At 63.0% G+C, this 55,205-nt stretch carries 57 protein-coding genes, 3 tRNA genes and 1 other RNA gene (1 of these 61 running past the window's edge); 34 read left to right on the top strand and 27 right to left on the bottom strand.

What is annotated here, in order from left to right:
- Positions 1-404, top strand: the 3' end of a protein-coding gene (gene minD, locus BW940_RS15285; protein ID WP_076610088.1) for a cell division ATPase MinD. Its footprint begins 493 nt before the window's first position; 404 of the gene's 897 nt are visible here — the last part of the coding sequence; its start codon lies off the left edge, out of view; the stop codon is at positions 402-404.
- Positions 405-585: 181 nt separating this feature from the next.
- A complete protein-coding gene (locus BW940_RS15280) occupies positions 586-1,155 on the top strand; it encodes a hypothetical protein (protein ID WP_076610087.1) in 570 nt (189 codons plus the stop codon).
- A gap of 212 nt (positions 1,156-1,367) precedes the next feature.
- On the opposite strand, the gene argS is transcribed toward BW940_RS15280, so the two are convergent.
- From argS to BW940_RS15260, 4 genes are all read right to left on the bottom strand, one after another.
- Entirely contained in the window at positions 1,368-3,155 is a 1,788-nt protein-coding gene (argS, locus tag BW940_RS15275) for an arginine--tRNA ligase (protein ID WP_076610086.1), read from the bottom strand.
- Between the two features lie 70 nt (positions 3,156-3,225).
- Positions 3,226-3,762, bottom strand: a complete 537-nt coding sequence (locus tag BW940_RS15270; protein ID WP_076610085.1) for an NUDIX domain-containing protein — start codon at positions 3,760-3,762, stop codon at positions 3,226-3,228.
- Between the two features lie 25 nt (positions 3,763-3,787).
- Positions 3,788-4,948: a threonine synthase gene (locus BW940_RS15265; protein ID WP_076610084.1), complete on the bottom strand. Its 1,161-nt coding sequence runs from the start codon at positions 4,946-4,948 to the stop codon at positions 3,788-3,790.
- A gap of 1 nt (position 4,949) precedes the next feature.
- Complete coding sequence (locus tag BW940_RS15260; protein ID WP_076610083.1) at positions 4,950-5,909, bottom strand: succinylglutamate desuccinylase/aspartoacylase family protein; 960 nt, start codon at positions 5,907-5,909, stop codon at positions 4,950-4,952.
- Positions 5,910-6,052: 143 nt separating this feature from the next.
- Here BW940_RS15260 and BW940_RS15255 point away from each other — a divergent pair, with 143 nt between their 5' ends.
- Positions 6,053-7,432 carry an MFS transporter gene (locus tag BW940_RS15255; RefSeq protein WP_076610082.1) on the top strand — a complete coding sequence of 460 codons (1,380 nt, stop codon included), beginning with the start codon at positions 6,053-6,055 and terminating at the stop codon, positions 7,430-7,432.
- Positions 7,433-7,453: 21 nt separating this feature from the next.
- Here BW940_RS15255 and BW940_RS15250 read toward each other — a convergent pair whose 3' ends face one another.
- The 6 genes from BW940_RS15250 to BW940_RS15225 form a co-directional block, all read right to left on the bottom strand.
- Positions 7,454-8,983 carry a stage II sporulation protein M gene (locus tag BW940_RS15250; protein ID WP_076610081.1) on the bottom strand — a complete coding sequence of 510 codons (1,530 nt, stop codon included), beginning with the start codon at positions 8,981-8,983 and terminating at the stop codon, positions 7,454-7,456.
- 143 nt (positions 8,984-9,126) lie between these two features.
- On the bottom strand, positions 9,127-9,660 hold the full coding sequence (locus BW940_RS15245; RefSeq protein WP_076610080.1) for a DoxX family protein: 534 nt from the start codon (positions 9,658-9,660) through the stop codon (positions 9,127-9,129).
- Between the two features lie 181 nt (positions 9,661-9,841).
- Positions 9,842-10,303 carry a universal stress protein gene (locus BW940_RS15240; RefSeq protein WP_076610079.1) on the bottom strand — a complete coding sequence of 154 codons (462 nt, stop codon included), beginning with the start codon at positions 10,301-10,303 and terminating at the stop codon, positions 9,842-9,844.
- Positions 10,304-10,305: 2 nt separating this feature from the next.
- The gene (locus tag BW940_RS15235) at positions 10,306-11,961 is read right to left on the bottom strand and encodes a sodium:solute symporter family transporter (RefSeq protein WP_076610078.1); all 1,656 of its coding nucleotides are present in this window, start codon (positions 11,959-11,961) and stop codon (positions 10,306-10,308) included.
- Positions 11,958-12,377 carry a DUF4212 domain-containing protein gene (locus BW940_RS15230; protein ID WP_076610077.1) on the bottom strand — a complete coding sequence of 140 codons (420 nt, stop codon included), beginning with the start codon at positions 12,375-12,377 and terminating at the stop codon, positions 11,958-11,960. The genes BW940_RS15235 and BW940_RS15230 overlap by 4 nt, the downstream gene beginning before the upstream one ends.
- 499 nt (positions 12,378-12,876) lie before the next feature.
- Positions 12,877-13,200 (bottom strand): nuclear transport factor 2 family protein, encoded by a 324-nt coding sequence (locus tag BW940_RS15225; RefSeq protein ID WP_076610076.1) that lies wholly within the window; start codon positions 13,198-13,200, stop codon positions 12,877-12,879.
- 128 nt (positions 13,201-13,328) lie between these two features.
- Between BW940_RS15225 and BW940_RS15220 the strand changes: the two genes are divergently transcribed.
- Positions 13,329-13,853, top strand: a complete 525-nt coding sequence (locus BW940_RS15220) for a DUF367 family protein (RefSeq protein ID WP_076610075.1) — start codon at positions 13,329-13,331, stop codon at positions 13,851-13,853.
- A 52-nt stretch (positions 13,854-13,905) separates the two neighbouring features.
- Here the strand turns inward: BW940_RS15220 and BW940_RS15215 are convergent, their stop codons facing one another.
- Positions 13,906-14,802, bottom strand: a complete 897-nt coding sequence (locus BW940_RS15215; RefSeq protein WP_076610167.1) for a GumC domain-containing protein — start codon at positions 14,800-14,802, stop codon at positions 13,906-13,908.
- 94 nt (positions 14,803-14,896) lie between these two features.
- On the opposite strand from BW940_RS15215, the gene BW940_RS15210 reads away from it, so the two are divergent.
- Entirely contained in the window at positions 14,897-15,046 is a 150-nt protein-coding gene (locus BW940_RS15210; RefSeq protein ID WP_076610074.1) for a 50S ribosomal protein L40e, read from the top strand.
- A 77-nt stretch (positions 15,047-15,123) separates the two neighbouring features.
- Here BW940_RS15210 and BW940_RS15205 read toward each other — a convergent pair whose 3' ends face one another.
- The gene (locus tag BW940_RS15205; protein ID WP_076610073.1) at positions 15,124-15,759 is read right to left on the bottom strand and encodes an MBL fold metallo-hydrolase; all 636 of its coding nucleotides are present in this window, start codon (positions 15,757-15,759) and stop codon (positions 15,124-15,126) included.
- 137 nt (positions 15,760-15,896) lie between these two features.
- Between BW940_RS15205 and BW940_RS15200 the strand changes: the two genes are divergently transcribed.
- From BW940_RS15200 to BW940_RS15160, 9 genes are all read left to right on the top strand, one after another.
- On the top strand, positions 15,897-16,070 hold the full coding sequence (locus BW940_RS15200; RefSeq protein ID WP_076610072.1) for a DUF5786 family protein: 174 nt from the start codon (positions 15,897-15,899) through the stop codon (positions 16,068-16,070).
- 9 nt (positions 16,071-16,079) lie between these two features.
- On the top strand, positions 16,080-16,646 hold the full coding sequence (locus BW940_RS15195; RefSeq protein WP_076610071.1) for an endonuclease dU: 567 nt from the start codon (positions 16,080-16,082) through the stop codon (positions 16,644-16,646).
- Positions 16,647-16,775: 129 nt separating this feature from the next.
- Entirely contained in the window at positions 16,776-17,372 is a 597-nt protein-coding gene (locus BW940_RS15190; RefSeq protein ID WP_076610070.1) for a uracil-DNA glycosylase, read from the top strand.
- 309 nt (positions 17,373-17,681) lie between these two features.
- Positions 17,682-18,695 (top strand): ABC transporter substrate-binding protein, encoded by a 1,014-nt coding sequence (locus tag BW940_RS15185; protein ID WP_076610069.1) that lies wholly within the window; start codon positions 17,682-17,684, stop codon positions 18,693-18,695.
- A 40-nt stretch (positions 18,696-18,735) separates the two neighbouring features.
- Positions 18,736-19,551, top strand: a complete 816-nt coding sequence (locus BW940_RS15180) for an ABC transporter permease (RefSeq protein WP_076610068.1) — start codon at positions 18,736-18,738, stop codon at positions 19,549-19,551.
- A complete protein-coding gene (locus tag BW940_RS15175) occupies positions 19,542-20,306 on the top strand; it encodes an ABC transporter ATP-binding protein (RefSeq protein ID WP_076610067.1) in 765 nt (254 codons plus the stop codon). The genes BW940_RS15180 and BW940_RS15175 overlap by 10 nt, the downstream gene beginning before the upstream one ends.
- A gap of 156 nt (positions 20,307-20,462) precedes the next feature.
- Positions 20,463-21,125 carry an imidazole glycerol phosphate synthase subunit HisH gene (gene hisH / locus BW940_RS15170; RefSeq protein ID WP_076610066.1) on the top strand — a complete coding sequence of 221 codons (663 nt, stop codon included), beginning with the start codon at positions 20,463-20,465 and terminating at the stop codon, positions 21,123-21,125.
- A gap of 1,275 nt (positions 21,126-22,400) precedes the next feature.
- Positions 22,401-23,600: a Cdc6/Cdc18 family protein gene (locus BW940_RS15165; protein WP_076610065.1), complete on the top strand. Its 1,200-nt coding sequence runs from the start codon at positions 22,401-22,403 to the stop codon at positions 23,598-23,600.
- 83 nt (positions 23,601-23,683) lie between these two features.
- On the top strand, positions 23,684-24,517 hold the full coding sequence (locus tag BW940_RS15160) for a hypothetical protein (protein ID WP_076610166.1): 834 nt from the start codon (positions 23,684-23,686) through the stop codon (positions 24,515-24,517).
- 24 nt (positions 24,518-24,541) lie between these two features.
- On the opposite strand, the gene BW940_RS15155 is transcribed toward BW940_RS15160, so the two are convergent.
- On the bottom strand, positions 24,542-24,898 hold the full coding sequence (locus BW940_RS15155) for a hypothetical protein (protein ID WP_076610064.1): 357 nt from the start codon (positions 24,896-24,898) through the stop codon (positions 24,542-24,544).
- Between the two features lie 98 nt (positions 24,899-24,996).
- On the opposite strand from BW940_RS15155, the gene BW940_RS15150 reads away from it, so the two are divergent.
- Both BW940_RS15150 and BW940_RS15145 read left to right on the top strand, forming a co-directional pair.
- Positions 24,997-26,112 (top strand): tRNA (guanine(26)-N(2))-dimethyltransferase, encoded by a 1,116-nt coding sequence (locus BW940_RS15150; RefSeq protein WP_076610063.1) that lies wholly within the window; start codon positions 24,997-24,999, stop codon positions 26,110-26,112.
- A gap of 90 nt (positions 26,113-26,202) precedes the next feature.
- Positions 26,203-27,510, top strand: coding sequence for a YihY/virulence factor BrkB family protein (locus BW940_RS15145; RefSeq protein WP_076610062.1), 1,308 nt, complete (start codon positions 26,203-26,205; stop codon positions 27,508-27,510).
- 186 nt (positions 27,511-27,696) lie between these two features.
- Here BW940_RS15145 and BW940_RS15140 read toward each other — a convergent pair whose 3' ends face one another.
- The gene (locus tag BW940_RS15140; RefSeq protein WP_076610061.1) at positions 27,697-28,833 is read right to left on the bottom strand and encodes a thiolase family protein; all 1,137 of its coding nucleotides are present in this window, start codon (positions 28,831-28,833) and stop codon (positions 27,697-27,699) included.
- Positions 28,834-29,048: 215 nt separating this feature from the next.
- On the opposite strand from BW940_RS15140, the gene BW940_RS15135 reads away from it, so the two are divergent.
- Positions 29,049-29,687: a DUF5806 family protein gene (locus BW940_RS15135; RefSeq protein WP_076610060.1), complete on the top strand. Its 639-nt coding sequence runs from the start codon at positions 29,049-29,051 to the stop codon at positions 29,685-29,687.
- A gap of 245 nt (positions 29,688-29,932) precedes the next feature.
- A complete protein-coding gene (locus BW940_RS15130; RefSeq protein ID WP_076610059.1) occupies positions 29,933-30,961 on the top strand; it encodes a hypothetical protein in 1,029 nt (342 codons plus the stop codon).
- Positions 30,962-30,996: 35 nt separating this feature from the next.
- Here BW940_RS15130 and BW940_RS15125 read toward each other — a convergent pair whose 3' ends face one another.
- Together BW940_RS15125 and BW940_RS15120 are read right to left on the bottom strand one after the other, a co-directional pair.
- Entirely contained in the window at positions 30,997-31,512 is a 516-nt protein-coding gene (locus tag BW940_RS15125; protein WP_076610058.1) for a DUF7529 family protein, read from the bottom strand.
- An 81-nt stretch (positions 31,513-31,593) separates the two neighbouring features.
- Complete coding sequence (locus BW940_RS15120) at positions 31,594-32,313, bottom strand: lipoyl protein ligase domain-containing protein (protein ID WP_076610057.1); 720 nt, start codon at positions 32,311-32,313, stop codon at positions 31,594-31,596.
- 62 nt (positions 32,314-32,375) lie between these two features.
- Here BW940_RS15120 and BW940_RS15115 point away from each other — a divergent pair, with 62 nt between their 5' ends.
- On the top strand, positions 32,376-33,245 hold the full coding sequence (locus BW940_RS15115) for a hypothetical protein (protein ID WP_076610056.1): 870 nt from the start codon (positions 32,376-32,378) through the stop codon (positions 33,243-33,245).
- 106 nt (positions 33,246-33,351) lie between these two features.
- Here the strand turns inward: BW940_RS15115 and BW940_RS15110 are convergent, their stop codons facing one another.
- On the bottom strand, positions 33,352-34,752 hold the full coding sequence (locus BW940_RS15110; protein WP_076610055.1) for a serpin family protein: 1,401 nt from the start codon (positions 34,750-34,752) through the stop codon (positions 33,352-33,354).
- A 184-nt stretch (positions 34,753-34,936) separates the two neighbouring features.
- Between BW940_RS15110 and BW940_RS15105 the strand changes: the two genes are divergently transcribed.
- Positions 34,937-35,422, top strand: coding sequence for a PaaI family thioesterase (locus tag BW940_RS15105; protein ID WP_076610054.1), 486 nt, complete (start codon positions 34,937-34,939; stop codon positions 35,420-35,422).
- A 22-nt stretch (positions 35,423-35,444) separates the two neighbouring features.
- Here BW940_RS15105 and BW940_RS15100 read toward each other — a convergent pair whose 3' ends face one another.
- The 4 genes from BW940_RS15100 to BW940_RS15095 form a co-directional block, all read right to left on the bottom strand.
- Complete coding sequence (locus tag BW940_RS15100; protein WP_076610053.1) at positions 35,445-35,624, bottom strand: hypothetical protein; 180 nt, start codon at positions 35,622-35,624, stop codon at positions 35,445-35,447.
- A gap of 56 nt (positions 35,625-35,680) precedes the next feature.
- The gene (locus BW940_RS21855; protein WP_173834899.1) at positions 35,681-35,842 is read right to left on the bottom strand and encodes a hypothetical protein; all 162 of its coding nucleotides are present in this window, start codon (positions 35,840-35,842) and stop codon (positions 35,681-35,683) included.
- Positions 35,839-35,967: a hypothetical protein gene (locus tag BW940_RS22380; protein ID WP_268875549.1), complete on the bottom strand. Its 129-nt coding sequence runs from the start codon at positions 35,965-35,967 to the stop codon at positions 35,839-35,841. The genes BW940_RS21855 and BW940_RS22380 overlap by 4 nt, the downstream gene beginning before the upstream one ends.
- Before the next feature lie 100 nt (positions 35,968-36,067).
- Positions 36,068-36,646: a cysteine hydrolase family protein gene (locus tag BW940_RS15095; protein WP_076610052.1), complete on the bottom strand. Its 579-nt coding sequence runs from the start codon at positions 36,644-36,646 to the stop codon at positions 36,068-36,070.
- Positions 36,647-36,779: 133 nt separating this feature from the next.
- Between BW940_RS15095 and BW940_RS15090 the strand changes: the two genes are divergently transcribed.
- From BW940_RS15090 to BW940_RS15080, 3 genes are read left to right on the top strand one after another with little or no spacing between them, the layout of a single operon-like run.
- Positions 36,780-38,495, top strand: coding sequence for an Hvo_1808 family surface protein (locus BW940_RS15090; RefSeq protein ID WP_216819669.1), 1,716 nt, complete (start codon positions 36,780-36,782; stop codon positions 38,493-38,495).
- Positions 38,496-38,549: 54 nt separating this feature from the next.
- Positions 38,550-40,001: an Hvo_1808 family surface protein gene (locus BW940_RS15085; RefSeq protein WP_076610051.1), complete on the top strand. Its 1,452-nt coding sequence runs from the start codon at positions 38,550-38,552 to the stop codon at positions 39,999-40,001.
- Between the two features lie 30 nt (positions 40,002-40,031).
- Entirely contained in the window at positions 40,032-41,195 is a 1,164-nt protein-coding gene (locus tag BW940_RS15080) for a nicotinate phosphoribosyltransferase (protein WP_076610050.1), read from the top strand.
- Between the two features lie 91 nt (positions 41,196-41,286).
- On the opposite strand, the gene BW940_RS15075 is transcribed toward BW940_RS15080, so the two are convergent.
- Positions 41,287-41,886, bottom strand: coding sequence for a TIGR00296 family protein (locus BW940_RS15075; RefSeq protein WP_076610049.1), 600 nt, complete (start codon positions 41,884-41,886; stop codon positions 41,287-41,289).
- Between the two features lie 213 nt (positions 41,887-42,099).
- Between BW940_RS15075 and rnpB the strand changes: the two genes are divergently transcribed.
- Positions 42,100-42,532: RNase P RNA component (gene rnpB, locus BW940_RS15070), an RNA gene on the top strand.
- Positions 42,533-42,585: 53 nt separating this feature from the next.
- Here rnpB and BW940_RS15065 read toward each other — a convergent pair.
- Together BW940_RS15065 and BW940_RS15060 are read right to left on the bottom strand one after the other, a co-directional pair.
- Entirely contained in the window at positions 42,586-43,482 is an 897-nt protein-coding gene (locus tag BW940_RS15065) for an alpha/beta fold hydrolase (protein ID WP_076610048.1), read from the bottom strand.
- 59 nt (positions 43,483-43,541) lie between these two features.
- Positions 43,542-44,747 carry an outer membrane protein assembly factor BamB family protein gene (locus BW940_RS15060; RefSeq protein WP_076610047.1) on the bottom strand — a complete coding sequence of 402 codons (1,206 nt, stop codon included), beginning with the start codon at positions 44,745-44,747 and terminating at the stop codon, positions 43,542-43,544.
- Between the two features lie 40 nt (positions 44,748-44,787).
- Here BW940_RS15060 and BW940_RS21525 point away from each other — a divergent pair, with 40 nt between their 5' ends.
- Entirely contained in the window at positions 44,788-44,949 is a 162-nt protein-coding gene (locus tag BW940_RS21525) for a hypothetical protein (RefSeq protein WP_159440174.1), read from the top strand.
- Between the two features lie 28 nt (positions 44,950-44,977).
- On the opposite strand, the gene BW940_RS15055 is transcribed toward BW940_RS21525, so the two are convergent.
- Positions 44,978-45,050 (bottom strand) — tRNA-Arg (locus tag BW940_RS15055).
- A 309-nt stretch (positions 45,051-45,359) separates the two neighbouring features.
- Here BW940_RS15055 and BW940_RS15050 point away from each other — a divergent pair.
- The 3 genes from BW940_RS15050 to BW940_RS15040 all read left to right on the top strand — a co-directional run bounded on the left by BW940_RS15050 (position 45,360) and on the right by BW940_RS15040 (position 48,351).
- Complete coding sequence (locus tag BW940_RS15050) at positions 45,360-46,823, top strand: single-stranded DNA binding protein (RefSeq protein WP_076610046.1); 1,464 nt, start codon at positions 45,360-45,362, stop codon at positions 46,821-46,823.
- Between the two features lie 66 nt (positions 46,824-46,889).
- Entirely contained in the window at positions 46,890-47,321 is a 432-nt protein-coding gene (locus BW940_RS15045; protein ID WP_076610045.1) for a histone, read from the top strand.
- A 1-nt stretch (position 47,322) separates the two neighbouring features.
- Entirely contained in the window at positions 47,323-48,351 is a 1,029-nt protein-coding gene (locus tag BW940_RS15040) for a histone deacetylase family protein (protein ID WP_076610044.1), read from the top strand.
- Positions 48,352-48,408: 57 nt separating this feature from the next.
- Here the strand turns inward: BW940_RS15040 and cca are convergent, their stop codons facing one another.
- Positions 48,409-49,812 carry a CCA tRNA nucleotidyltransferase gene (gene cca / locus BW940_RS15035; RefSeq protein WP_076610043.1) on the bottom strand — a complete coding sequence of 468 codons (1,404 nt, stop codon included), beginning with the start codon at positions 49,810-49,812 and terminating at the stop codon, positions 48,409-48,411.
- 95 nt (positions 49,813-49,907) lie between these two features.
- Between cca and BW940_RS15030 the strand changes: the two genes are divergently transcribed.
- Together BW940_RS15030 and BW940_RS15025 are read left to right on the top strand one after the other, a co-directional pair.
- Positions 49,908-49,980 (top strand) — tRNA-Asn (locus BW940_RS15030).
- A gap of 234 nt (positions 49,981-50,214) precedes the next feature.
- The gene (locus BW940_RS15025) at positions 50,215-50,679 is read left to right on the top strand and encodes a group I intron-associated PD-(D/E)XK endonuclease (RefSeq protein ID WP_076610042.1); all 465 of its coding nucleotides are present in this window, start codon (positions 50,215-50,217) and stop codon (positions 50,677-50,679) included.
- Between the two features lie 27 nt (positions 50,680-50,706).
- Here the strand turns inward: BW940_RS15025 and BW940_RS15020 are convergent, their stop codons facing one another.
- Positions 50,707-51,129, bottom strand: a complete 423-nt coding sequence (locus BW940_RS15020; protein WP_076610041.1) for a CopG family ribbon-helix-helix protein — start codon at positions 51,127-51,129, stop codon at positions 50,707-50,709.
- Between the two features lie 109 nt (positions 51,130-51,238).
- Between BW940_RS15020 and BW940_RS15015 the strand changes: the two genes are divergently transcribed.
- The 4 genes from BW940_RS15015 (at position 51,239) to BW940_RS15000 (ending at position 54,762) form a co-directional block, all read left to right on the top strand.
- A complete protein-coding gene (locus BW940_RS15015) occupies positions 51,239-52,444 on the top strand; it encodes a GTP-binding protein (protein ID WP_076610040.1) in 1,206 nt (401 codons plus the stop codon).
- Positions 52,445-53,725, top strand: coding sequence for a CobW family GTP-binding protein (locus BW940_RS15010; RefSeq protein ID WP_076610039.1), 1,281 nt, complete (start codon positions 52,445-52,447; stop codon positions 53,723-53,725).
- Positions 53,726-53,857: 132 nt separating this feature from the next.
- Positions 53,858-54,406, top strand: a complete 549-nt coding sequence (locus tag BW940_RS15005) for a MogA/MoaB family molybdenum cofactor biosynthesis protein (RefSeq protein WP_076610038.1) — start codon at positions 53,858-53,860, stop codon at positions 54,404-54,406.
- Positions 54,407-54,654: 248 nt separating this feature from the next.
- Positions 54,655-54,762 (top strand) — tRNA-Ile (locus tag BW940_RS15000).
- Positions 54,763-55,205: the final 443 nt, after the last annotated feature.

Genomic DNA, 55,205 nt, shown 5'->3' with positions numbered 1-55,205 from the left:
CGGTCGCCGGACTCGTCGTGACCCGCACGCTACCCGACAGCGACATCTCCCACGAGGAAATTGCCACGCGCCTGGAGACGGATCTGTTGGGAACGATCCCAGAAGACGCCGCGGCTCGAGAAAGCGTCTACGCCGGCACACCGCTGATCGTGTACGAACCCGATGGGCCTGCCGCCGCCGCCTACCGGAAACTCGCGGCTGACTTGGCTGATATCGACGTACCAGAGGCGACGAGCGACGCTGCCGACGGCGAGACAGGATCCGGACAACTGGGAGTAAAAACCGAGCGATCGGAAGACGAGACCGCCATCAAGAGCGACGACGAGCGCGAGGAACGGGAAGCAGCACACGACGACGTCTCGAGTGCAATCACGGAAGCCGAATCCAGTACCAGCACCGAGTAGGGATTGCTGATCGTAATGCAATCCATACTGTCTTCATGCCTGACGTGAAACCGCTTCACACGGGCCCGGTTGCGCCGAATACCGGCCAGTCACGGGCTGTTGTCCAGTCGAATCAAACAGTCAGAATCGTGAGAGAGTAACAAACTGATTACTAATCACTGACGATATCGACGGCTCGAGCATGGAGCGACGAAACGTACTCCTCGGCAGTGGTGCTGCGCTCGCGACCCTCCTGGCTGGTTGTTCCAGTGAAGACACAAGCGACGATGACGGCTCGAACGACGACGGGTCCGACTCGCCGACCAACGGTGACAACGATGACACTGGTGACAACGGTGAGGACGGCGAGCAGGGAGAGAAAGGCGAGAAGGGCAAGGATAAAAAGCACGACAAACACGACGACATTCCCGGGTTCGAAAAAGACAACTTCGAGCTGAAGGGCGACTACATGTCGATTTCGGTCCTCAAACGCAAGGGCGACACGGTCAAGCTCGTCGTCGACAGCGAGACGACCGACCAGGAGAAACTGTACGCAGACCTCGAGTCGCTCGCCGACGACGTCGACGAGAGCATCATCGACCTCGAGACGTTTGCGGACCACATCGAGACCATCGAACTGATCGTCAAACACGACGGGGAGAAAGTCGTCTCCTACTCCATCGACGTGCAGTGGATCGTCTGGTATCGCGACGGCAAGAAGACGAGAGCACAGTTGCTCGAGGCGATCAAAGGCACAGAGACGAAATACTGACAGTTCGTCCAGCCCTCAAGCCGGTGACATGGACTTTTTGGAGCGAACAACCGAGTAGCGGCGGGAACGCTATACGGGCTCATACTGCCGGACAGAACTATTGTGAGCATTCGCCGCTTCCGTCCGGCGAATTCTCTTCATTGACTTCTGTCCGGTAGTATCAGGACGTGACGAAACGAGACCGCGGAAAGTGATCGATAACGTCGCCTCGCTTACATCGACCGGGGCGGTTCCACACCGAGGATCGACAGCGCGTTCGCGACCGTGTGTTTCGATGCGGCCACGAGCGCGAGTCGAGCCTCCTGAACGTCGGGATCGACGTCGTCGGCGAGCACCGGACACTCCCGGTAGAAGCCGTTGAACCGATCGGCGAACTCGCGCGTGAAGGTCGCGATCTGGTGCGGTTCGAGGTCGTCGGCCGCCTCGTCGACGACCGCCGGGAACCGGGCGATCGTCTCGAGGAGGTCCCGTTCGGCATCGGTTTCGAGCAGGCCGGCCTCGAGGGCCTCGAGTTCGATATCCTGTCGTGCGAGGTCGACGTCGGGGTCGAGACCGGCTTCTTCCAGAATGCCACAACAGCGCGCGTGGACGTACTGGACGTACGGCGCGGACTGGGCCTCGAAGTCGAGCGCCTGCTCCCACTCGAAGGTGATCGCTTTCGTCGGCTGTTTCGAGACGATGTCGTAGCGGACCGCGCCGATCCCGACCTGGTGGGCAATCCGTTCGATGTCGGACTCGTCCAGATCGTCGTCACGGATGCGGTCGTCGAGTCGGTCCTCGACCTCCTCGCGGGCGCGGTCGATCGCCTCATCTAACAGATCGTCCAAGTCGACGCCGGTTCCACGGCGGGTGGACATCTTCCCTTCGGGAAGGTTGACATAGGAGTACAGCACCTGTCGGAGCCCGTCGGTGTCGTTGCCGAGCAACTCGAGCGTGTGCCGGACCTGTTTGGCCTGCAGTTTGTGGTCCTCGCCGAGGACCGTCACCGCGCGGTCGTAGTTATCGAACTTCCACTCGTGGTGGGCCAGGTCGCGGGTGGCGTACAGCGAGGTGCCGTCCGAGCGCAGGAAGACGAGGTTCTTGTCGATGCCGCGGTCGTCGAGTTCGAGCTGCCAAGCGTCTTCTTCGTAGACGGCCTCGTCGAGTTCTTTGAGTCGGGCGACGAGGTCGTCAGTATCGCCGTTTCGCATAAAGCGTGTCTCCTTGACGAACTCGTCGAACTCCGCGGGCAGCCGGCCGAGACAGGCGTTCATGCCCGAGAGCACCTGATCGACGACCTCGCTGACGCGGTCGTAGGCCTCCTCGTCGCCGGCCTCGAGGCCCTGCATGATCGACTCGATCTCGGCTTCGGCCGCCTCGACTTCGCTCTCGGAAGCGTTCTCGAGGTAGGCGTTACCCTTGCGGTAGTAGCGGACGAGGTCGTACTCGATGCGGTCGCGTTCGGGCTCGTTCTCGAGGTCGGCCTCGTCGAACGTCTCGTAGGCCCAGGTGAAGACGGCCATCTGCCGGCCGGCGTCGTTGACGTAGTAGTGGCGGTCGACGTCGTAGCCGGCGACGTCGAGCAGGTTCGCCACCGCGTCGCCGATGATGGGGTTTCGAGCGCGGCCGACGTGGACCGGCCCGGTCGGGTTCGCGCTCGTGTGTTCGACGACGACGGACTCCTCGCGGTCCTCGAGTTCGCCGTAGGTCTCGTCAGTGGCGGTCTCGAGGGTGTCCGCGAAGTAGGCCTCACTCGGCAGGAAGTTGAGATACGGGCCCTGCGTCTCGACGGCCGAGACGTACGTCAGGTCGTCCAGGGCGATCGCATCGGCGAGCTGGCCCGCGACCTGTGGCGGCGCGGCCCCGGCTTCGCCGGCGAGTCGGAAGGCGACGCTCGAGGCGAGTACGCTCGGCACGTCTTCCGGCGGTTCTTCGATCCCGAGATCGTCAGTCGGGAAGTCGAGTGCCGAGAGTGCCTCCTCGAGGGCGGCCTCGACCTCCGTGCGTAGGGAGAGGAACATACCCGCTCGTATTCAGGGGGCAAGTAAAGGAATGTCGGGTTTCGCCGCTCGTCGGTCGGCGGGCCGGCGATCACTCGAAATACGCGGCCGCCGCTCGAAACCGCCGTTCGTGGATCGGTCGGAACGTCTCGCCCGACGCGTCGAACGTCGCTGGCGACCAGAATCGCGCCGCGCTCGCGTCGCTGCCAGCCAGCAGTTCGCCCGCAGCGTCGGCCCAGTCGGCGACGTAATGGATCGTCGTCACGTGTTTGCCGTTCCGGGGCGGCATCGACGTCGCATCGAGAATCTCGAGCGTGTCGGGATCGACGGCGACGCCGGTTTCCTCCTCGAGTTCGCGGACGGCGGCGACCGCGGGCTCCTCGCCGGCTTCCATGTGGCCGCCGGGGAGCGTCCACTCGCCGATGCCCGGCGGAACGGCCCGTTCGACACAGAGCACTGCCGGCTCCGCTCGCGACCGATCGACGACCGCGACGCTCGCACAGGGGACCGGGTTGTGCCAGACCACGTCGTCACAGGTCGGACAGCGGCTGCGCTCGCGGCCATCGAACGTGATCGTCTCGAGTGACTCACCGCAGTGAGGACAGTAGTCGGCTGGACGGCTGACCATCTACCGCATCGTCAGCACTCGGTGTTCATAGGGTTTTCAGTCCGCTCCCGGTCAGGGGAACGACGACGTCGTCGTCTTCGGCGATGGTCCCGGCCTCGCGGTACGCCTCGAGTGCCGCGGGCGCGACCGCACAGGTCGGTTCGACGTAGAACCCACCGCGGTGGAGTCGATCGAGCGCGCTCTCGATGGGGTCCGAGCCCAGTGCGATGGCGTCGCCGTCGGTTTCCGCGATAGCCTCAAGGATCTCGTCCTTGCGGGCGGGTTCGGCGATCCGAATACCGTCGGCGATGTCGGTGTCGGTATCGTCTTCGGCGATCGTCCGCCCGCCGAGTGCGTCGACGATCGGAGCGTAGCCCGCCATCTGGGCACCGAGCAGTCGCGGCATTCCGTCGACGATGCCGGCCTCGTTGAGCAGTGAAAAGCCACGATAAGCACCGAGAAAGAGCGTTCCGTGACCGATCGGGAGCACGACGGCATCCGGCACGGTCCAGCCCTGCTGGGCTGCGAGTTCGAAGGCGAACGTCATCGTGCCCGCATAGAAGGCCGGGTTCCAGGCGTGACTGGCGTACCAGCCCGTGCCCGTCTGTCGCGGGACGTCCCCGTTCCTGTTCGGACCGTCCACCCCACGCCCCGCCTCGCCTTCGACGGCCTCGAGACAGGCTGTCGTGACGGCCTGTCGGTCGCCCTCGATTCGGACCGGGCGGGCGTCGGTCCGCTGGATCGCCATCAGCTTCGACTGTTTGACGTCCGCCGGGACGTAGATGTCGGCCTCGAGGCCCGCACGAGCGGCGTACGTCGCAATCGACGCCCCGGCGTTGCCCGATGAGTCCTCGATGACCTTCTCGACGCCGAGAGAAACGGCTCGAGAGAGCGTCGTCGTCGCGCCGCGGTCTTTGAACGACCCCGTCGGAAAGACGTACTCGAGTTTGAACCCGGCGTTCCAGTCTGGGGCGTCGACGAGCGGTGTAAATCCCTCGTGGAACGTGACGTGTTTCTCGATCGGCAGGAACTCGAAGAATGTCCAGAGGCCGTCGCTGGTGTCGAGTCGGTGCAGCGGGAGCGGGTCGCCCTGTGGATGTGGCCGATCCTCGAACTCAAGGGCGTGGCCACACGCACAGCGCCACGGCTCGTCGGGGCCGGGCTCGTAGACACGATCACAGGCCGGACAGTGGAGGGCAGATGGCATGTCAGTACTTGTCGATATCAGTCGCCACGGAGCAGACGTACTCGCCCGTCGCGACCTGTGGCAGTCGGCGGCTTCGCCAGAAGATCCCGTTGCTATCGGCCGTCACCTCGGCTTTCGACTCGCCGAAGGGGGTCGTCACCTCGAACAGGAGGTCACCGCTGTGAACGCGCGCTCCGAGCGCTGTCCGGAAGCGAACGAGGCCGCCGTTCGGTGCGCCGAACTGTTCGAACCCGCGGGCGCGCGTCTGGGGCTCGAGCGTGACGTCGCCGTCGAGAAAGCCGTAGTAGGAGAGCACATTGAAGACGCCGTTGACACCCTTCTCGATGCTCGACTCGTCCCAGCCGACACAGCCGCCGAGTTCGGGGTCGATGGTCGGGACGCCGTCGTTCGGTGCGGCCCGGGCAAGCTGGCCGTCGGGGCCTTTCTGATCCAGGATGTAGCCACAGCCAAACACCTTCGCGAGTTCGAGACACTTGTCGTGGAGTCGGTGGCGGCCACCACAGCGAACCCGGACCTCGTCGATCATGCGGCTGGTCGAGCCCTGGTGGAGATCGAGAATCAGATCCGCTCGGGTCGCAGCCTCGAACGTTGCGGCCGCGATCCGTTCGCTCGAGGTCCCGTTCTCGTTGCCGGGGTAGGCCCGGTTCATTTTCGTATCGTCGATCGGATTGCGGTGTTCGGCGACCTGAAAGGCGTGGTAGTTAACGATCCCGACAATCAGGATCGTACCCGCGATCTCGGCAGGGTCGAGTTGTGGGACAACACGCTGGAGGACACCGACACCGTTGAGTTCGTCACCGTCGCTCGCCGCCTGCATGTAGAGCGTTTTTCCCGACCGTTCGCCGTTGATTACGGCGACGGGCAGACCGAACGGACTTCCGTCCCGGGTTTCGCCGACCTCGAGACGGCCCGTATCGATCTCGCCGGGCCTCGCGCTCGCCGTTCCGAGCGTCGTCGTCATGTGCCTGACGACGGAGCCGTTGGTCTTTATTGGTTCGGTGTTCACCAGCCAGCGGGCAGTTCAGGCGTCGACCGCGGGACGTTCGCTTTCGAGTCGCTATCGGACGGAAACACCGAAGTCGACGGACCGAGAGATGACCGGTAGTGAGCCTCGAGCAGGAGCCATCGGACAGCGAGGAGGCCGACCCGCTCGACGCGTTTCGGCAGTTCTTCGCCCTCGAGCGCGACGTCCTCGTGCTCTCGATAGCGATGTTCGCGTTCAGTCTCGGCTTCCAGATGACCAGCCGATACATGGCTGAGTACATGTCGGCACTGGGCGCGACAGTGCTCGTTATCGGCTTGTTTGGGACCGTTGGCAACGTCGTCAGCGCCGTCTACCCCTATCCCGGCGGGGCAATCTCCGATCGGATCGGCTCACGGTACGCCCTGACCGCGTTCGGGCTGTGTTCGACCATCGGCTTCGGGCTCTGGCTCGTCGCGCCCGCGCTCGCAGACATCGCCGTCGGTCCGACGTCGCTCGCGATCGTCGCGATCTTCGTCGGCCTGCTCTTGGCACAGGCGTGGAAATCGTTCGGGCTGGGGGCGAGTTTCGCGATCGTCAAACAGTCAGTGTCGCCGTCCCAGCTAGCTGCCGGCTTCGCAAGCACCGAGACGTTCCGCCGGAGTGCCTTTCTCGTCGGCCCGCTGCTCGCCGCCGCGCTCTTCTTTCCGTTTGGCTCGAGCGATAGTGATGTCGTGGTCGCCTTCCAGCTCATTTTGCTCGTCGCCGTCGTCTTCGGCGTCCTCGGCACCGTCGTCCAGCACGTCCTCTACGAGACTGACGCCGACAGCTTTGGCAAAGAGTTCGACGGGCTGGCACAGGTCGTCGCTGATCTGCGAGCGATGCCAGCGGAACTCCGCCCGTTGTTGATCGGCGACACGCTCGTTCGCTTCGGCAACGGGATGGTCTACGTCTTCTTCGTCATCGTCATCACCCGGTTTCTCGAGGTCGGGCTCTCCCTTCCCGTACCTGCGATCGGAACGCTCGAGCTCAGCCCACAATCGTACTTCGGCGTGTTGCTCGGCCTCGAGATGCTCGTCGCCTTACTGGTGATGATTCCGGCGGCGAAGGCCGCCGAGCGCGTGGGGCTAAAACCCGTGGTCGCCGTCGGCTTTGCCGTCTACGCAATCTTTCCGATCCTGCTGATCAACGCCGCCGAGAGCGCGGCCGTCCTCGCCGCGCTCTTTGCCTTTTCGGGGTTGCGATTCGCTGGCTTGCCCGCGCACAAAGCGCTGATCGTTGGCCCGGCCGAACGGGGCGCTGGCGGCCGTGTCACGGGTACGTACTACCTCCTGCGAAACCTGCTCGTCATCCCGAGTGCCGCACTCGGTGGCCTGCTCTGGGCGGGGATTTCGAACCCCGTTACCGGCGAGGAGTTCCTCGCCGGCTCGCCGACGCTCGCGTTCACCATCGCGACGGTGATCGGGCTGGTCGGGACGGTCTACTTCCTGCTGTTCGGTTCGGAGTTCGAGGCCTACCAGTAGAAGAGACGATCTCGCGGGTGATTAAAGGAACAGCCGGAAGTAGTATGGACTCACGAAGCCCTCGATCACCGCCGCGATCGCCAGTAGGATACCGACGCCGACGAGCACCCAGAACGCCCGCTCGAGGGTATCGGCGAGCGCCGCTCGAGACGCCTGACCGCGGGCCGTCCGCCAGCCGGCGAGCCCGAGGTGGACACCGAGCGCCGTGGCGATGAAGATTGCCGGGATCTCGAGGATCCCGTGGGGAACAACGAAGGCGAGCAGTTCCATCGGAGCGACCTCGGTTCGGGCGTAGACGCCCATGACGAGCCCGTTGAACAGCAGCGAGACGATCGCCGGAATCACGAGTACGAGCCCGGAGAGGGCCGTCGTCAGCGCAACCAGCCAGTTGTTGCCAAAGAACTCGAGGGCCGCTGCCGGCGCGATATGGCCCTCGAGGCGGGCCGAGATCGACGTCTCGAACGAGCCGACGAGCGGCTCAGAGAACTCCCAGCCGACCCAGAAGCTGCCGACGGCGAGGGCGACGACGAGCGCGTGCGTGCCGAGCGTTGCCCGAACGAACGCCGTCAGTTCGGCCCAGCCGCGTCGAACGCCGTCCCGGAACTGCCTCCGAAGCGATCGTTCGGGCATGGACGGTGGGGTGAGCCGACCCCGGTAGCCGCTGTAAAGCGCCGTCTTCAATAGATCGAGTGCGGGGAAGACGAGCAAGACGGTGAGCAACGAGGGAAAGGCGACGACATCGACGAGCGAGAACACGCCCGAAATGACCGAGAACGCGATTATCGTTCCAATGGAGACGACATAATAAAACCCCGCCCTGACGGGGCGAGCGCGGACGAACGAGACGGTGTTCGACAGCGATCCGACGACGGTCGCGTCGTCGACGACGACCGACACCGGCGCGAACGCAAACAGCGCCCGGACGACGGCGAGCGCGGCAACGAGGACGAATCCCGCAAACAGTGCCACGACGCCGGCGATCAGCATCGAGCCGGTCGCCACTGCGACGATACCGGCGACGAACGCGACTCCGAGTCCGACCGTCAGCAACACGGCGAGCCACAGCAGGAACTCTAGAACGTACAGGCCGAGAAACCGCAGCCAGTAGTGGCGCGCGCCCGCGAGCCCGGCGGTCAGCCCGCGCTCGTTACGCAGCCGGGAGTCACAGGCCGTCAGCTGTCCGGCAGTGACGGCTGCATAGAGGATTACACCCACGAGCAGCGTCGCCACGATCGTCATGGCGACGAGGAGGACGAGTCCCGGCGTGAACAGCTGTTCGACGACGGGTTCGAACCCGGTTGCCCACGCCTCGAACGCCTCGGGATCGGCGTCTGGATCCGGTGGATCAGTCTCGAGTCCGGTCAGTGCCTCCCGGGCCGCCGCGAGACGACCGGTGACCTCGAGATAGACGAAGCCGATCGCGAAGGCGAGAAACGGGATCACGCGGGCGACTGCGGGAACCGCAGCACCGAGGAGATACCACGGCAGAATGTCAGCCGGGCGGCGACGGATCACGGCGACGACGGCACTAACGGCATCGGAGAGGACCATACTGGGCCATCGGTCGGAAACCAGTTAAATGAGTTGAACGTTCGATTGTTGAATGGCGCGTTCGTATTGTCGTCGGAGCCACTGCCGACGGCTCCACTCGAGAAACGAGACGCGGCGGGTCTCGAAAAGAGGAAACAGAGCGCTCAGCCGAGCAGGTATCGAAGCTGGGGGACGCGGTCGACAATCGGGTGCGTCTCGACGTAGCGATCCAGTCCGAGGATGCGGCCGGCCGCCAGCGCGCCCAGCGTCAGGAAAACCGCGGCATAGACGAACTGGCTGTTGACCAGCCCACCCGCGACGTCCCAGCTGCCAAAGTAGAACAGCACCATCTGGGTGGCTGCTCCGAACGCGGCCAGCCGGACGAACACGCCGGCGATCAGCGCAACGCCGATCAGGAGTTGCGTGACTGGCACGATCACGTCGATTGCGCTCATCAGCCCGGCGCTTTCGGCCATCGCCCCGTAGAGCCCGCTTGCCGGACTCGCCGGATCGACGTTCGCGAGATAGCCGGCGGCGCTGAACTCACCGGTCAGCTTTCCCCAGCCCGCAGACAGCATCACCCAGCCCATCAGGAGCCGAAGGCCGACGATCGCCCACGCACTCAGATGATGGGGCTGGCCCTCGAGAGTGACGCCACCGAGGCGGCTTTCTAATCTATTTTTCGCAGTTGTTGACATTGTGAATCACCCTTACAGATAGATGTAGGCAACATATTTACTTGAATCCAAGTTACACTTCCTATCTAGTAAGAAATCCGGCGGGTTAATCCCTCTATATCGAGGGAAAGATTGTGTCGAGAACGGGCGGCAATAAGTGGGTACCGCCGGCAATCGACAGACGGAGCGGCCAGCTACCCTATCAGTCGTCGTTTTCGTGCATATCGACGACCAACACCGGAACCCGCGTGGTTCTGAGCGTGCGTTCGGCAACGCTGCCCAGGATCGCACGGCGGACACCACCGCGTCCAGCCGACCCCATCACGATGAGGTCGACGTCGTTGTCGGTTGCGTAGGCGCTGATCACCCGATGGGGTTGGCCGGCTTTAACCGATTGCACGACCTCGAGGTCGGCTCTGGCCCGGTCGGCGACGGTGCTGGTCGCTGCCGTGGCACGATCTTTCAGTTCGGACATCTCCCCGAACTTGCCGTCTTTGATGCGCTGGACCTGTTCGGTGCCGAGGCTGATATCGATCGCGTCGGTGTCGACGACGTACAGCGTGTGCAGCGTCGCGTCGTATCGTTTCGCGAGATCGATCGCGTGATCGATCGCGTTCTCGGCGACGTCGCTTCCGTCGGTCGGGATGAGTATGGTATCGTACATCGTTAGTCGTCTGCGGGAGTGCCGCCGTCAGTGGCGACGTCTTCGGCCGAATCCATCTTTTCCATCGGTTTGGGGCTGTGACACTGTCGGACGAGGCGCTTGACGTCCTCCGGCGGGTCCTCGGTGAACATCGAGACGACGATGATCGTGAGCATGACTGCCGGGACACCGACGAGCGACGAGGACGTCGCGGGGACGACCATCGCGAACGCCGGAACGATCGCGTCACCGGAAATTGCACCGACGTACTGCGGCAGGACCTCGTTGACGATCGAGCCGAAGCCGAAGAACAGCCCGACGAACATGCCGGCGATCGCTCCCTCTCGCGTGGCATCTTCCCACCAGAGACCGAGGAAGAACACCGGGAAGAGGACGGTGCCGGCGAGTGCGAAGGACATCCCGACGACTTCGGCGATGAGCGCCGGCGGGTTGAGTGCCAGATACGTCACGACTGCACCGAGTCCGAGGATCGTCAGTCGACCGACGATCATCTGCTCGCGCTGGCTTGCGTCTTCTTTGTAGAGGTTCGTGTAGATGTCGTGGGCGGCGGCCGAGGATGCGGAGATGAACAGTCCTGCGGTCGTCGCTAGCCCGGCCGCAACTGCGCCCGCGGCGACGATGCCGACGAGCCAGTCAGGAAGTTCAGCGAGGTGGGCGGTGAGCACGACGAGCGTGTCGGACTCCGTCCCGGTCATCTCGGTGTACTCGCCGACGTTTTCCTGATACAGCAGCGTCCCGTAGGCGGCGTAGGCGGTCGTTCCGAGGAACAACAGCAGGGTGAAGAACAGTCCCCAGACGGTCCCCCAGCGGGCGTTGCGCTCGTTGTCAGCGGTGTAGAAACGCACGAGGACGTGTGGAAGGCCACACGTCCCGGCGATCAGGCTGACACACAGCGCAATCCAGTGGTAGTAGCCTGCGTCCGCAAACGGCTCGGTGAACTGCCGGTCGATCTCCGTCGCGATCTCCGTCGACTGCTCACCGTACTCAATGAAGGGCAGCACTGTCGACCAGCCCTGCGTCCAGCCAGTTGCATAGAGGCCGAGCAGGAACGCACCGATGAGGATGACGTACTGCAGCGTCATGTTCTTCGTCGTCCCGAGCATCCCCGAGAGCGCGACGTAGCCGATCGTGATCGTCATCAGCAAGACGACGCCGACCTCGTAGGAGACGCCGAAAATGTACTGAGCCATCAACCCGAGGCCGTTCCCCTGAGCGATGATGTAGACGAACGCGATCAACAGCGTCGTCGTTGCCGCGATCGCCCGTCCCAGATCGGAGTAGTACCGGTCACCGACGAAGTCGGGTGCAGTGTACTTCCCGAATCGGCGGAACTGGGCGGCCATGAAGATGAGCAGGATGAAATATCCCGTCGTCCAGCCGACGACGTAGGCCAGTCCGAAGTAGCCGAGGAAGGCGACGAGCGAGGCGACGCCGAGATAGGCGGCAACGCTCATCCAGTTTGCCGCGATCGCCATTCCGTTCTCGATGCTCCCAATCGATCGACCAGCGACCCACATGTCGTCAACTGACGCGACGCGGAAGAACCAGCCGACGCCCAGGAACAGCGCGAGCATCGTAGCAAGTGTCAGTGCTGGAATAAGTTTGAATCCGCCGTCGAAAAGTCCCGTTGCTGACTGGAGCGGGATTGACTCGATCACGCCTCCTCACCACCGTCAGCGGCGACGGCCTGTCCGGCCTCGGCCTCGGTTTCGGTCTCGTGGCTGATATCGTACTGGGCGTCCAGTCGATCACGCTGCCACGCGTACACCGCACACAGGACGAGCGCGCCGACCGGCGATCCGATCGCGGTCAGGAAGTAATGAAGCTGGAACCCAAGCAGTTCTGTACTCGTCATGAAATCCGTCGCGACCCAGGTCGCGGTCACGGGGCCGAACGTAAACAGCACCCAGACGGCAAACAGTCCCCAGATCACCTTCAGGTGATCTTTCATGAACGGCGTCGCAGGCTTGAACATATGGATCTTCTCGTCGAGATAGTCGACGGTCTCGCGACCACCATCGGTCTCGAGTCGGTGATCCTGCTCGTCAGTCGCAGATGACTCGTCGTCGGTCATCGGCTAAACTCACCCGAAATCCCGCGCGTCCCAGTCGACCGCAAGCCGGACGGCCCACCCGGAGACCCTAATAATTGTATACGATATTTCATTTCGTGAGATTTGTTGCCACGAATGTCACTCATGCAGGTCAGTATAGAATTATCATGATAGTTAAGTCCATATATGGTCGCAATAATTGTCATCAAAACGCACAAGGGGACAAGGGTAATGATAACTAGCCCCACAAAATTATACATGATTGATTGTTTTAATGAGCGGTAGAATTTTTCATACTATCTGTCCAGCTACTCAATTCGGCGAACATACTAGTAATTAGTATGATGGTTTCTACAACTGCAGCAAGCCAGTATAGACACGCGAGCAACAGTCAGACGGGCTGGCATCACTGTGTCCCGGCGACCCCGCAGGGCGAGTCGCGGGTGCGCCGGCACTGACCGACGGGCGTCCGTAGCAGGGTCGAGGAACTCTCAAGCGCCGCTGGACCGTTTTGGCAGGCTCACCGCGAGTACGTCTCGAGACGAACGATTCGGCCGGCCTCGAGGGTGAAGAAATCCGCGAACTCGAGCAGTTCCGTCCCGTCATCGAGCACTCGGCCACGGACCGCGACAGTAGTTTCGTCGGCGACCACCGCCTCGAGGGCGTGGCTGGTGTCTGGGGTCGGCCGCCCGTCGCGCATAAACCGAACGAACGCCTCGCGGCCCTCGAGCGTTCGATCGGGACGGCAGTGCGTGAACTGGGGGACAAGCAGCTCCTCGAGCACGTCGTACTCGTGGTCGTCGAGTGCGGCGTAGTATCGTCGAACGAGAGCAGCAGAATCCATATCCGACGTTTCGTCGCCGGCATCAAAAACGTCACAGTTACGCGACCGACCGACCGACAGCCGTCGTCCAAGGTCGGCTCCCAACGCGTTCCACGTGGTTTTTTGCTCGGCTCCGCGTACCCGCTCTCGTGGAGTGTCACGTCTACTACGAAGGCGACGACGATCCGAAGAAATGCACCGCACGTCGCCTCGAGAAGTTCGACAAGGCAATCCTCCATCGGCGAATGGAGCAAGTCCCCTACGGCGTCGTGCTCAATCCCCACGCCGAGCAGGCGCTGTCGCCAGCCGACGCCGCAGACGGCCTCGGAACGCTCGTCGCCCTCGACTGCTCGTGGGAATCCGCCGAAGCGGCCTCGTTCCGGATGAACGGGGTCCACCGGGCACTCCCGTTTCTCGTCGCGGCCAACCCCGTCAACTACGGCCGCCCGTTCCGGCTGACCACCGTCGAGGCACTCGCCGCCGCCTGCTGTATCTTCGACGAGTACGAGACGGCCGAAGCCCTCCTCGAGCCGTTCCGCTGGGGCGAGACCTTTCTGACGCTCAACGAGGAGCCGCTGCGTCGGTACAGCGAGTGTGCCGACTCGAGCGAGATCGTCGCGGTCCAAGACGACTACTTGGCTGACGAGGATGACAGCGTGGCCGATCCAGAATAAGAGACGGCAGAGACGTGGCCGAAGCGCGAGTGGTTCATGTCCGACGGGCGTGTTAACCGTCAATCGGCTCGCGACGGGCGAGCCACGACTCGTATCCGGCATAGGCGATCATACCGAGGCCGAACAGCGCCAGACTGGCGAGAGCACCGAACGCGCGTGCCCCTGCTGTGTTCCCGGTCTCGAGGACGAGATAGACGAAGATGGCGGCGATCGCGACGGATTTCAGGCCAGCAACGGCTAACACGATTCGCATCGCGCCCGTCGTACTTGCAGACGCTGGATCAGCGGGCGATGGCGCGCGGATGCCGTCCTCGAGCGCCCGCTCGAACAGCGATCGGTGCTCGTTGGGAACGGGAACGAACGCCGCGTGTGCGCCCACACGTCGACAGACGTAGAGAGTGGTCGTCCCGAGCGGGATTCGAGATACCGCCGAGACGTTCGCGAGATCGATTTCTGTCGGCTCCGAGTCGCCACCTTCTCGATCGGTCGACAGCGTCACGCGCCGATCGGTCGGCTCGAGCGAGACCGTCGTCGAGACGGCACTCGAGATGCTGGCAAGCAGTGGTGTGCCGAGAAACACCACCGCGATTGCCACGGCCGGCCAGAGTACAATGAGTCCGACGACGACGAGTGCGCCGAGCAGGACGGCCCAGACGAGTCCGCGACGCGTGGCGTTTGCCGCTGGGAACAGGACGTTCGCCCACCGCCCGAGATCGGAGCCCTGTGTCACCAATACGAACAGAGACAACAGCGAGAGTGGCCCGCCGACGAACGCGACGACGATGAGTGGATGTATCGAGTCGTGCGCCGCTTGCAACGTCGTGAACACGCCGAGTGCGCCAACGACCACCAGCCCGAACCCACCGAACAGCCCGTACGGAGCGTACAGCAACAGCCGCCCGAGCACCGTCTCTCGAGAAAGTGCCGGCCACTCGAGGGCGTCATGCATGAGTGATACGAAGCTCTTCGGCCACATAACTATTGGTTTAGTTACTAGTTACGGGATCACAGCGATTATATGTACCACGGGCTAACGGACCGATATGGCCAGTTTCGAAGAAGCCGAGAAACGGACGCTCGAGAAAATGATCTGTATGCGCTGTAACGCTCGCAACTCCAAGGAAGCCAACCGCTGTCGGAAATGCGGCTACAAGAAGCTTCGTCCCAAGGCGAAAGAACCACGAGCAACGTAAGCGACCGTCTGCGTCCGTTTTCTCGATTTTCAACGGAGTCAACAGCCGAACAGCGGCTGGATCGGTCAGCTGTGACGCTATTCGTCCGGGTACTTCGGCTCTCGCTTTTCGGCCCGCTCGAGTCCCGTTTCGACCACATCCCGAACATCGCCGTGGAAGACGCTGCCGTGGCCCGCGTACATGTGCTCGACGCCGGCAGACTCGCTGTGCTCGTCTCCCGAGGGGAGTCGCTCGAGCAGGGTCCGAATGCTCTCGATGAGTCGCTCGCGGGACTGGCCGGCCATGTCGGTGCGGCCGAAACTGCCGTAGTCGAACGCGCCGTCGTCGTGGACGACGACGTCACCCGAGAACAGCGACGTCTCGGAGACGAAGGAAACGTGATCGTCGGCGTGGCCCGGCGTGTAGACGACCTCGAACGACTCGTCGCCGATCGTCACCGTGTCGCCGTCGGCGATCGCATGGGTTCGCAACGGATGGTCGGCGTAGGCGTAAACGTCGGGATCGAACGCCTCACAGACGGCCTCGAGCTGGGCGACGTGGTCGCCGTGTTGGTGGGTCATGACGACGGCATCGACGTCGTCGGTGTGGGTTCGGATCTCGTCGACGACGCCGTCCCACGCGCCGGCGTCGACCAGTGTCGTCTCCTCGCCGATCGCCAGAAACGCGTTACAGGTGAACGTCTCCGCCGCCTCGGTGACGTGATGGACTTGCATACGCGATGGCTCGAGGCCCGGGCCCAAAACGGTGCCGTCCTGCTGTCCGACGCGTCGGTTGGCACGCGGTACAGTGTGTGATGCGGTGTCAAATAGCACATGAGATTTTTTAGCCACAAGAACAAAGGATACAGTGTATGGGATTCGGGAGCTACGACGAATCCGAACAGCAGGAAGTCGACGCTGATTTTGACGACGACAACGCGGTACAATCAAGCGAGAACAGCCACGACGGGGAGATCGAGTTCGAAAACGGCGCGTCCAGCGACGAGTTACTCGATCGACTCCAAGAGATCAAAGACGGAACCTGATCCGATGCGATGAAGCCCGGGGCGCGGGCGCTGGGAATCGCCGAATCGTTCGGTCACGATGACGAACGGAGCACGCTCGCCGGTGCCGTCGTTCGTGCCGACCGTGTCCTCGACGGGCTCGCGTATCGTGCGTGTACCGTCGGCGGCACCGACGCGACCGACGCCGTCGTCGGACTCATCGACGAGCTCGGCCGACCGGACGTTCAGTACGTGCTGGTCGGTGCCGTCGCCCCCGCGTGGTACAACCTTCTCGAGTTCGATCGGATACACGAGGTCGCCCAGCGGCCGGTGATCGCCGTCACGTTCGAGGCGAGCGACGGGTTGGAGGCCAGCCTCCGCGACGCGTTTTCGAGCACTGACCTCGAGGCCCGCCTCGAGCGCTATCGCTCGCTGCCCGACCGCCGAGCTGTGTCGGTCAACGACGACACGGTCTATCTTAGACACGTCGGCTGTGAGGGCGACGAGGCAGCTGCGGTCGTCCGCGCGTTTACACCCGAGGGCGGTCGTCCGGAGCCGCTTCGGATCGCTCGACAGGCCGCTCGAGCCGGTGATTCGTACGCTCGGTCGCTCGAGTGATGGCCGGACTGCGACGGTGAGCGATTCCGGGTGGGCTGAGACGGAGGATGATTCGGGCCGTGGGTCAAGCCGGTTCCGACCAGCGCTGTGACCCGAAAGACGTAGGATGTGTCCACCTGTGCCACCAGTATGGAAGAGATGGATGGGCTCTGTGTCGGCGAGTGTACGCGGTGTCCAGCACTCGTCGACTCCCGGAGCCGAATCGTCAACGGAACCGGGCCCGACGACGCCGACCTGCTGTTCGTCGGCGAAGGGCCGGGTGCACAGGAGGACAGCGAGGGGGAACCGTTCGTCGGTCGGAGCGGCACCGTCCTCGACGACGGCCTTCGTGACGTCGGCCTCGCGCGTGCGGACGTCAGGATCACGAACTGCGTGCGCTGTCGACCGCCGGAGAATCGCGATCCGACGACCGACGAACTCGAGAACTGCCGGGGCTATCTCGAGCGGGAAATCGACCTGCTCGACCCCGACGTGATCGTCACGCTGGGGAAAGTGCCGAGCGAACACCTGCTTGGACGCTCCGTGGCGGTCACGAACGAGGCCGGCTCGCTCGAGGAGGTTCGCATCGAGGGGACGCCACGGCGTGTCCTGCTCTGTGTCCACCCGGCAGCGACGCTGTACGACCGCAGCCAGGAGGAAACGTTCGCAAGCGCCCTCGAGCGGGCAGCAGAACTCGCGGGTGTGGGTAGTAGTGATGGCGGGCAGACACGACTCGATGGGTTCTGATCCCGTTCGGTGAAGACATCGCTCTCCCTGTCGGGATGTGCCGATAGTGTCGTTTGCAGCGCCGAGAGAGCGATATCTATGAGAAAGCGCCGGTCCACACCGGTCAGGTGGCGTCATCTGTTTCAGAAACAATTGCCGCTATCCGAGACGCAGTAGCGCTGGCGGTCTGTCAGCACATCCGGCGAACACGGTCTTATCGGACGGAAGCGTGCCTCGAAAGCGACAAGCGCCGTCTGGCGGCCGTCATGGCTCCGGGTTGGACTTACCGTGACCACGCACTCAAAACGTCTCCAGTAGCTAGCACGGGCGATGACTGACAATTCGCTGCGGCTCTCGAGGCGGTCGTATCTCACTGGGGCCAGTGCTCTCGGACTATCGGGGGTTGCCGGCTGCTTGGGGAGTAACTCGGACGAACTTACGGTCGCATATATGCCGATCTTTCCGGACCTGCAGTACTTCGTGATGGAGTCCGAGGGATATCTCGGGGAACTCGACGCCGAAATAAATAGCCGTGAGTTCACCGACGGCCCGGCCATTATCCAGGCGTACGGTGGGGGCGAAATCGACATCGCGATGTTCGGCATCGTTCCGTCGATGATCGTTATCGATCGCGGCCTGCCGGCGAAGGTAACGGCGACGAACATCAAAGAGCCGATGGCCATCCTCGCTCACGAAGAGCTCCAGACGATGTGGGACGATCACGGCGCGGACTCGTTCGACGTCTGGGAGGACGAGTACGGCGAGCAGTTCCGATTCGGGACGTTCCCACAGGGATCCGTTCCGGACGTTCTACTGCGGTATTGGCTCCGCGAGGACGTCGGTGTCGACCCCGAGGAAGCCGTCGACATCATCGAACTCGGCGGCGCAAACGCGGTGTTTCAGGCGATCGCGAACGACGAGATCGATGGGACGTCCATCATGGAACCGGTCCCGACTCGAGCGAGAACCGAGGACCTCCCGGTCCAGACCTTCCGGACGTCCAGCGAGATCATGCCCGGACAGCCCGCAGCTGTCACGCTGATGAGCGACGAGGTCCGTGACTCCGACGTCGCAACACAGTTTCTCCGCCAACACGTCCGCGCAACGGAGTTCATCAACGAGAACCCGGACGAGACGGCCACCATCGTTGAGGACGGGATCGGGATGTCGGCCGACCAGGCTCGACAGGCACTCGACGGCCCCCTCGCGAACTTCGTCACCGATCCACGCGAAATCGAAAGCGGTGCGGAGATCTTCTCCGAGTTTGCCCACCAAAACGGCCAGATTGACGAAGAACTGTCGCTCGAGGAGACTTTCGATTACGACGTCTACGACAGTCTCTAACCATGACACGTAAACACGCCACGGAAGTGGGGGGAGTGAGATGGCAACTGACGTGAGACAAGAGGTCGAGCGCTCGGAGAGCGGCGAACAGGGAGTCGGCTTTCCACTCACGGATATCGACCTTCGTCGTCTCCTGTTCGGTATCGGAGGTATCGCTGCCTTCGTTGGGCTCTGGTGGGTCGTTTCGCTGTTCCAACCGGCGTATATTCTTCCCTCACCGGTCGTCGTCGCCGAGACGTTCGCCGCGGAGGCCGCAAGCGGCGAGATGACTACCGCGCTCGGACAGAGCGTTCGCCACTGGCTCCCGGGAGCCGTCATCGGGACGGGCCTCGGCATCGCCGTCGGCATTGCGCTGGCGTGGAGTCCGCTCGTCGACGATATCTCGTCACCGGTCGTTCGCGTGCTCCGGCCAGTGCCGCCGCTTGCGCTGATCGGCTTCGCAATTGCCTGGTTCGGCATCAACCACGCTGGCGCGGCGTTCATCATCGCCGTCGGCGCGTTCTGGATCAATTTCTATGCGACCTATGGCGGTGTCGAAGGCGTCTCCGAGGAGTTGCTTGACGTCGCTCGCAGCCTCGGGGTTCAGGGAGACCTCCAACAGATCCGGTCGGTCGTCGTGCCGGCGGCGTCGCCGGAGATCATGACCGGCATTCGGACCGGAATCGGCCGCTCGTGGATGCTCGTCGTCGCCGCGGAAATCTTCGGCGTTCCCGGAATCGGGCGCGAGATTCTGCGCGCGTCGAACAACCTACAGGTCGACGTCGTGATCACGTACATCCTCGTCCTGAGCATCATGTTCCTCATCGTCGATACCGCGTTCCGCGCGGCCCAACGGAGGGTGCTGGCATGGCGATAGACGACCCCGACGCCTCCCGTGTCCGCGTCGACAATGTTGGGAAGCAGTATACCGGTTCACAGGGCCCAGTACAGGCCCTCGAGGACGTCTCGTTCGAGGTCGAACCCGGGGAGTTCGTCTGTCTCGTCGGTCCCTCTGGCTCCGGGAAGACGACGCTGTTTCGCGTCGTCGCCGGCCTCGAGTCGCCGACGTCGGGAACCGTCTCGCTCAACGGGACTCCCGTCACGGAGCCCAACGCCGACATGGGCATCGTGTTTCAGGAGTACCATCTGTTCCCGTGGCGGACCGTCCATGGAAACATCGCATTCGGCCTCGAGCAAGCAGCTATGCCGGCGGACGAGCGCGAGCGGCGTGTCCAACACCTCGTCGATCTCGTCGGTTTAGACGGGTTCGAGGAGAGCTATCCGAAGGACCTCTCCGGTGGCATGAAACAGCGCGTTGGCCTCGCACGGGCGCTGGCAGTCGACCCAGCCCTCCTCCTGATGGACGAGCCCTTCGGTGCTGTCGACGCACAGACGAAAGAGATGCTCCAGACCGAACTGCTCGAGATCTGGGAGCAGACGGGCAAGACCGTCCTGTTTGTCACCCACGACATCGAAGAAGCCGTGAAACTCGCCGACCGCGTCGTCGTGATGGCGAAAGATCCGGGCCGGATCCGCGACGTGGTCGAGATTGACCTGCCACGGCCCCGGTCGCGCACCGACGAGGCGTTCGGCGAGTACTACGAGCGCGTGCTCGAGCTCGTCCGCGCCTGAAGAGATTTCCGCAAGTAGGGAGTCGCGTTTCGTCGTTCTCCCGACGTTGTGCTGGTTTTCCCAACGCGATCTGGTTCTCCCCGCTGTGATTCCCTCCACGTCGCTGCGAATTGCTCGAAGGGTAATTGACTTCAACACGCCACCACGAGTACGGGTATGAGCACCGCTTCGTCTTCACAGGAGCAGTCGGTCGCGTCGGTCGTCGTCGTGGACTACGGATTGGGGAACCTGCGCAGTGTTACCCGTGGCTTAGAGCGTGCGGGTGCTGACGTCGAGATCACCGACGATCCGGACGCCTTCGCCGACGCCGACGGCGTCGTCCTCCCAGGTGTCGGCGCGTTTCGCGAGGGTGTCGAGAACGCCGATCCGCTTCGAGCGGACCTCCTCGAGGTCGCAGCCGGCGGCACCCCACTGTTCGGGATCTGTCTCGGGATGCAAATGCTGCTGACGACGAGCGAGGAAGGGGAAACCGACGGCGACTCGGCCGTCCAGGGGCTCGATCTGATTCCCGGCACCAACGTTCGGTTCGCCGAAGGCCAGAAAGTGCCGCACATGGGCTGGAACGAACTCAACGTCGAACGCGACCACCCGCTGGTCGAGGGCGTCGACGGACAGTACGCATACTTCGTCCACTCCTACTACGCCGTTCCCGATGACGAGGACGCAACGGTCGCAACAACCGACTACGAACTCGAGTTCCCTTCGATCGTCGCCAACGACGATGGCACTGTCTTCGGGACGCAGTTCCACCCCGAAAAAAGTGGTGAGACGGGACTGCAGATCCTGCGGAATTTCGTCGAGATTTGTGCCACAGAGTAGGCTGTCTCGATAGCCGTCTTCAGCGACGTAGCGCAGAGTCTCCTCAAGGTCCTCAGTTGTCGTTAAGCGTCCTCAGCTGTCCTCAAGCGTCCTCAACGCGAGCGGAGCGAGTAGGGCGGGGAGGAAGTCACTCGAGAACGAGCAGTTCCTCGGTCTATTTCGATTGCAGTTTTTGATTCGTTTGCGGGGTGTACCCGATCGTTTATTTTCGTTCGAGGTTCCGATGTCCTCGTTCGAGGTCCCAATATCCCCGTCTGATAGTCATAGGGATTCTCGTAGATATTCAAAGATGTGCGGCACGGAAATCGAGCCACGGAACCTGCACAGCTGGGTAGCGACACCCGGTTGGCGACGAGAATCCCTATCAGTAGTCGTGGGGCGTTGCGTGGCCGACCGATAGAATCGGACGAACGGGAGAGACACACCCCGGAGTGCCGCTGTATAGATTCGAAGGGGTGGCCATCACTCGAGTCCCAGCAATTGGTCGGGTTGAGTGTGGGTAGGAGCGGTCGGTAACAGACAGTAATTTGACTATTCGAAGAGTGTGAACGCAGCACTTTGTAGCACTAATACAATATATTTAAATATAGGTGCTGTGTCAAAGTCCATTGAGAGTATTGAACGTACATTCGTTCACTCGGTAGTGAACGTTGACTCAGCGCTCGAGTCGATTCGGTCTGTTGTATTTGCCGCTGGATTCGTCTCGTGGTGCTGGTGGCACCGATTTGGGTATCTATCCGTATATCCGCTTATTGGAGTTCGTATCGCCTAGTTTGAGCACATATAGCGTGTTTTGAGTTCGGATAACGCGTTTTGAATACGGAATCAACCCTCACATGAGCCCCCTCCAACCGTCGTTTCGGATCGACACACACCTCCAATCTGTTACAGCGGCACTCCGGGGTGTGTGTGTCCATATACAGCGGCACCGAGGGGTGTCAAACGACGGGCTCGATTCCTATAGAAATCCTTTTCAATCCATACAGCGGAAATACGGTATCAGCCCTCGAGTGGCCCTGGAAATCTCGCTTCTCTCCAGTGGTTGTTGAACTCACGATACAGCGGCACTCCGGGGTGTGTGTCCAATACAGCGGAAATCCAGGGTCCCACGTCGGCTATACAGCGGAAACTCGGGGTCTCTTCTCGGCTATACAGCGGCACTGAGGGGTGTTATTTGTGCGTCTCAGGTACTCACACCCCAGAATCGTCACTAATACAGCGGCAGTCAGGTTCCGAACGCTTAAGAGACCTCCGAATAATATCCACGACAACTGAATGTCGGACGCCACGGACTACTTCGGGAGCGAAAACGAAATTTTCCAGAACAAAGAGCTCCTGCAAGTCTCACACCTCCCCGATGGCGACCGGATCATCGGTCGCGAAGACGAGCTCACGAACCTCGCGAACGCGATCAAGCCGGCGACTCGAGGCAACACGCCGAACAACGTGCTCGTCTACGGGAAGACGGGAACCGGAAAGTCGCTGTGCTCGAAGTTCATCACGAATCAGGCGATCGAGCGCGCGAAGAACAACGACGTCTCGATCGGGGTCGCCTACGTCGACTGCCTGCAGGAGTCGACGGAAACACAGGCCGTCCAGTCGACCGGCCACCAGCTCAACGAGCAGGAGGAAACGGGGATCTCGATCCCCCACTCGGGACTGAGCACGTCCGAGTACTACCGTCGACTGTGGCGCATCGTCGACGACCGCTACGACGTCGCCCTGATCATCTTGGACGAGGTCGACAAAATCGAAGACGACGATATCCTAATGCAACTCTCGCGCGCGGTCGAATCCGGAAAGCTCACCGAGAGCACGGTCGGCGTCATCGGTATCTCGAACAAGGTCCGGTACAAAGACTCGCTGGACGAGCGGATCAAATCGAGTCTCTGTGAACGCGAGTACGTCTTCTCGCCGTACGACGCAAACCAGATTCGCGAGATACTGCGCTCGCGTTCGGATGCGTTCCACGAGGGCGTCCTCGAGGACGGTGTCGTCCCGCGCGTAGCGGCACTCGCGGCGCGCGAACACGGTGACGCCCGAAAGGCGATCGACATCCTGCGGTTTGCTGGCGAGATCGCCGAGGAGAACGACCTCGAGTCGGTCACGGAGGACTGTGTCGATCAAGCCCACGAACGCGAGGAGACCAGCCGCCTCGCCGAACTCATCTCGAAGAGCCCAAGCCACGCGAAACTCGTCCTCGAGGCGATGGCGCTGCTCACCCAGCAAAAGGAGGGTGACGACGTCCCGGTCAAAACCAACGAGGCGTACGACCTCTACAAGCGGCTCTGTGATCGCGACCAGTCGGACCACCTCAAGCTCCGGCGGGTGCGGGACATCCTCTCGGAACTCGAGTTCCTCTCGATTATCGAACAGGAACGCAAGTGGGCCGGCAAGGGAAAAGGCAACTACATGGAAAACCGGCTGATCGACGATCCGGAGGTTATCATCGCGGCCTGTAACGAGTCTGACTAACGGATCAGTACCCAGTCGCGCTCTCTCGAGGACGTCCCGTTTTGATGTCACCATTTATGATGCCAGTCGTCGATCGTCTGGCTATGTACGGCATGCTCACAGCAGATCGGGACCTCGCTCGAGCCGAGATCGGAACCGTCACGCACTTTTTCGCCGACTCCGTCGACGGAACGCGCCGCGAACCGCTTCCGGGCGCGGTCAACTCCGTCGCCTGCTGGGGCGATACGGCGACGGTCCGTGATGAACCAGCGCGCGCCGCCGTGACGGCCGACGGAACGCGTGCGACGCCCGATGCGGAGGGACACGACTGGGGCACCGTCTGCCCGACCGATCCCGACTACCGCGACAAGTTGCTCGAGCGACTCGAGCGAGTCGGCGCGGTGGGCGACGTGCGGCTTACGACACCTGGATTCCCCGGCGCGTCGTTCTGTCACTGCGAGCGCTGTGATCGGGAGTTCGCCGCGAGCGACCACGAGGACCGCGATACGTGGCGAACCGCGGTCATCGCTGATTTCGTCGCCGCCGCGGCGGAGCGCGTCGAGGGTGACCTCCTCGCGACGCTCTACCCCGATCCCTACCCCGGAAACCTCCGCGAACGCGCCGGCGTCGATCCCGGTTCGCTCGCTCCCTTCGTCGACGGTTTCGTCGTCCCGCTGTGTGGTGTTGGCTATGGAACGACCTACTGGGTGGAGTCGCTGGCGCGTGGCTTCGCTCACGAACTCGAGGGCCTCGAGCCGGAGCTTACCATCCAGCTCTCGGCGGACGGCGTCGATCCTGACCGACTCGTGGGACTGACACAGCAACTCGAGGCCCACGCGGATGCCGTCGTCTACGGCACGTATCCGGCCGACGCGGATACCGTCAAAGACGTTATTCGGCGCGTTCGCGAGGGGGACACACCATCGCTCACCGTCTGAGCGCGAAAACACGGCACTGTTCGATTACAATAGCTCGCGCACGTCCGAGTACCACATATCGTGGTAGTCGACGTGACCGACTCGGCGGGCGATCGCGACGGCGAGGGCGTGCCAGCAGCGATCGGTTGGATCGTCGGGATCGAGATTGTACTCGCTGTCCTTGCAGGTACAGCCGCCGTCTTCGATGATGTACTCGTCGTCGTAGCCGACGACGATCGTAAAATCACGGTAGGCCTTGACCCGGTTCTCGCTGACAGCCTCGATCGCGCGCGCTCCGCGGTCGCCGTGGATGCGCGTGATCTGCTCGACGATCTCGGGCGTGAGTTCGCCCGTCTCCTCGAGGTCTGCCTGCCATCGCTCGACTGGGTTGGCCTTCGGCACGACCGGAACTGTGTCCCGGACTGTAAAATCGGTTTGGTTGTGCGAACGATTCCGCTCGAGACCACACCGTTTTTCGCCCGCTACCGACGAGAGGTGGTATGCGTGTCACCGAGGGGGAGATCGAACTCGAGGTCCCCGGCGAACAGACGGAGGGCATCGAGGAGTCGGTGTTTTACAACCCGAGACAGGAGTTGAACCGGGATCTAACGATCGCGACGCTGCGAGCCTATCGCGAGCGCGAGGAGCGTGCCGAAACCTATCTCGACGCGATGACGGCAAGCGGGATCCGTGGCGTCCGGGCGGCCGCCGACGGCTGGGACGTGACCTGCTGTGACGTCACCGAGGAAGCCGTCGACCTCGCGCGGGCGAACCTCGAGCGAAACGACCTCGAGGCAGCCGTCAAACACCGGAACGCCAATGCGCTCATGCACGACGAGGTGTACGACGTGATCGATCTCGATCCCTACGGGACGCCGATGCCGTTCGCCGATGCAGCGTTTTCGAACTGCCGAGATCTGCTCTGTGTTACCGCGACTGACACCGCACCGATGTGTGGGGCCCACTTTAACAGCGGTGTCCGATCGTACTCCGCCGTTCCGCAGAACACCGACTACCACACCGAGATGGGTATCCGGATCCTCATCTCCGCGCTCGCCCGCAGCGGGGCCCGCTTCGACGTCGGCATCGAACCGATCTTCACTCACGCGACCAGCCACTACGTCCGCACCTATCTCGAACTCGAGCACAAGCCCACCGCTGCGGACGCGGCGATCGACGAACTGGGCTACATTTACCACTGCGAGGACTGTCTCTACCGTGAGACGGACGTCGGGATGATCGCCGATCCGCTCGAGACGTGTCCCCACTGCGGCGGCAACCGACTGCTCACCGCCGGCCCGGTCTGGCTCGGGCCGATTCAGGATCCGGAGTTCGTCGCTGCAGTCCGCAATGAGATTCCCTACACGTTCGAGACCGCACCGGAGGCTCGAGAGCTCTGTGATGCGCTCGTGGCCGAACTCGACGAGCCGACTCACTACGACCAGCACAAACTCTGTCGCACCTGGGGGCTGCCGGCCAACGCGATGGATGAGTTCCTCGCTGATCTGCAGGCCGCCGGCTTCGACGCGTCGAGAGCCCACTACGGCGGGACGACGTTCAAGACCGACGCCAGCGTCGACGAGATTCGCGCGGCGACTGAAGCCAACCTCGTCTAACGCTCCTCCTCACCTCTCACGTCTCTTCGCACTCTCAGATCACGATTCCGACACGACCGCATATTGCCCTGGCCGCCGATATAGACGGACGTGATCGACTACAGACAGGGTCTGGAGGTCACGCGTGACGTCGCCCGCCTCGCGCGCAACGAACAGCTGACGCTGTTGGCGGCCGGCGTCGCCTTCTATGGGTTCATCTCGCTTGTCCCGTTGGCCCTCCTCGGGCTGGGCATCACCGCCTCGATCGGCGGGGAGATGCTTGCAGCGCGGCTGACGACTGCAGCCAGCGGCGTCCTCACGCCGTCGGCTCAGGAACTGCTCGCCGAGACGGTCTTAGACGACACCGGGCGACAGAGCGCAACCGTGTTCGGGGCACTCGGCCTGTTGTGGGCAGCAAGCCGGGTGCTTCGCGGGCTCGATCGGGCGTTTTCACAGGTGTACGGGACTGCAGGATCGAAATCGCTGTTCGATACGGTCTGGGATGCGACGATCGTCTTCGTCGCGATCGGGCTCGGGCTGACGCTTGTCGGCGTCCTCGAGCTCGTGATCAGATTCGTGCCGTTCGTCGGTGCCAGTGTTCTCGGGCCGATCTTCATCGTAGCCGGACTGATTGTGACGTTCCTGCCACTGTATGTCATCTTTCCGGACTCGGGTATCGACGTCCGTGAGGCGCTTCCCGGGACGGTCGTGGCCGCGATCGGCTGGTTCGTGCTGAGTCGTACGTTCTCGCTGTATACGGCGTTTGCGACCGAGTATGCCGTCTATGGCGCACTGGGGGCGGTCTTTCTGGTGCTCATCTGGCTCTACATCGGCGCGATCATCCTCGTCTTCGGGGCGGTCCTCAACGCAGTCCTTGCCACCCGTGATATGGATCGGCAGCTACAAAGTCCCGGCGCTCGACAGGTTCCAACAGAAGCGATGACCGACGACGCCACGGGTGACGACGAGGGGGCGACGGAGGACCACGCAGGGACGGGTGCGGAAACGGGTTCGAGTGCCCGCATGAGTGCCCGAACCCGGGACCGATCCGACGATCCCGAAGCACTCCGCGAGGAGATCGAGCGGCTGCGCGACCGCGTCGAGTCGTTCGAAGATGCCGTCGAGCGCCGGACTGTCAGGAAAGAGTCGCTCCAGAGCGAACTCAAACGCTACGTCCGTCGCCGGGTCCGCCACGGCCACGCCCGCGACTGGGGGCCCTATCTCGTCTTGTTGTATGGGACGGCGATGTCAATCGCGGCGTTTTATTTCCTCTCGGGTGGCTGGGCGATCCTTGCGCTGCTTGTCGTCTGGACGTCGACACTCGGCGTCTACGTGCTGATGGTGCTGTTCGGATTCGGGATCTCCCTGCTCGATATCCCCGGCCGCGTCCGCGATATCGTCGGCGAGCGCCGCTCCTAGGCCACCGTCTCGCTCGAGTCGTTATTCTCATCTCTTCTAGACAGCCGTCCGTTCGAAGACAGTGGTGTCTGCAGCTATGCTGTCGGAAGGAAAGACGACAGTCTCAGCCGGTCTACGATCTCGATGCCCCGGCGCAACCGCGAGCCGTCCCGTAGTCGCGCCGGCACTGACTGACAGGAGTCCGTCTCAGTTGACGTCGAACTCGATCGCCGCCCCCTGGCCAAAGCCAACACACAGCGTCGCCAGGCCGCGGCCGCCGCCGCGTTTCTGGAGTTCGTGGATCAGCGTGACCGGGAGGCGAGCACCCGACGCACCGAGTGGGTGCCCGAGGGCGATTGCGCCGCCGTTGACGTTGAAAATCTCGGGGTCGATCCCGAGCTGATCGCGCGAGTAGACCGCCTGACTCGCGAAGGCCTCGTTGAGTTCGACCAGGTCGTAGTCGTCGATCTCACGGCCATTGCGCTCGAGCAGGCCCTCGGTTGCGGGCACCGGCCCGATCCCCATGACGGTCGGGTCGACGCCGGCGACGTTGTTCATGCCGACCTCGGCCAGGATCTCGAGGTCGTGTTCTTCGGCAAAGGCCTCGCTCGTGATGAGCAGCGCCGACGCGCCGTCAGAGATCTGGGAGGCGTTGCCGGGCGTGACGGTGCCGTCGGATTTGAAGACGGTCGGGAGTTCGCCGAGTTTCTCGGCGGTCGTCCCCGGGCGGATGCCTTCGTCTTCGGAGACGGTGCCATCCTCGGTTTCGATCGGGACGATCTCGTCGTCGAACCGACCTTCTTCGGTGGCCTCAGTGGCACGTTGCTGGCTCTGGGCGGCGTATTCGTCTTGGTCGTCGCGACTGACGCCGTACTCGTCGGCGACTTTCTCGGCGGTCATCCCCATCTGGAGCTCGCCGATGTTGTAGAGTTCGGCCATCCGTGGGTGGACACTGCCCATGTTCTCACCCATCGAAACGCGGCTCATGTTCTCGACGCCGCCGGCGATGATGGCGTCCCGGTTGCCGGCCGCGATGGCGTCGGATGCGGAGATCACCGACTGCATCGAGGAGGCACACCAGCGGTTGATCGTCGTCGCGGGGACGCTCTCACCAAGTTCGGAGAGCAAGGCGATGACGCGGGCTACGTTGTTGCCCTGCTCGCTGCGTTGCTGGGCACAGCCCCACATCAGGTCGTCAATGTCGTCACCTGAGAGCCCCGTTTCCGCCAGGATTTCGTCGATCAGCGGGATCGAGAGATCTTCACTGCGGAGATCCGCATACACACCGTCTTCTTTTCCCTGCGGGGTCCGGACTGCCTTGACTACGACTGGCGTCTGTGACATATACTACCGAATGTCCCTTATGAACTTAAATCCGGTAGAACTCACAGACACACACAAACGGTTTACAATTCAACCCCGCCCACGGTGGGGCGGGGAATCCGCCTCGCTACCTCGTTTGAATTACCGTTCGAGATCCACTCGAGGCCGATGATCGACACTCTGCCAGCCAGCCGAAAACCTTCACAGCCTTACGTTCGACGGTCGAACACGCAGCCATGGACGAGGACGGACTGGACGCTGCCCGATTCGACGCTGAGTCGAACGCCACAGCCGATGCCGAATCAGAGACGAGTACCGACGCTGCGGGAACTGACGACGGCACGATGCCGGGCGTTCCGGACCCTGAGCCGGCGGACGACGAACCGCCCGAGGACGTCCAGAAGTACGCCCGGTTCAAAAAGATGGACGGCGCACAGTACGATCGCGTCAACGAGTTCCTGCGTGATCGAACCTACGTCACCGCCCGCGAGTGGGCCATTGCCCGCCTCTGTTCGGATTTCCGGACCGAAACCGGCGTCGAGATGACCAAGATCGGCGAGAACCTGCCCGAACTCGTGCCCTTCATGACCGATACCTACACGCCACAGGCGGTCAACCAGGCCCGTGCCTCCTTCGAGGAGAAGGTCCGCAAGGCGGGTGCGACCTTCCTCTACGGCGCGATGTGTGATTTCTTCACCGCCGAGGAACTCGACGACGTGATGTACGAGTCGACCGAGGTCGCCAAGTTCCTCCTCGAGGTCGAAGGCGTCGACCTCTCGGTCGAGGAGGAACTCGAGGCCGAAGAGCGGATCTCGAGCGTGATGCGAGAGGTTCGCGAGGCGAGCGAGGAACTGCGAGCCCAAGAGGAGGAGTAACTGTTCCGGGACCGTCAGTCCGTTGCACACAACCAAACGGTCCGCTTGCAACGGTAGACTGCCATTTCAGGCGACCGATTCGAGTCCAGTACGGCGACTCGTGTCCGCAGTTATGAGCTGCGATGACAGTCACGCGACGTACACTCTCCCAGTACCGACAACTGTCCGTAGCCATCGATGATAGCGACGTTATTTTCAGGTAACGACTCGGATACTATTACTGGTGCGTTGCTACTCCAGTTCGGATGGATACGACTACCAACTCCCGTGATGGGCACGGATCAGGCGATTGCGACCGAACCGACGCGAGCGAACCGACGGCGTCCGCCAGCGTCACCAGACGACGAACGCTTCGTCTGGGCGGATTCTTAGGTACCAGCAGTCTGCTCGGCGTTACAGGCACGGCAGTCGACAGTGCGAGCGCGGCGTGTAACCGGCCGGACGAGGAGATTCACCTCGAGTACGACGACTACGACAGCTGGGCGGACATCTACTGGCTGTCGAACGGCGACCCCGACAACCTGACTTTCGTCTCGAGTCCGACCAACTCCGGAGCGACGGCTCTCCAGATGCGGATTCGTGAAGACGACCACTGGGGTGCAAGCACGCACTATCAGTTCGAGGACGGACTGGTGGAACTCAACGGACGCGTCAGTTTTGCGCTCAACTCCAACTGGTCGATGGAGGGGCGACAGCCGTCGAACTGCCGGCTCTGGAACTGTGCGATCGCGCTGGGCGACGGGAGCGCCGGTGGTGGCGTTCCCGACGGGACCAACGGCTGGAGCAATCGAATGTACGTGACCAGTCGAGATACCGATCCGGAGGGGCCGTTCTACCTCCTCTCGAACACCTACCACGTGAACAATGGAAGCGGCGTTGGCGACCACGACTACATCATCGACGGCGAACCGTACGCGCTCGCAGCACCAGAGATCGAACCGGGTGTGTGGTACGACTTCGAGTACTATGTGCGCGTGAACACGATGACCAACGGCGACGGCAACGAAGACGGTGTCGTACGATACTGGCTCGACGGCGACCCCATCTACGAACGCGATAACTTCAAATTCACAGACGATCGCACGGACAATATCATCGACACGACCGGCCCCGTCGGACACTACGGTGGTCGATACGAAGCCCCGAAGAACCTCTATGCCTACTACGACGATCACTCGATGGCGCTCAACGGGACGTTCGACTCCGAACCGTGCGATCGGCCATCGCAACAACCCACGTTCCTCACCGACCTGCTCCGCTGGCTTCGTGAGTGACCCCGCATTGAGAGGCCACCACGACTAACGGCGCACTACTGCTCGCCCCAGCCTCGAACGTCCGCCTCCTCGAGGAACAGCGAGGGGTCTTCGTGCGAGAAGCTGACCCACCGGTCGGCCTCGGCATCGGTCGCCGCTGGCGTGACGTGAACCAGCAACTCCTCCTCGGCGAGGGCCGTCTCGAAGACAGCACGCGAGTCCTCGAGGTCGTAGGTCAGCGGGACGAAAATCGCCGTTTCCCGCTCGTCGTCGCGCTCGACAACGAGGGCGATTCGCTCGTGGTCGTCGCGTTCCGGCGGGCGATAGTAGACGTCGGCAGCGGTGATGGTGACGTCGCCGTCCTCGACAAGGGTTTCGACGAGGTCGTAGGCCTCGCTCGAGACCGCCACATCGAGTCCGGTTCGGTCCGCGTGTTCGACCGGCGCGATCGCGGTCGGCTCCAGTACGATCGCGTCCCAGCCGTTCTCTCGGTACTCCTCGGCGATAGCTCTCGCGTCTTCGAGGAGTTCCGTCCAGCGTGTCCCTGCCCCGTCGGGCCGACCGTCGGTCATCGACCACCCTCCGCGAGCGGTCGCACTCGAGCGTACATACTCGAGACCGAAGCCCTCGAGCGGAAAAACGTTACCTCCTCGTTACTCGCCGTCTTCGCCGACGGAGTCGATCGTCACGTCGGTCGCCTCGTCGCCGGCGAGGGCGTCCTCGAGCGCCGCGCGAACGACGGCCGCATCGGCGGGGCCACCGCCGGCCGCGACGGTGCCGACTGACTCGGGATCGAACGACACCCCGAGCGCGTTGTAGACGTCCTCGAGGACGGCCGCGAGCGCGTCACGGTGGTCGACGAGGACGATCCCGGCGACGACGGCAGCGTCCTGTCTGACCCGCTGAGCGAGGCCGACGAGCTTTCGTCGTCGGCCGGCCGCATCGACGACCGACAGCGAGTGGGTTCCCGGACAGAAGGAGTCGTCCGGCTCCCCAGCAACGACCTCGAGTCCGCCCTCGAGCGAGCGGAGCGCCCGTTCGACGGTCTCCGTGGCTCGCTCGTACCGGGCGGTTGTCCCGCGACGGAAGTCCCCAGCCGGTTCGGCGCGGATGAACGCGAGCGTCGTCTCGCCGTCGTAAGCCACTGCCCGCCCGCCGACGTCGCGTTCGATGGGTGGAAAGCCGCGCTCACGGGCGAACTCGAGGGCAGCGTCGTATCCCTCGAGTCGTCGGTCCCGGCGGCCGAACGCGATCTGGCGGTGTGGCGTCCAGACACGCACTGCCGGCTCGCCGTCGGCAGCGTCTGAGAGGAGTTCGCGGCTCACATCACGGTCGGCCTCGATCGTCGCCGCACGGCCGCGGATCACGCGCATCAGTCTCCGATTGTACCCGATGGACCTAAACGCTCCCGCTGCCCAGACGAACCAGACACACGATGGCCGTGACGCTCCCCGAGGCGACGCTTGCGCAGTACGAACGCTTCTCACTGTACAACTCGCCGTACCCCGCCCACGACGAGGGGTGTGCGATCGACCTCTATCCCGGCACGCTCCGGGACGGCCGGACGACCGCCGCACCGAGTCCCGTCTCCGGAACCGTCCTCGAGACCAGAGCCGTTCGCGCGCCGTCGAAACCCTACGCGCCCGAACATGATTACTTGATCCTGCTCGAGTGTGACGGCCCCGCCGACCTCGAGGGACTCGTCGTCCGGATTCTTCACGTCGACCCGTCCGTCGAGGCGGGCCAGCACGTCGAGCGGGGCGAGTCGCTTGGCGAACTCGTTCGGGCTGGCTTTTTCGCCCCGTGGGTTGACAACCACCTTCACGTCGGCGTCCGCCGACCCGACCAGAACCTCCACCGAGCGACTGGATCGCTCCCGCTCGAGGTTGGTGTCGACGTTTGCCCCCTCGCGTGGGACGGCACCGGAACGGTGGTCGCGACCGGCGAGACCTACGCCGTGCTCGATGCGCCGACACACCCCACGCCCGGCGAGACGTTTGTCGGCGTTCGTGCCGACGGCGGGGGCGTTCTCGACGGCGGGCTTCCACACTACGACGGCGGCGGCGTCCACGGTGCCAGTCAGGACGGGATCGTCTCGCTCAACGGCGACCGACTCGGCGTCGCCGATGGGCGCACGATCACGTGGGACGACGTGGTCGTCACGGCAAACGGCGAGTCGATCACCGGCCTGTCGCTGTTCTGCGCTCGAGACGCCGACTTCGGCGCGAAACTTATCTGTCCGGATCGAACGCTCGAGGTGGGCGAGCGCGTGCGGGTTCGGGTTCGCTCGAGCGACGGCCGCTGATGCGGTTTGTTGTAACGATTTACTGGCGCGACCGCAGGACTGCTCGCGGTCGCACCGGGAATGACTTACAGCAGACCGTATGAAGCGCGGCGATCACCGCCGCTCGTCAGTCGTTCTGAAGCGTCGCGCCGTCGACGACCCGACCCCAGAACAGCGGCGTCTCGGTCGGCCGATCGCGGATGTAGAACATGAAGCGGCGGTCGACGATCATCTCGACGCGCTCCGACGGGGCAGATTCGACCATTTCGACTGCCGTCGCGGCTGCCGCTTCGGTTCCTTCCTCGTCGACTGAGACGAAACTCTGGTGGACGATGTCGTCAACGAACAGTCCCACGTCGTCCTCGACCATGCCGCTGAAGTCCGCCCCAGCGCCAAACGCCCGCTCCATGCCGAGTTCCTGCATCACGTCGACGAGGCTGAACTTCGACTCGATCCCGAACGTTGGGAGTGTAAGGTCGACCTGCGGCTGGGACGTCTCCTCGAGCATGGTCGCCAGTCGATCCACCGTAAACGCCTCCTCGAACGTCTCGAACTCGCCCTCGGCGGGGAGGATGACGATCATGCTCGTGTCGCCGTTGGCGTACGGGAGTTCGACGAGCTGGTGGCCATCGACCTCGGCATACTGCAACTCGGCGGTCTGGTGCATCAGGTTGACCTCGGTCTCGCTGCCGTCGAGGCTCGTGAACGTGCCGGGCTCGGTCTCCGCGGGATCGAAGTCGTGCTCCCAGGCGGCGAGGAAGTAGACCGCGTTCGTGAGGACGAGCCGAGTCGAGGCGTCGATCGATCCCTCCGGGAGCAACTCCTCGATCCGATCGTTCGTCTGCGATTCGACCCACGCGTTGATCTCCTGGCGTGCTTGCTCGGGACTGCCCGTAAAATCGACCAGTCGCTCGCCAGCGCCGTAGTAGGCCTCGAGCACCTCGCGGAACCCCGCCTCGAGCGGGAGACCCTCGTCCGTCCAGACGGCGTTCGCACTCGAGAGTTCGAAGCCGAGGGCGTCTTCGTCATCGCCGTCGGACTCGTCGACTGCCCACGCCGGTTGCTCGACTGTCGCGCCGTCCTCGTTTCGCTGCTCGAATTCGGTCTCGAGCGCGCCGAAGGCCGCGTGGAGGTCCTCGCCCTCGAGTACGTAGCGCAGTGCGTCGGCCATCTCCGCGGCTGTCTCGCCTCGAGCGCCGGCGTAGGTCATCGCGAGCGCAACCGAGACGCTGTACGGCGAGAAAAACAGGTTCTCGTCCGGCTCGTCCGCGCGGAGTTCCGCGAGGAGCTCGAGCGAGAAGGCGACGTTACCGCGGAGCTGGTCGGCCAGCAGGGCGGCCTCGAGGTCGGGATCGGTCACGAACTCGAGTGTCGGGAAGTCGGGTGCCTCGCCGTCGAAGGGGCTCGGCGTCTCGCCGTTCGAATTCGGATCATCGGTCGCGTTCGGGTCGTCCGTGCCCGCACAACCGGCCAGTCCCGCGAGGAATGCGCCGGAACACGCGAGCAGGGTCCGTCGATCTGTCGGCATCTGTTCGCTTGCTTCACCGGGTTCCGGTAAATTTCTTCTCGAGGCTGAAATCGCGATTTGAGTTTGGACAGCGTTCGGTGCTGCTCGACGGTCACGGCGAATCACGCCGGCGAGCCAACAACGATCGACAACGTGACAGCCCAGAAGCGTAGCGGTAAAGAGCGTCGATAGCAGACCACAGGGCATGACCGACGACACGCAGCCCACCCCCGAGGAGTTCGCTGATCTCGAGAGTCTGCTGCAGTACTTTATCGAGGAGAATCAGGAGTTCCTCTCGTGGATCGGGACGACCGTCGAACACATCGGCAAGGGGACGATGACGCTGTCGGTGCCCTACGACGAGAAACTGAGCAACAAGCGCCCGTCCCCGTCTGGTGACGGACGGGCGGACCTTCACGGCGGAATCGCCGCGACGTTGATCGATACGGCGGGCGGACTCGCACTGCGGACAGCCATGGACAACCCCTTCGATGCACGAATCGCGACGATCAACCTGAACGTCAACTACCTCCGCCCTGCGGTCGGCGACCTCGTGGCAACGGCGAACGTGATCCGCGTCGGCGGCAGCGTCGGCGTCAGCGAGATCATGGTCGAGAGCACCACGCCAGACGGCGAGACACGCGAAGTCGCGACCGGACAGGGCGCGTTCCGGATCTTCCGACCGGAGTAAGGAGACCTCGCCTCAAGACGACTTATCTGTCCGAGCGGGCCCCGTCGTCGGCTTGGGGGTGCGATGGGGCGGACTCAAGGCCTTGATTCTGGCGTCGATGGCTGAGCCAGAGCCATCCGTGGAGATAACAGCCGATTGCACCGACGGCGACGAAGTAGAGGTAGATCGCTGCTTCGACGGGGGCTGGAACCGACTCGAGCATTGGACTCGTGTTCGAGCCCCGGTGGTATACGACTCAACCTGCAGTGAGACACGCTTTTACTCGTTCGTCAGCATCCAGTAGCGCACGCCCAGATACACCATGACGAGGCCGAACGTCCCCGCAAACAGCGGCGAGCCGTCCATGGCTGCATACACCAACGCGACCGCGTTCAGCCCGATGCCGAAGATGTACATCGAGCGCAGTCGGCGAGAACTCATTTCGACCACTCGAGTGCAGTGCTGTCGGCTGTTGGCTCCGTTACTGGGTGGCTGGTCGATGGCTCGCCAGTCGATCGCTCCGTTCGCTCGCGGTCCAGTCTCCGTGCGGACCGATGGGTGGTCATACCATATTGTTTGACGGGGACCATTGAAAACACTCTCACTTCGGTCCGTTCGTCGCTCCGCTCTCGACGGCTGCGCCCCGAAGAACGGTCTTCGAGCCGATCACGCACCGTCGAACTCGAGGTCGTCGCTCGTGACGACCTCGCCGAACAGCCACTCGGCGTGTTCTAAGGCGTACTCGTGGTGGTCGTCTTCGATCGCGCCGATACAGTCGTCGACCATGAGCGGCCGGAAATCACGAATGCCCGCGCTGCCACCGGTGTGGAGGACACAGACGTTCGCGAGCGTGCCACAGAGAACCAGATCGTCGATCCCGCGGGCGTTCAACCACCCCTCGAGTTCGGTGTTGTAGAACGCGTCGTAGGTGTGCTTTTCGACGACGAGATCGGCCTCGTCGGCCGGGAGTTCGTCGACGATTTCGGCCTCCCACGACCCCTCGAGGACGTGTTCGCCCCACTGTTCGAACTCGTCGTAGTAGTGTGCGTCGTCGAACTGCTCGGGCGGGTGGACGTCTCGGGTGAAAATCACTGTCGTGCCGGCCTCGTGGGCGCGAAAGACGAGGTCGGCGATCGGTTCGATAACCGCCTCGCTGCCCGGTGCGTACAGCGAGCCGTCGGGGTGGCAGAACCCGTTTTGCATGTCGACGACGACGACGGCCGTGCGTGCTGGCTCGAGGTGCATGCGTATAAAACACTACGCCGGCGTTCCGCAAAACGTTCGTGGCTGTTGCCCTCGGTCTCAGCTGCTAGCGCTCGTCCCGGTCGACCAGCGGTCTTTTGCTGCTCGCCTTCTTATGAAAGCCTATCCACCCCATATGACGGCCACACTGACGCGGACGCGACTGCTCGTCGCGCTCGTTGCGATTTCGACACTCGTTCTGGCACTGGCCGCGGCCGGTGGTGTGGTCCCGGGGCTGTTCGTGGACGACTCGCCCGACCGACCGGACGACCCGACCACCGAAGACACCGTCGGCTACGTTAACGGCTACTGGTACGACGACGAGCTCCCCGTCGACGACCGTGACGATGCCGTCGTCGATGACGACGAACTCGAGCCAGTCGTCTACCGCTCGATGGCACGCGTCGAGAAAATTCGCAACATGACGTTCGAGGACGACGTGCCGGTCGAGGTCATCTCCCGCGAGGAGTACCAGACCGAGCACAAAGACATCTTCCTTGAGACGACCGAGGACGAACAGCTTATCCAAAACGTCACCTACGAGACGCTGTTCATGGTCGACCGCGACACTGACGCCGGCGACGAGTTCGAGTCGATGTACGGCGGCGCCGTCGGCGGCTACTACGATCCGGAGACTGACCGGATCGTCGTCGTCTCGGACACCACGGAGACGCCCGAACTGGACGAGACCGTTCTGGGCCACGAACTGGTCCATGCGCTCCAAGACCAGCAGTTCGATCTCTCGAGTTACGACCGGATGACGATCGATCAAGATGTCGCTACGAACGGGCTCATCGAGGGTGATGCCGCCTGGGTCGAGACCGAGTACGAAACTCGCTGTAGTGACGAGTGGGCGTGTGCCCAGCCCGGCGAGTCGGAGCCGAACTCCGAACAGTTCTCGCAACTCAACTGGGGGCTCTATATGACCCTCTACCAGCCCTACAACGACGGGTCGGCGTACATCGACTCGCTTCGCGAGGACGGCGGCTGGGCGGCAGTGAACGCGGCCTACGACGACCCACCGACGAGTTCGTCGACGGTGATCCATTCCGACGAGGAGCGCGAGCCGGTCGAAGTCACGGTCGAGGACCGCTCGGGCGACGCGTGGGTCCCTCTCGAGGTCGACGGCGAACCGGCGAGACAGACGGTCGGTGAGGCCGCGATGGTGTCGATGTTCGGTGCTGACATCCATGACCGGAGCCAGCCGTCGGTGATCGATTCGGAGGCGATGCTCGCGGACGGTCTTTCGGGATACGACTACGATCAGCCGTACACCGACGGCTGGACCGGCGATGAACTGGCCGTCTACGTCGACGCGACTGTCGACGATCCCACGGCGACCGACACCGGCTACGTCTGGGAGACCGAGTGGCGCTCGAGCGAGGACGCCCAGCAGTTCGTCACGGGCTATCTCGACCTGCTCGAGATCCACGACGCCGAGCCCGTCGCGGATCGACAGGATACGTACACGGTCGACGACGAGTACCCCGGCGCGTACGCCATCGATCGCGACGGCGAAACGGTGACGATCGTCCGTGCACCATCGGTTGACGACCTCGATGAAATCAACGATGGCGCTGCACCCGAGGGTGACGACACGCTCGAGCGCGTGGCGGTGGACACGAGCGACGGTGACGATGGCGGTACAGATGATGACGACAGTGACTCGCTCGCCGGATTCGCCGTCCCTGGAACAGTGCTCGGCGTCTCGATCGGGATCTTCGTCGCGAAAACGCGAGACGGTACCGTTCGTGCCTGGATCGCACACCGACGAGCGCTGACTCGTCCCGACAGCGCACCCAGTGTCGATTCCGGTGGCGGCTCGGACAGCCAGCGACGCGGCGCTGCCTGAGGACGACGCGAAACAGCGATCAGTATATGACTCGTCCGTCGAAACGAAACCCCAATGCAACGGAGTCGACTCGCACTGTTTGCGGTCGTGGCGCTGGTCGTACTCTCGGGCTGTACGCTCCCTCAGTCTCCGGATCAGTTCGACACTGACCGCGAACTCGGTGCAGTCGGCGACTACACCCACGACGATACCTTCGCGTTCGACGACAACGAGGCCCTTACTGCGGACCAACTCGAGGCCGTCAAATACCGCTCGATGGCCCGAATCGAGGTCGTCCGCGAACTGAAGTTCAAACACGACGTGGAACTCGAGGTCATTTCCAGAGACGAGTATTTGAGCCAGCGCGGTGAGCCCGAATCGGCCTCTCCCTTTCTGAACGAACTCTGGCGCGGCGCGTTCGTCGTCGACGGCGAAACGGACGCCAACCGGGCGCGAAACGACCTCTACGGCACCGCTGTCCAGGGTTACTACACGAACGACCGGATCGTCATCGTAGCCGACACCGCCGACGGCATCCGTATCGACCGCGAGACGCTGGTCCACGAACTGGTTCATGCGCTGCAGGATCAACACTTCGGCCTCGAACGCCGCGGCGAGACGATCGACGAACGGCGGGCCGAACTCGGGCTGCTCGAGGGCGAGGCGAACTACGTCCCACACCTGTACGAGCAGCGCTGTGGCACAACGTGGCAGTGTCTGAGCGACCACGAGCGACCGGCAGCCGACGATGGGCCGGCGACCGATCGGCCGTTCAACGTCGGCCTGTTTCTCTCGATCTACGCGCCGTACGCCGAGGGACCACCGTTCGTTGCCCACCTCCACGACCGCGACGGCTGGGCGGCCGTCGATCGCGCCCACGAGAACCACCCGACAAGCACCAGCCAGCTGATCCATCCCGAGCGCTACCCGGACGACGGGCCGGTCGCCGTCGAGATCCCTGATCGCTCGAGCGACGACTGGGTGCCCTACAGCCCCGACGGCGACCCCCACACGGAGACGATCGGTGAGGCAACCCTGTTCGCGACGCTGTGGGCAAACGGCGTCATCGATCGACCGTTGAGCGAGGGCAGCACCGAGCTCTCGCCGTACAACTACTCCCACCCGGCGACCGACGGCTGGGCCGGCGACACCTTCCAGGTCTATCTGGACACGACCGACGAAAGTCGGACCGGCCACGTCTGGACGCTCGTCTGGCAACGCGACGCGGACGCCGAGGCGTTCGCCGACGCCTACCGAACCCTCCTCGAGACCCGTGGCGGTGCGCCGGTCAATGCCGTCGACGACGCCTACCGGATCCCCGACAGCGAGCCCTTCGGCGGAGCTTACCGGGTTACCGTCTCCGGTGACACGGTCGAAATCGTCGGCGCGCCGCTGGCGATCGACCTCGAAGAGATCCACGCGAGCGAGACGGACTCGCCGGAGCGTGGTGCTGTCGAGACGGCAGCGCCCGGTATCCCCTCGTCCGTGACGATGCCGTCGCCAGCGGTCGCGTTGGGAGACGGGTAGCTTATTTGCCTCCCACGGGAAGTCGTCGACATGTCAAACCCGTTCGGAACCGTCCCAGCGGCGGCGATCCTCGAGGGCCGCGCGACGGATGCGTACTTCGAGCGCACGCACACCACCCTCGAGCACGCGGGCAAAAACCCCCACGTCGTCGCCGAGGTAACCGCTGATCAGTTCTCCACCGGTTCGTTCGAGGTCGTTACCGGCATCAAAGACGTCGCCACGCTGTTCGAGGGTCGCGACGTCGATATCGATGCCTTGCCCGACGGCCAGCTGTTCGACGGCGGGCCAGTGATGCGGATCGAGGGCCCCTACCTCGAGTTCGCCGCACTCGAGACCTCGCTGCTCGGCTTTTTATCCCAGCCCAGTGGCTTTGCGACGGCCGCCCTCGAGGCGCGACTGGCAGCCCCCGATTCGACCGTCCTCTCCTTTGGTGCGCGCCACGTCCACCCCTCGATCGCCGCGACGGTCGAACGCGCCGCGTTGCTCGCCGGTCTCGACGGCTTCTCCCACGTCGCCGCGGGCGAGATTCTCGGTCGCGAGGCGGGCGGGACGATGCCACACGCGCTCATGTTCTGTTTCGGCGAGGGCAACCAGGCCGAGGCGTGGCGCGCCTTCGACGAGGCCGTCGGCGAGGACGTCCCCCGGATCGCTCTCACTGATACCTTCTGGGACGAGAAAAGCGAGAGTCTGCTCGCCGCCGAGACGCTCGGCGACGACCTCGACGGCGTTCGGATCGACACCACGGGCTCCCGTCGCGGCGACTTTCGACACATCATCCGCGAAGTCCGCTGGGAACTCGATGCCCGCGGCCACGAGGACGTCGATATTTTCTGTAGCGGCGGGCTCGATGCTGCCGCGATCGAAACCCTGCGTGACGTCGCCGACGGCTTCGGCGTCGGCAGCCACATCACGAGCGCCGACTCGGTCGACTTCAGCCTTGATATCGTCGCTATTGAAGGCGACCCAATCTCAAAGCGGGGCAAACTCTCCGGCGTGAAAGACGTGTACCGCACCGCAGACGGGGGCCACCACGTCGCGCTGGCCGACAGTGACGGACCGGACAACAGTGACTCGCTGCTCGAGCCACTGGTTCGGGACGGCGAGATCGTTCGTGAGTTCGACCTCGAGGCAGCGACCGAGCGGTGTCTGGCCGACGCCCACACAGTTGGCTTCCGGCAACCGACCGAGCGCTGACTCGAGCGACGGCTCTCCGAGATCGATCGCTACCAGAAGATGCTGTGTCGGAACGACTCGTGCGAGGTGCTACTACGTACCGCAGTGTTCGTTATAGTTCTTCGATGCTGCCGTCGGCTTCGCGCTCGCGGAACACCTGTCCTTCAAACAGCGTGACGATGACGTCGTCGTCCTGCCACGCACCCGGTGCGAGTTTGGCTTTCCGGCACGTGCGATCGAGATATTCGCGGGCACTCCAGCCGTTCTCGACGGGAACCGTCGGATAGAGCCACCCCCCCTCGCCGCCGTCGATGGCGACGCCGTGGGTTCCAAGCTCGAGGTCGGCCAGCGGGTCGTCAGTCAGGATGACGCTCTTGACGGTACAGACCGAGACGGTGAGGTTTGGGAGTTCTGAGGGTGTCACCTCGGAGCTACACGAGTCCTCGCTTGCGGCCTCGATCGCCGCGTCGACGATGACGTGTCCAAGCTGGTCGTCCGACTGATAGCCGCCGGCACAGCCACGCAGGCTGCCGCGGCCCCGTGTCGACTCGAGGCGGACGAATGCGCCGGTTCGCTCGTAAAAGGCCTCGCGCATGCTACCCGGTTGTTCTCGTTGGCCGTGTTGTACGTAAGATTCGACGGATTCACGCGCGAGTTCGACGGCGCGTGCACCGTCTTCGTAGGAAAGGTTGACGCCCTGTCGCTGGGACATACAACTGTACATGGCTGGTGACGTCCTAAAGCGCTTCTATTCCGTCTGGGGATCACGTCCCACGGCGACCGGGGGACTTATTCCGCGCACGGTCCTATAACGACTGGGAGAGAGAGCCTGGCTGCCGCGGTGGCTGTGTCGGCAACGACGCGGCTGTCCAGCGTCGTGTGACTCCGCGAGTCGCACACCGCTCCAAACGTGATCCATCCCGTCGGGATGCATTACGCTCGCGAGGAAAGTCCCCCCACCTGTTCGGGCAGGTGACCGGGCGCAAGTCCGGAGCGGGAGACCGCTGGCTCTGGAACAGAAACGACACGTCTCGGCCCGACCAATGATGCGTGCGAACCCGACCGAGAGGAAGGGGAGTTGACCCGCAGAGGGTGTGTGATCGACTGCTCACGGTTCGAACCCGTGGATCGCGGACGCGGTTCGCTTCCTCAGCGAACCCGCGAGTCGCAGCCGGCAACTGCCGGCGATACTGGCGCGATCGACCACACACAGACGGCCGAGGATCGATGGAACGGCGAATCCTCACCGGTGCAAGTCCGTGCCGTGGTAGCCCGAACACCCCGCGGCCTCGCCGTGGACGGTGCGGACGCTCAGCCGAATGCCGGGATGAACAGAAGGGGGCTTACTCCTCTCACCCAGTTTCAGACCTCGAGTGACGACGCTCTCGACTCGAACGGATTCGTCCACCGTTCACTCGAAATCGTTGACGATCTGTGGGACACACCCGCGGTCTGGTTTTGTATAGTCGCAGTGGTCGTCGACCTCGTCGGTGACGTCGACGTCGGTGTAGTTGCCCGGCGTCGAGCCGCTGTCGTCGGTAATCAAGCCACTGCTGCAGTCTGTGCCGCCACAGCCGAGCCCACTCGAGAGCGAGACGACGCCGTAGCCATAACAGACGCTATCGTCGTTCTCCGAGTGGTAGTTGTAGACCGCTCGAGCACCGGTTTCGATTCCGTCCGTGTACGTCCCGTCCGTACAGACCGAATCGTCGTCGGCGGCAGTGCCGACCAGTGCGACGGTTTCGACTGGTTCCTCCTCCAGCGCGGTGAGCGTCTCGAGACAGACCCGCCCGCCGAGTGAGTGCCCTACCAGCCGGACAGTAGTGTCCTCAAGATCGATGTGATCGGCCTCGAGCCACGATGCGAGCCGCTCACCGGCCGTTTCGGCATCGTCTTCGGCGCGCCAGTAGTTCGGCGTGTCCGCGTCCCACGACGCGGCGACCACCGGCACATCGTAGTCGTTCGCCTTGAGGGTCGCCTGCAGCGTGTACGCCTGTGCGGTACTTTCCTCGAGGCCGTACCAGCCGTGGACGAAGACGACGACCTCCTCCTCGCCCTCGAGGGCGTCGATATTCGACGCCGTCGGATTGCCGCTGGTGAGATCGAGCTCCAGATACTCCGCCGGTGGCTTTTCCCAGTCGTCACAGCCCGTAAATTCCGACGCCGACGCCGATCCGGTCGCTCCAGCGAGGCCGCCAGCGCCAACCGCCGTGGCGGCCGTCGTCCGAAGCACTCGACGGCGGCTGACGGTGGCCGAGTTCGTTTCGCCGTCGCTTTCACAGTTCGCTCGTGCGTGTCGTTCGCTCATTCTATGTTTCGGATGGTCTCTCGAGACGAGTAGGCCCCATGCAGGCACCTCCCGGGATCCTACGAGAGCACGAGCAATGCCGCCGTGTCATCGCCCTCGAACCGACCGACGTCCGTCGTCACGAACAGCTTCCCATCGGCCGCAGTCACGTAGTTGACGTCGCCTGTTGCCTCGCGGTCGAACCGCTGCCCGCCGATCCGCAGTGATCGAATCCCGTATCCGCCACCGACGTCGAACGCCCGGAGTCGGTCACCGCCGACGTACACCGTATCGCCGACGATAATCGGTGGGTTCCGGGAGCTGCGTCCGATGTCGGCTCGCCACAGGTTGTCCCCGTCGTTCGCGTCAAGCGCGTACAGCGTCGAACCCGAGCGGGCGAGGACGGTCCGGTGGCCGATCGCGAGCCCGTCGTTTCCGAAGCCGCCGAGATCCGTCTGCCACTCGCGTTTCCCGCTGCTATCGAAGTAGATGACTGATCCGTCACCGTCCGCGATCGCGACACCGTGTCCGAGCCGGCGGTCGCTTGAGGTGAGCACGATCGGCGCACTCGCAATGCCAGCCTCGATCGTCCGTCGCCACTCGACGCGGCCTTCCCAGCGGTTGATGCGGTACAGTTCGCCGCCCTTGGTCGCGATGAACAGCCAGTCGGCGTACTTCGCGATCGCATAGCTTGCAATGCCGAGCAACTCCTGTTCCCACAGTTCCTCGCCACTTTTCGCGTCGAGGGCGTGGACGGCGTTGCCACCAGCCACGTAGACGCGACCGTCGTCGGTGTCCGTTACCGTGAGGGCGCTCTCGCTGATGATTCGTTCGAGTTCGAACGTCCAGTCAGCCTCGCCCGTCTCGAGGTCGCGGGCCGTCAGTACCTCGCGCTCTGGAACGTAGGCCGTGTCGTCGAACACCGTCGGTGAGCCCTGGTACGAGTAGGGCTCGTTCTCCGGATCGATCGACCAGCGTCGCTCGCTCGTCTCCCTGTCGAACGCGACGATATCGCGTCCCGTGTTCACGAAGACGGTGTCGTCGGTCACGGTCGGTTCGCCGGTCGCCAGAGCGGACTCGAGGTCGACTCGCCACTCGACATCCGGCTCGTCCCGTGGTGCCGCGCCGTCGGCGATGGTTCTCGAGTTCCGAAGATCGGCACCGACAGTCGGCCACGCGTAGTCGTCGTCGGTTCCCGGCTCGTCGGTGCGGCTACCGAGGCAGCCGGCGACTGTGGCGGTACCCGCGACTCCGACTCCGAGGAGGAACTCTCGTCTGGAGGGCATTCAGTATGAATTGTTGACGTATCGAGATGTGTTTTGTGATTTGATCGACTTCATTCGCTGTGGTTGTGTTCGAAAAAACGTCCTGACGGAGTCCAACGCGAACCGGGCGGGACCGAAGGTCCCGCTGGAAACCGGCGGCTTCGCCGCCGGTGACGAAGTGAGCGGTGGGCACGTCAGGATCGAACACGAGAGCGGGCGCTGAACAACGTGAAGCGCCCGCGATAAGTGAGCGTCCTGACGGAGATTTGAACTCCGGTCCCTGGCTCCGCAAGCCAAGAGGATAGTCCACTACCCTACCAGGACTCATCTCATCGTAACCGCGTGGACATTAAAGGCCTTTCGAAAGGAAGTCGCCGCATGCGGTCGATATCGCCCGATCGTGCGTGTCTTAGACTGTCACGACACCGTGTTACGTTGGCCGTCCGACACGTGGGTTTATATACTGAGACGGGGCCAGCAGGGGTATGCGTTCGGACGCGATCGCTGTCCGGTCGGCCGGGCAAACGAGACCTCGAGTGAGCAGTGTACACCGATCGGTTCGGATCGGTCGATGGGGGCAAACACACCGAATGGACAATGCTTATGCGCGGGCTACCCATGCACGAGCATAGAATGAGCGACATCGAGGGCGTATATGAAGACCTCGAGGCCGACGTTTCTCTCGAGGAGTTTCGCGAGGCCGTCGAGGAGAAAGTCGAGCAGATGGGTGGACTCGCAGACGAGGAGACGGCGGCGATGCTCATCGCTCACGAGGTCGGCGAGAGCGAGGTCGGTGGGATCGCCGATATCGAACCCGGAATGGAGGAAGCGAAGTTCGTCGCCAAAGTCACCAGCATCGGTGAGGTTCGCACGTTCGAACGCGATGGCGAGGACGAAGACGGCCGCGTCGTCAACGTCGAAGTCGCCGACGAGACCGGTGCCGTGCGGGCAGCCTTCTGGGATGAGCATGCCGAAGCGGCGATCAATGAACTCGAGGAAGGACAGGTGTTGCGGATCAAGGGCCGCCCGAAAGAAGGGTTTAGCGGCGTCGAGGTCAGCGTCGATCAGGTCGAACCCGATCCGGACGAAGAAATCGATGCGGTGCAGGTCAGCGACACTCACACCGTCGAGGCGCTCTCGCTTGGCCTCTCGAACGTTAATCTCGTCGGGCTCGTCCTCGATACCGACAGCGTTCGCACCTTCGACCGCGACGACGGCTCCGAAGGAAAAGTGTCGAACCTCACGCTCGGTGATTCCACCGGGCGCGTGCGCGTAACGCTATGGGACGAGCAGGCCGACCTCGCGACGGAGATCGAATCGAACACGACCGTCGAGGTGATCGACGGTTACGTCAAAGAACGGGACGGCAGTCTCGAACTCCACGTCGGCAACCGTGGTGCTGTCGAGGCAGTCGACGAAGACGTCGAGTACGTTCCCGAAAGCACGCCGATCGAGGATGTTGAGATCGGCCAAACAGTCGATATCGCCGGCGTTGTCCGCTCGGCCGATCCGAAGCGAACGTTCGACCGCGACGACGGCTCAGAGGGACAGGTCCGGAACATCCGCGTCCAGGACGCGACCGACGACATCCGCGTCGCGCTCTGGGGTGACAAGGCAGATCGCGATATCGGCCCCGGCGACGAGGTCGCACTGGGTGACGTCGAGATTCAGGACGGCTGGCAGGACGACCTCGAGGCCTCCGCGGGCTGGCAGTCGACGATTACGGTCCTCGAGTCCGAATCGGCAACGGCCGACGGGGACGATTCGAGTGAGGCGAGCGACTCGGGCGACCAGAATGCCGGCCTCTCAGCGTTTGCCGGCGCTGACGGGAGCGGTGACGGCGACACGGACAGTGCAAGCGCTGCACCCGACGACTCGGCAGCGGCGACCGACGACACCGGCGACACGGGCGAACCAACGGATGGTGAGGAACTCGAGTTCACCGGCGTCGTCGTCCAGGCCGGCGATCCGGTCGTGCTCGACGACGGCGAGACGACGATGAGCGTCGAGACGGACGTCGATGTCGGCCTCGGCGAGGAACGAACCGCCAGAGGAGTCGTTCGCGACGGCCAGCTCGAGGCAAACGACGTCTTCTGAGGCGACAAGCAACCACCTCGAGCAGCTAGGAAAAGCATTAAGGGAGTTACCTTCGCCTATCATTGTATGAACGTCGAACTCCCGTTCGCCCCGGTGGATACGATCATCCGGCGGAACGCGGGCGATCTTCGGGTGAGTGCCGACGCGTCGAAGGAACTTGCAACACGGATCCAAGAACACGGCAGCGAGCTCGCGATTGGGGCCGCCGAGCGAGCGACCGAAGACGGGCGCAAGACGCTGATGGCGGCGGATTTTGGAGTCGAGACTGTCGTCGACAAAGACGACCTCGAGTTGCCGGTCGCACCCGTCGACCGCATCGCCAGACTCGACATCGACGATCGGTATCGTGTCTCGATGGATGCCCGTGTCGCCCTCGCAGACGTGCTCGAGGACTACGCGGACAACGTCGCACGGGCGGCAGCGATTCTCGCACGCCACGCTGACCGCCGGACGATCATCGACGACGACATCGAGACGTACTTCTCGTTGTTCGAGTGAGATGCAGTTTGGTTACAGCGAGATCTGTCTCGCACACGATCCCGGTCCGCGCCACCCGGAGACGCCGGACCGGCTACGAGCGATTCGGGAGCGACTGAAACGAAAACACGGCGTCGAGTACGTCGACGCCGACCCATGCGACCTCGAGACGATGGCGGCCGTCCACGAACGGGAGTACCTCGAGTCCGTCGAGCAGTTCTGTGCCGACGGTGGGGGGAACTGGGACCCCGATACGACGGCCGTCGAGGAGACCTGGGATGCGGTTCGCCACAGCGCAGGGCTCGCCTGCTGGGCCGTCGATGCGGCCCTCGATGGCCAGACGGGCCGGAAGACGCCGTTTTCGATCGGACGGCCACCGGGCCACCACGCCGTCTACGACGACGCGATGGGCTTTTGTTTCGTCAACAACGTCGCCGTCGCCGCCCAGCACGCCCTCGATGCCGACGACCACGATGTCGAGCGGGTCGCGATCGTCGACTGGGACGTCCACCACGGAAACGGAACGCAGGATATCTTCTACGATCGCGACGACGTCTTCTTCGTCTCGATTCACGAACAGGGGCTCTATCCCGGCACCGGTGCCGTCGACGAAACCGGCGACGGAGACGGCTCCGGAACGACGATGAACGTCCCGATGCCCGCCGGCACGGACGATCAGGACTACCTCTCGGCCGTCGAGGGACCGATCGCGAGCGCACTCACCGAGTTCGACCCCGATTGCCTGCTGATCAGTGCCGGCTTCGACGCCCACCGTCACGACCCGATCTCACGGATTCGACTCTCGACGGAAGCCTACGCGCTGATGACCGACCGACTGCGGACACTCGCCGACGACGTCGACGCCGCACTCGCGTTCATCCTCGAGGGCGGGTACGGACTCGACGTTCTCGCCGACAGCGTCGCGATCGTCCACGAGACGTTCGACGGCCGCGCCCCGATCGAACCCGACTCGGACTGCAGCGACAAGGCCGAGTCGACGCTGACCGATGTGGCCGACGAACACGGCCTCGAGCTCGACCTCGACAGCTGACAACGCGTTCTGCTGCCGTTTCGTACTGTTCTGGACCACGACGCTCTGCGTTTTGAGTCAGGGACGCGGCTCGACGTGCCGCGAGAGCTGTGTCCCGAACTCCTCGAGAAGCCTCGTGAGCTCTTCGCCGACTAGCACCGTGTACTCGTCCTCGAGTGCCGTTTCGACGTGGGCACCGAGGCCGACATCGAAGAGGCGATCGCTCTCGAGGAACTCGCGGGCGGTGGTGAACTCGCGCGGCCGTTCGGTGACGTATCGACCGTCTTCGATGAAGGGGCCGTAGGCCTCCGAATCGTCGGCGTAGGCCTCGTAGAACCCCTCGGCATGGTTTCGAACGTGGACTGGGGGGCCCTCGTGGCGTTCGACAGCGGGCCGTTCGCTGACGGCGAGTTCGACGAGAATCGCGGCCGTCTCGTCGGCCATCGCCGTCGCCCGGAAGACGTCGAAGCCGCGGTCATCGAGCCCGGTCGTGATTCCGTCGAGGGACTTCTGGAGTTGGGGATACAGTTGGTCGTCGACGAGGTCCGGGGCCGCAAACCGGACGACAACGGGGGTCGTGCCTCGGCGGTCGATGTGTTCGCGGAGGTCGGCTTCCGTGAGCGGCTCCGGCTCGTTGGGCTCGAACAGCTCGACCCGCGGCGCTGCGAGGAACGCACGGGCGTAGTGTTGAAACCGGGCGACGTTTTCGGCTGAACAGACGGCGGCAACGTTGCGTTCGGGATCGGTCGGGTCGATGACGACGAGCGGGTCGTCGAATGTCGCCCGTGCGTGCTCTTCGGGATCGAGTTCGACCGGCGGCCGCCAGTTGGCTGCGGCCTCGAGCAGCGGTCGGAAGCCACCGTACTCCCAGACGAGCAGTTCGGTGAGATAGCCGCTGAAGCCGCGGGTTCGGAGATCGCTGCCGTACGCCCCGATTCCCTTCAAAAACTGTTTCGTGAGTCGGACGTCCGCAGCGAGGTCGTCGTCCAGGCGCGCCTCGAGATACTGGGTGTGAAACGGCGTGCGATCGACGGCGGACCGGATCTCGGTTGCCGACTCGAGGCGAAAACAGGGGACGACATCGACGTCGAACCCCTCGACAGTGCCTTTGACGTAGGGATGTTCGGCGTACTCCTCGTGGCCCTCTGGCAGCGTTTCGTGGCCGACTTCGAGGCCGTATCGCTCGAGGTCCTCGCGGTCGACCTCCGGGGGGAAGCGAACGAAGATGTCGATATCGCGGTCGCCGCTGATCCAGGTGTCTCTGGCCGTCGAGCCGACCTGCAAGACGTCGGCGTCGGGACAGCGCTCTTTTGCGGCCGTCTCGGCGCTGTCGATGAGGCGGGCGGCGACGTCGCGGAGGTGTTCTCGCTCGTCCGTATCCGGTTCGATGCGGTCGTGGACCTCGTCGACGACCGACTCGACGTTGTCGGCGCTCGTCTCGGCGGCTTCGTGCTCGTCACGCTCGGCATCCTCCTCACTCATTGGGCAAGGATACTCGAGCGGTGCGTGAAAGGGTGTCGAACACGGTGCAGGGAAAACGAAAGCCCTATCAAATACACCCGGCTACTTGGAGATAAGCCGAAGTAGCTCAGATGGTAGAGCACCTCGCTGTTAACGAGGTTGTCCCAGGTTCGAGTCCTGGCTTCGGCGTCCGACGCATTCGAAGCCATTTTCGAACTGACTAGATTATAACGTGTCCTAGTTGTGCTCTTGTTCCGCGTGTGAGTGTTTCCTCGGTAATCGGTAGCGAGTCGTCGAGCCAGGTTTTCCGGTCGCTACTGGCATACCGTGGCGTACTCGAGTGAGATGACCACGTCCCCCCCTGTTTGTAGGGCCGTTGATCGCACACTGTCGTTTATATTGGATGGGGCGGCGAATTCGCCCATGGTCGATCGAACGGCGTGTTACGAAGAACTGCAGGAACCGCAAAAACGCGGTCAGGCGACCGAAGCGATCATTCAGTCGGCGTTTGTGTTGCGCGATATTCCCGTTCTCGTGCCGACTTACAGCACTGAACCCTACGATCTGGTCGTTGAAGTCGGTGGTCGGTTTTACCGGATCGAGTGCAAGACGGCCTACCGCAAGCGCGAGGGGACGGTTGCATTCGAAACCGTCAGCTCCCAACCCGCTCGAGACGGCTCTGATCGGTGTGGATACGACGGCCCTGCGGCGTATTTCGCGGTCTACGATCCGATCAACGACAACCGGTATCTGATCCCCGTCTCGGAGAGCACACGCGACACGATGGAACTCCGCTTCCGAGAGTCGACGACCGACCACCGTGTCGGGATCGACCGAGCTGGGGAGTATCTGCTCGACAACCGACTCGAGGAACTTCGCCGACCCTAGTATCGTCTGTGGAGTACGACAACCGGCTCAGGCGTCCTGTAACTGCCCGACGCTCTCGATCGGGACCAGCGAGTAGTCGACGGTCTCGACGTCTTCGATCGCACGTAGCGTGCCGACGAACGCCGAAATATCCTCGAGGGCAGCCTCGAGGACGAACAGGTCGACACAGTAGTCATCGACGTGGCTGTGATCGTTCGAAGCGATGTGGTCGTCGTGCTCGTGACGAAGCTCCGTGACGCGTCGTTCGACGTGTTGGGTTCCGAAATCGTAGAAGACGCTGATGACTCCAGCGAGAGATTCGCCCTCGAGCGTGTCGTCGTCGAACTCGGTGAGCAGCGCCCGTGCGCCCTCGCGGACGACTTCGCTGCGGCCGGTGTAATCGTGTGCTGTGGCGTGGGAATCGAGTCGCTCGATCAGTTCGGCAGGCATCGAGACGCTAACGACGGGCATAGTTATTATGAATAATACCAGTGACGATAATATAATTTGTTATGCGCTACGGGACCACTATGTAATAACTAACATTAACAAGACTCGGATGCATAATCACAACTGATCTATGACCGACGATCGAATCCCCGTCACTGTCCTGAGTGGCCCCCTCGGTGCCGGCAAAACGACCGTTCTCAACCACGTCCTGACCGCTGATCACGGCCTCGAGGTCGCTGTCGTGGTCAACGACATGGGTGACGTCAATGTCGACGCCGAACACGTCGCCCAGCAGACCGATCTGGGCGGCGACGAAGAGATTATCGAACTCTCGAACGGCTGTATCTGTTGTCGCCTGCGCGGCGATATGTTAGACGAGGTCGGCCGCCTTGCCGATCGCCTCGAGTTCGACTATCTGCTGGTCGAATCCTCGGGTATCTCGGAGCCGATCCCGGTCGCCCAGACGTTTGCAATGGGCTTTGAAGATGCCGACTTCGATCCGACCGACACGTACAGACTGGATACGATGGTCACCGTCGTCGACGCCTACAGTATCTGGGAGTCGTTCGATTCCGGGACCACCCTCACCGATCACACCCTCGAAGACGATTCCGGACGCGTCCCCGAGGAGGTCTTGCTCGATCAGATCGAGTTCTGTGATGTCCTGCTTGTCAACAAATGCGATCTCGTCCCCGACAGCGCACTCAAGGAGATCGAAGCCGTCCTCGAGCGACTTCAGCCCCGTGCAGACCTCGTTCGAACGACCTTCGGGGACGTCGATCCCGACGATATTCTCGGTACTGCGCAGTTCGATTTCGAGCAAGCACAGGGGTCGGCGGGCTGGAAACACGAACTACAACACGACCATCACCACGATCCGCAGGAAGAACACGGCGTCACCTCGTTCGTCTACCAGCGTGATCGCCCGTTCCATCCCGAACGGATCGCATCGCTGCTTCCGGACCTGCCGGACGAACTCATCCGTGCAAAAGGGTTCTTCTGGAGTGCCGGTCGCGAGGACGTCGCGATGGGGATCGACAAAGCCGGGACATCAGTCCGAGCCGGTCCGTCGGGGCAGTGGCTCGCGACGCTTCCCGAGACCGAGCGCGAGCGGTATTTCGCTGCCCGGCCGGGGCTCAAAGACGACTGGGACGACCAGTGGGGCGACCGAATGACCCGTCTCGTCTTTATCGGCCGCGAGTTCGATGATGAGACACTCATTGATCGCCTCGATGAGTGTCTGCTCACCGAGCGAGAGATGACCGACAACTGGAACGCTTACGCCGATCCGTTCGAACCGGAAGAACGACGTGAACTCGCGCTCGCAAACGAGTAAATGAGCGTTCCGGTCACCATCCTCTGTGGCGAACTCGGCGCTGGCAAGACAACCCTGCTGTCGGGACTTCTCGAGGCAGACGAGCGCGACATCGCAGTGCTGGTCAACGACGTCGGCGCGGTCAACGTCGACGCCGACCTCGTGGAAGCCCGAACCGACCTGACGACCGGCGAAGAAGTACTCGCCCTCGAGAACGGCTGTATCTGCTGTAGTCTCGGCGGCGAACTCTCGCGATCGGTCATCCAGCTCTGGAAGGAACACGACTTCGAGTATCTGGTCGTCGAAGCCTCCGGCGTCGGCGAACCCGAACCGATCGCACGCCAGTTCGTCCGCGGTCCCGCGGGCGGCCCGTACGACCTCGACGCAGTGGTCACCGTCGTCGACGCCCGTCGATTCTATGATCGGTTCGGCGACAGTGCTGTCGACGACCCACCGACCCGACAGGGGACGGACGAAACTGGGAGCCGGCCACTGGCGGATCTCCTGCTCGAGCAAGTCGAGTTCTGTGATCTGCTCGTCATGAACAAGTGTGATCTCGTCACCGACGCCGAACGCGAGCGCGTCGTGGCACTCCTCGAGACGCTCCAGCCCCGTGCCGAAATCGTGACGACCGAGTACGGCGACGTTGATCCCGCGGCGCTCCTCGAGAGCGAGCGCTTCGACCTCGAGGCGGCGGCCGAATCGGCAGGCTGGAAGCAGGCAATCCATGGAGATGCAGACCACGAAGAGTCCAAAGCAGCCGATCCCGATACTCACGAGGCTGATCACGACCACGCCGAGACACACGATCATCGCCACGATGACCACGATCACACCCATCCGCAGGCGCGCTACGGAATCGCCGTCGACACCTACCATCGACGACGGCCGTTCCACCCCAAGCGCTTTGCAGCCTTGCTCGCCAACCTCCCCGACGGCCTCGTACGCGCGAAGGGCCTGTGTTGGATCGCCGGCCGCGAACGGCAAGCGATCACGATGAGCTACGCCGGCACGGAGACGACCCTCGAAGTGACCGGTCGCTGGATCGCCAGCTTCTCCGAGCAACAACAGGAGACGTACCGTCAGAGCCAGCCCGAGCTCTCGTGGGACGACGAGTGGGGCGACCGCGAGACACGACTCGCACTCATCGGCCGAAACCTGTCGATGGACGACCTGCAGGCCCGACTCGACGACTGCCTGCTGACTGACGCCGAGATGGACGCCGACTGGTCAACCTTTGAAAACCCTGTACCGACAGGAATGGGCGACACGACGACCGTAGTGAGCGACGAGCAGTCCTGACTCACCTCGAGTGATCGTCTCGGCAGTGCCACTCATGGACGACTATCGACGACGTGCAGTCGCCGACCGATGGCTCACTGGAATGCTGCCGCGAGGGGAGAGATTATCGCCTTCCAGCATGGATATCTCAGTATGACAGCCGATAGAGACGATCGGAGAACGACTGACGATCACGGCCACGATATCATCAACCCGCTGTACGTCGCAATTGTGACGGTCTCGAGTTCACGTGCACAGGCCGCCGAGGACGACCCGGACGATCCAGGCGGAGACACGATCCAGGACTGTTTCGAAGCCGAGGGCCACGAGGTCCGTGAACGGGTTCTCGTCCGGGACGACTACGCATCGATTCGAACCGCAGTTCGTGGCCTGGTCGCGCGTCGAGATATCGACCTCGTGCTCACTACCGGCGGCACGGGCGTCACCGCAGACGACGTCTCCCCGGAGGCAACCCAGTCGCTGTTCGAGCGCGATCTTCCGGGGTTCGGTGAACTGTTCCGGTCGCTGTCGTGGGACGAAGTCGGCACCCGTGCGATGGCCTCCCGTGCAACGGCAGGTATCGCCGTCGACACACCGGTGTTCTGTCTCCCTGGGAGTACGAACGCCTGCCAGACTGCCTGCGAGAAGCTCATCGTTCCCGAAGCACCACATCTCGCAGGGCTTGCAACCCGCCATCAGTAAGTCGGGACCGACCAGTCACTGTCGGCCACCCAGCCCGAGTACCGCCGTCGCGCACACTTCTCAACTCTCTCCACAAGCAGCTCACAACCGAACTCCACACCGGTGTCGCCTCCACTGCCAGTATCGTGCTCCGTTCAGTACTCACAGTTGTCTTCCTCGAGTGAGCCTGCGGGTTGTGTTCCGGCGGCTGTGTCACTCGAACAGGACGCAACGGTTAACTACGGCGCGCGTTTTGCCTCGAATGGAAAGGGCCCTTAGCTCAGTCTGGTTAGAGCGCTCGGCTCATAACATGGCTGCACATTGTTGCGGTTGTGTGAGATACCGAGTGGTCGATGGTTCGAATCCGTCAGGGCCCATCCGAAGCAACCTCGACTATGCTCGAGGACTACTTGTCCAGAATCGAATTTGAACGGCTCAAGCTAGTTTTCATGTCACTCTCGAGTGGCAACTAATTGTACAACTATCGACTAATCAAGTCCGAACAGGCTTATTTTCGCCGGCTGAACCACTATTTGGTGCTAAGACGACTCACCGATCTTCCATTGAACACGTTATAAATTGGACGAAAGTGCGTTTTACATACCTGCTTGGTACTGACTATCTTTGAAGTTGTGGTTCGAAGGCCTTATGTATTGATCCGGGACTACTGGTATAGTACGCAGAAGATGAGGACTCCACACCTGCGGTCCGCCGTATAGATGGGGTCTGATGTTAGCCTTGGTAGTTCGGTGACGCCTGATCGGTCGTCGATCTGTGGTCACCGAACGTGGACCCATTTATGTGTGAGTGTGTATTCGAA

Source organism: Natronorubrum thiooxidans (assembly GCF_900156475.1).
Taxonomy (GTDB): domain Archaea; phylum Halobacteriota; class Halobacteria; order Halobacteriales; family Natrialbaceae; genus Natronorubrum; species Natronorubrum thiooxidans.
This window is presented reverse-complemented; position numbering and strand designations above follow the sequence as displayed.

What these genes read in the sequence shown, in the direction of transcription:
- BW940_RS15130 (WP_076610059.1), top strand. Translation starts at nt 29,933, where the DNA reads ATGGATACGACTACCAACTCCCGTGATGGGCACGGATCAGGCGATTGC.
- BW940_RS15205 (WP_076610073.1), bottom strand. Translation starts at nt 15,759, where the DNA reads ATGCAAGTCCATCACGTCACCGAGGCGGCGGAGACGTTCACCTGTAAC.
- BW940_RS15095 (WP_076610052.1), bottom strand. Translation starts at nt 36,646, where the DNA reads ATGCACCTCGAGCCAGCACGCACGGCCGTCGTCGTCGTCGACATGCAA.
- BW940_RS15195 (WP_076610071.1), top strand. Translation starts at nt 16,080, where the DNA reads ATGAAGCCCGGGGCGCGGGCGCTGGGAATCGCCGAATCGTTCGGTCAC.
- BW940_RS15135 (WP_076610060.1), top strand. Translation starts at nt 29,049, where the DNA reads ATGGACGAGGACGGACTGGACGCTGCCCGATTCGACGCTGAGTCGAAC.
- argS (WP_076610086.1), bottom strand. Translation starts at nt 3,155, where the DNA reads ATGTTCCTCTCCCTACGCACGGAGGTCGAGGCCGCCCTCGAGGAGGCA.
- BW940_RS15120 (WP_076610057.1), bottom strand. Translation starts at nt 32,313, where the DNA reads ATGCGCGTGATCCGCGGCCGTGCGGCGACGATCGAGGCCGACCGTGAT.
- BW940_RS15115 (WP_076610056.1), top strand. Translation starts at nt 32,376, where the DNA reads ATGGCCGTGACGCTCCCCGAGGCGACGCTTGCGCAGTACGAACGCTTC.
- BW940_RS21855 (WP_173834899.1), bottom strand. Translation starts at nt 35,842, where the DNA reads ATGAGTTCTCGCCGACTGCGCTCGATGTACATCTTCGGCATCGGGCTG.
- BW940_RS15230 (WP_076610077.1), bottom strand. Translation starts at nt 12,377, where the DNA reads ATGACCGACGACGAGTCATCTGCGACTGACGAGCAGGATCACCGACTC.
- BW940_RS15005 (WP_076610038.1), top strand. Translation starts at nt 53,858, where the DNA reads ATGACAGCCGATAGAGACGATCGGAGAACGACTGACGATCACGGCCAC.
- BW940_RS15280 (WP_076610087.1), top strand. Translation starts at nt 586, where the DNA reads ATGGAGCGACGAAACGTACTCCTCGGCAGTGGTGCTGCGCTCGCGACC.
- BW940_RS15165 (WP_076610065.1), top strand. Translation starts at nt 22,401, where the DNA reads ATGTCGGACGCCACGGACTACTTCGGGAGCGAAAACGAAATTTTCCAG.
- BW940_RS15225 (WP_076610076.1), bottom strand. Translation starts at nt 13,200, where the DNA reads ATGGATTCTGCTGCTCTCGTTCGACGATACTACGCCGCACTCGACGAC.
- BW940_RS15010 (WP_076610039.1), top strand. Translation starts at nt 52,445, where the DNA reads ATGAGCGTTCCGGTCACCATCCTCTGTGGCGAACTCGGCGCTGGCAAG.
- BW940_RS15245 (WP_076610080.1), bottom strand. Translation starts at nt 9,660, where the DNA reads ATGTCAACAACTGCGAAAAATAGATTAGAAAGCCGCCTCGGTGGCGTC.
- BW940_RS15265 (WP_076610084.1), bottom strand. Translation starts at nt 4,948, where the DNA reads ATGCCATCTGCCCTCCACTGTCCGGCCTGTGATCGTGTCTACGAGCCC.
- BW940_RS15060 (WP_076610047.1), bottom strand. Translation starts at nt 44,747, where the DNA reads ATGCCCTCCAGACGAGAGTTCCTCCTCGGAGTCGGAGTCGCGGGTACC.
- BW940_RS15210 (WP_076610074.1), top strand. Translation starts at nt 14,897, where the DNA reads ATGGCCAGTTTCGAAGAAGCCGAGAAACGGACGCTCGAGAAAATGATC.
- BW940_RS15065 (WP_076610048.1), bottom strand. Translation starts at nt 43,482, where the DNA reads ATGAGCGAACGACACGCACGAGCGAACTGTGAAAGCGACGGCGAAACG.
- BW940_RS15125 (WP_076610058.1), bottom strand. Translation starts at nt 31,512, where the DNA reads ATGACCGACGGTCGGCCCGACGGGGCAGGGACACGCTGGACGGAACTC.
- BW940_RS15240 (WP_076610079.1), bottom strand. Translation starts at nt 10,303, where the DNA reads ATGTACGATACCATACTCATCCCGACCGACGGAAGCGACGTCGCCGAG.
- BW940_RS15100 (WP_076610053.1), bottom strand. Translation starts at nt 35,624, where the DNA reads ATGCTCGAGTCGGTTCCAGCCCCCGTCGAAGCAGCGATCTACCTCTAC.
- cca (WP_076610043.1), bottom strand. Translation starts at nt 49,812, where the DNA reads ATGAGTGAGGAGGATGCCGAGCGTGACGAGCACGAAGCCGCCGAGACG.
- BW940_RS15105 (WP_076610054.1), top strand. Translation starts at nt 34,937, where the DNA reads ATGACCGACGACACGCAGCCCACCCCCGAGGAGTTCGCTGATCTCGAG.
- BW940_RS15140 (WP_076610061.1), bottom strand. Translation starts at nt 28,833, where the DNA reads ATGTCACAGACGCCAGTCGTAGTCAAGGCAGTCCGGACCCCGCAGGGA.
- BW940_RS15080 (WP_076610050.1), top strand. Translation starts at nt 40,032, where the DNA reads ATGTCAAACCCGTTCGGAACCGTCCCAGCGGCGGCGATCCTCGAGGGC.
- BW940_RS15045 (WP_076610045.1), top strand. Translation starts at nt 46,890, where the DNA reads ATGAACGTCGAACTCCCGTTCGCCCCGGTGGATACGATCATCCGGCGG.
- BW940_RS15160 (WP_076610166.1), top strand. Translation starts at nt 23,684, where the DNA reads ATGTACGGCATGCTCACAGCAGATCGGGACCTCGCTCGAGCCGAGATC.
- BW940_RS15020 (WP_076610041.1), bottom strand. Translation starts at nt 51,129, where the DNA reads ATGCCCGTCGTTAGCGTCTCGATGCCTGCCGAACTGATCGAGCGACTC.
- BW940_RS22380 (WP_268875549.1), bottom strand. Translation starts at nt 35,967, where the DNA reads ATGACCACCCATCGGTCCGCACGGAGACTGGACCGCGAGCGAACGGAG.
- BW940_RS15190 (WP_076610070.1), top strand. Translation starts at nt 16,776, where the DNA reads ATGGAAGAGATGGATGGGCTCTGTGTCGGCGAGTGTACGCGGTGTCCA.
- BW940_RS15090 (WP_216819669.1), top strand. Translation starts at nt 36,780, where the DNA reads ATGACGGCCACACTGACGCGGACGCGACTGCTCGTCGCGCTCGTTGCG.
- BW940_RS15185 (WP_076610069.1), top strand. Translation starts at nt 17,682, where the DNA reads ATGACTGACAATTCGCTGCGGCTCTCGAGGCGGTCGTATCTCACTGGG.
- BW940_RS15200 (WP_076610072.1), top strand. Translation starts at nt 15,897, where the DNA reads ATGGGATTCGGGAGCTACGACGAATCCGAACAGCAGGAAGTCGACGCT.
- BW940_RS15050 (WP_076610046.1), top strand. Translation starts at nt 45,360, where the DNA reads ATGAGCGACATCGAGGGCGTATATGAAGACCTCGAGGCCGACGTTTCT.
- BW940_RS15180 (WP_076610068.1), top strand. Translation starts at nt 18,736, where the DNA reads ATGGCAACTGACGTGAGACAAGAGGTCGAGCGCTCGGAGAGCGGCGAA.
- BW940_RS15215 (WP_076610167.1), bottom strand. Translation starts at nt 14,802, where the DNA reads ATGCATGACGCCCTCGAGTGGCCGGCACTTTCTCGAGAGACGGTGCTC.
- hisH (WP_076610066.1), top strand. Translation starts at nt 20,463, where the DNA reads ATGAGCACCGCTTCGTCTTCACAGGAGCAGTCGGTCGCGTCGGTCGTC.
- BW940_RS15250 (WP_076610081.1), bottom strand. Translation starts at nt 8,983, where the DNA reads ATGGTCCTCTCCGATGCCGTTAGTGCCGTCGTCGCCGTGATCCGTCGC.
- BW940_RS15175 (WP_076610067.1), top strand. Translation starts at nt 19,542, where the DNA reads ATGGCGATAGACGACCCCGACGCCTCCCGTGTCCGCGTCGACAATGTT.
- BW940_RS15270 (WP_076610085.1), bottom strand. Translation starts at nt 3,762, where the DNA reads ATGGTCAGCCGTCCAGCCGACTACTGTCCTCACTGCGGTGAGTCACTC.
- BW940_RS15075 (WP_076610049.1), bottom strand. Translation starts at nt 41,886, where the DNA reads ATGTCCCAGCGACAGGGCGTCAACCTTTCCTACGAAGACGGTGCACGC.
- BW940_RS15015 (WP_076610040.1), top strand. Translation starts at nt 51,239, where the DNA reads ATGACCGACGATCGAATCCCCGTCACTGTCCTGAGTGGCCCCCTCGGT.
- BW940_RS15040 (WP_076610044.1), top strand. Translation starts at nt 47,323, where the DNA reads ATGCAGTTTGGTTACAGCGAGATCTGTCTCGCACACGATCCCGGTCCG.
- BW940_RS15025 (WP_076610042.1), top strand. Translation starts at nt 50,215, where the DNA reads ATGGTCGATCGAACGGCGTGTTACGAAGAACTGCAGGAACCGCAAAAA.
- BW940_RS15110 (WP_076610055.1), bottom strand. Translation starts at nt 34,752, where the DNA reads ATGCCGACAGATCGACGGACCCTGCTCGCGTGTTCCGGCGCATTCCTC.
- BW940_RS15150 (WP_076610063.1), top strand. Translation starts at nt 24,997, where the DNA reads ATGCGTGTCACCGAGGGGGAGATCGAACTCGAGGTCCCCGGCGAACAG.
- BW940_RS15085 (WP_076610051.1), top strand. Translation starts at nt 38,550, where the DNA reads ATGCAACGGAGTCGACTCGCACTGTTTGCGGTCGTGGCGCTGGTCGTA.
- BW940_RS15260 (WP_076610083.1), bottom strand. Translation starts at nt 5,909, where the DNA reads ATGACGACGACGCTCGGAACGGCGAGCGCGAGGCCCGGCGAGATCGAT.